Annotated in this window: 61 protein-coding genes and 1 pseudogene (2 of these 62 running past the window's edge); 36 read left to right on the plus strand and 26 right to left on the minus strand. The window is 70.1% G+C overall.

Annotation, left to right across the window (positions count from 1 at the left end):
* Positions 1 to 696, minus strand: the 5' portion of a protein-coding gene (locus FHX37_RS00265) for a helix-turn-helix transcriptional regulator (protein WP_141921472.1). The gene continues 159 nt to the left of window position 1, outside the view; the window shows 696 of its 855 coding nt (coding positions 1-696); it begins with the start codon at positions 694 to 696; its stop codon lies off the left edge, out of view.
* Positions 697 to 824: 128 nt separating this feature from the next.
* On the opposite strand from FHX37_RS00265, the gene FHX37_RS00270 reads away from it, so the two are divergent.
* Together FHX37_RS00270 and FHX37_RS00275 are read left to right on the plus strand one after the other, a co-directional pair.
* Entirely contained in the window at positions 825 to 1268 is a 444-nt protein-coding gene (locus FHX37_RS00270; RefSeq protein ID WP_141921473.1) for a nuclear transport factor 2 family protein, read from the plus strand.
* Entirely contained in the window at positions 1265 to 2089 is an 825-nt protein-coding gene (locus FHX37_RS00275) for an NmrA family NAD(P)-binding protein (protein ID WP_141921474.1), read from the plus strand. The genes FHX37_RS00270 and FHX37_RS00275 overlap by 4 nt, the downstream gene beginning before the upstream one ends.
* A 144-nt stretch (positions 2090 to 2233) precedes the next feature.
* On the opposite strand, the gene FHX37_RS00280 is transcribed toward FHX37_RS00275, so the two are convergent.
* From FHX37_RS00280 to FHX37_RS00300, 5 genes are all read right to left on the minus strand, one after another.
* Positions 2234 to 3103 carry an NAD(P)H-binding protein gene (locus FHX37_RS00280; protein ID WP_141921475.1) on the minus strand — a complete coding sequence of 290 codons (870 nt, stop codon included), beginning with the start codon at positions 3101 to 3103 and terminating at the stop codon, positions 2234 to 2236.
* A 254-nt stretch (positions 3104 to 3357) separates the two neighbouring features.
* Positions 3358 to 4659 (minus strand): ICP22 family protein, encoded by a 1302-nt coding sequence (locus FHX37_RS00285; RefSeq protein WP_141921476.1) that lies wholly within the window; start codon positions 4657 to 4659, stop codon positions 3358 to 3360.
* Positions 4656 to 6764, minus strand: a complete 2109-nt coding sequence (locus tag FHX37_RS00290) for a hypothetical protein (protein ID WP_141921477.1) — start codon at positions 6762 to 6764, stop codon at positions 4656 to 4658. Before FHX37_RS00290 ends, FHX37_RS00285 begins: the two co-directional genes overlap by 4 nt.
* Complete coding sequence (locus FHX37_RS00295; RefSeq protein ID WP_211351710.1) at positions 6761 to 7795, minus strand: hypothetical protein; 1035 nt, start codon at positions 7793 to 7795, stop codon at positions 6761 to 6763. Before FHX37_RS00295 ends, FHX37_RS00290 begins: the two co-directional genes overlap by 4 nt.
* Before the next feature lie 161 nt (positions 7796 to 7956).
* Positions 7957 to 8661, minus strand: a complete 705-nt coding sequence (locus FHX37_RS00300; protein WP_141921478.1) for a Crp/Fnr family transcriptional regulator — start codon at positions 8659 to 8661, stop codon at positions 7957 to 7959.
* A gap of 206 nt (positions 8662 to 8867) precedes the next feature.
* Here FHX37_RS00300 and FHX37_RS00305 point away from each other — a divergent pair, with 206 nt between their 5' ends.
* The 8 genes from FHX37_RS00305 to FHX37_RS00340 all read left to right on the plus strand — a co-directional run bounded on the left by FHX37_RS00305 (position 8868) and on the right by FHX37_RS00340 (position 16721).
* Positions 8868 to 9269, plus strand: a complete 402-nt coding sequence (locus FHX37_RS00305; RefSeq protein WP_141921479.1) for a hypothetical protein — start codon at positions 8868 to 8870, stop codon at positions 9267 to 9269.
* Between the two features lie 415 nt (positions 9270 to 9684).
* Positions 9685 to 10362 (plus strand): urease subunit gamma, encoded by a 678-nt coding sequence (gene ureA, locus FHX37_RS00310; protein ID WP_246061957.1) that lies wholly within the window; start codon positions 9685 to 9687, stop codon positions 10360 to 10362.
* Positions 10355 to 12073: an urease subunit alpha gene (locus FHX37_RS00315; RefSeq protein WP_141921480.1), complete on the plus strand. Its 1719-nt coding sequence runs from the start codon at positions 10355 to 10357 to the stop codon at positions 12071 to 12073. The genes ureA and FHX37_RS00315 overlap by 8 nt, the downstream gene beginning before the upstream one ends.
* Positions 12074 to 12114: 41 nt before the next feature.
* Positions 12115 to 12807: an urease accessory protein UreF gene (locus tag FHX37_RS00320; protein WP_141921481.1), complete on the plus strand. Its 693-nt coding sequence runs from the start codon at positions 12115 to 12117 to the stop codon at positions 12805 to 12807.
* Positions 12800 to 13519, plus strand: a complete 720-nt coding sequence (gene ureG / locus FHX37_RS00325; protein ID WP_141921482.1) for an urease accessory protein UreG — start codon at positions 12800 to 12802, stop codon at positions 13517 to 13519. The genes FHX37_RS00320 and ureG overlap by 8 nt, the downstream gene beginning before the upstream one ends.
* Positions 13519 to 14283 (plus strand): urease accessory protein UreD, encoded by a 765-nt coding sequence (locus tag FHX37_RS00330; protein ID WP_141921483.1) that lies wholly within the window; start codon positions 13519 to 13521, stop codon positions 14281 to 14283. Before ureG ends, FHX37_RS00330 begins: the two co-directional genes overlap by 1 nt.
* A gap of 130 nt (positions 14284 to 14413) precedes the next feature.
* Entirely contained in the window at positions 14414 to 15694 is a 1281-nt protein-coding gene (locus FHX37_RS00335) for a serine hydrolase domain-containing protein (RefSeq protein WP_141921484.1), read from the plus strand.
* Positions 15695 to 15875: 181 nt separating this feature from the next.
* Positions 15876 to 16721 carry an SAM-dependent methyltransferase gene (locus FHX37_RS00340; protein WP_141921485.1) on the plus strand — a complete coding sequence of 282 codons (846 nt, stop codon included), beginning with the start codon at positions 15876 to 15878 and terminating at the stop codon, positions 16719 to 16721.
* 70 nt (positions 16722 to 16791) lie between these two features.
* On the opposite strand, the gene FHX37_RS00345 is transcribed toward FHX37_RS00340, so the two are convergent.
* The gene (locus FHX37_RS00345; RefSeq protein WP_141921486.1) at positions 16792 to 17379 is read right to left on the minus strand and encodes a DUF421 domain-containing protein; all 588 of its coding nucleotides are present in this window, start codon (positions 17377 to 17379) and stop codon (positions 16792 to 16794) included.
* Positions 17380 to 17510: 131 nt separating this feature from the next.
* Entirely contained in the window at positions 17511 to 18095 is a 585-nt protein-coding gene (locus FHX37_RS00350) for a TetR/AcrR family transcriptional regulator (RefSeq protein ID WP_211351711.1), read from the minus strand.
* A 152-nt stretch (positions 18096 to 18247) separates the two neighbouring features.
* On the opposite strand from FHX37_RS00350, the gene FHX37_RS00355 reads away from it, so the two are divergent.
* The gene (locus FHX37_RS00355; protein WP_141921487.1) at positions 18248 to 19054 is read left to right on the plus strand and encodes a crotonase/enoyl-CoA hydratase family protein; all 807 of its coding nucleotides are present in this window, start codon (positions 18248 to 18250) and stop codon (positions 19052 to 19054) included.
* Between the two features lie 416 nt (positions 19055 to 19470).
* Here FHX37_RS00355 and FHX37_RS00360 read toward each other — a convergent pair whose 3' ends face one another.
* The 3 genes from FHX37_RS00360 to FHX37_RS22645 all read right to left on the minus strand — a co-directional run bounded on the left by FHX37_RS00360 (position 19471) and on the right by FHX37_RS22645 (position 21802).
* Positions 19471 to 20214 carry a hypothetical protein gene (locus FHX37_RS00360; RefSeq protein ID WP_141921488.1) on the minus strand — a complete coding sequence of 248 codons (744 nt, stop codon included), beginning with the start codon at positions 20212 to 20214 and terminating at the stop codon, positions 19471 to 19473.
* A gap of 219 nt (positions 20215 to 20433) precedes the next feature.
* Complete coding sequence (locus FHX37_RS00365) at positions 20434 to 21474, minus strand: hypothetical protein (RefSeq protein ID WP_141921489.1); 1041 nt, start codon at positions 21472 to 21474, stop codon at positions 20434 to 20436.
* Positions 21475 to 21640: 166 nt separating this feature from the next.
* Positions 21641 to 21802, minus strand: coding sequence for a hypothetical protein (locus FHX37_RS22645; protein WP_170181458.1), 162 nt, complete (start codon positions 21800 to 21802; stop codon positions 21641 to 21643).
* Between the two features lie 166 nt (positions 21803 to 21968).
* On the opposite strand from FHX37_RS22645, the gene FHX37_RS22650 reads away from it, so the two are divergent.
* Complete coding sequence (locus FHX37_RS22650; protein WP_170181459.1) at positions 21969 to 22112, plus strand: hypothetical protein; 144 nt, start codon at positions 21969 to 21971, stop codon at positions 22110 to 22112.
* A 178-nt stretch (positions 22113 to 22290) separates the two neighbouring features.
* Here the strand turns inward: FHX37_RS22650 and FHX37_RS00370 are convergent, their stop codons facing one another.
* The 3 genes from FHX37_RS00370 to FHX37_RS22655 form a co-directional block, all read right to left on the minus strand.
* A complete protein-coding gene (locus FHX37_RS00370) occupies positions 22291 to 22851 on the minus strand; it encodes a VanZ family protein (RefSeq protein WP_141921490.1) in 561 nt (186 codons plus the stop codon).
* Between the two features lie 132 nt (positions 22852 to 22983).
* Positions 22984 to 23436 (minus strand): hypothetical protein, encoded by a 453-nt coding sequence (locus FHX37_RS00375; protein WP_141921491.1) that lies wholly within the window; start codon positions 23434 to 23436, stop codon positions 22984 to 22986.
* 369 nt (positions 23437 to 23805) lie between these two features.
* Complete coding sequence (locus FHX37_RS22655; protein ID WP_170181460.1) at positions 23806 to 23949, minus strand: hypothetical protein; 144 nt, start codon at positions 23947 to 23949, stop codon at positions 23806 to 23808.
* A gap of 797 nt (positions 23950 to 24746) precedes the next feature.
* On the opposite strand from FHX37_RS22655, the gene FHX37_RS00380 reads away from it, so the two are divergent.
* Entirely contained in the window at positions 24747 to 25253 is a 507-nt protein-coding gene (locus FHX37_RS00380; RefSeq protein ID WP_141921492.1) for a hypothetical protein, read from the plus strand.
* Here the strand turns inward: FHX37_RS00380 and FHX37_RS00385 are convergent.
* From FHX37_RS00385 to FHX37_RS00395, 3 genes and pseudogenes are all read right to left on the minus strand, one after another.
* Positions 25244 to 25822, minus strand: coding sequence for a VanZ family protein (locus FHX37_RS00385; protein WP_170181461.1), 579 nt, complete (start codon positions 25820 to 25822; stop codon positions 25244 to 25246). The genes FHX37_RS00380 and FHX37_RS00385 overlap by 10 nt on opposite strands.
* A gap of 236 nt (positions 25823 to 26058) precedes the next feature.
* A pseudogene (locus tag FHX37_RS24020) lies at positions 26059 to 26139 on the minus strand (helix-turn-helix domain-containing protein); the annotation flags it as partial.
* 18 nt (positions 26140 to 26157) lie between these two features.
* On the minus strand, positions 26158 to 26304 hold the full coding sequence (locus FHX37_RS00395; RefSeq protein ID WP_141921494.1) for a DUF4158 domain-containing protein: 147 nt from the start codon (positions 26302 to 26304) through the stop codon (positions 26158 to 26160).
* A gap of 434 nt (positions 26305 to 26738) precedes the next feature.
* Between FHX37_RS00395 and FHX37_RS00400 the strand changes: the two genes are divergently transcribed.
* From FHX37_RS00400 to FHX37_RS00420, 5 genes are all read left to right on the plus strand, one after another.
* Positions 26739 to 27434, plus strand: coding sequence for a type 1 glutamine amidotransferase domain-containing protein (locus FHX37_RS00400; protein ID WP_141921495.1), 696 nt, complete (start codon positions 26739 to 26741; stop codon positions 27432 to 27434).
* A gap of 4 nt (positions 27435 to 27438) precedes the next feature.
* Complete coding sequence (locus tag FHX37_RS00405; RefSeq protein WP_141921496.1) at positions 27439 to 27981, plus strand: TetR/AcrR family transcriptional regulator; 543 nt, start codon at positions 27439 to 27441, stop codon at positions 27979 to 27981.
* 83 nt (positions 27982 to 28064) lie between these two features.
* Positions 28065 to 28892, plus strand: coding sequence for an aldo/keto reductase (locus tag FHX37_RS00410; RefSeq protein ID WP_141921497.1), 828 nt, complete (start codon positions 28065 to 28067; stop codon positions 28890 to 28892).
* 306 nt (positions 28893 to 29198) lie between these two features.
* Positions 29199 to 29402 carry a cold-shock protein gene (locus FHX37_RS00415; protein WP_141921498.1) on the plus strand — a complete coding sequence of 68 codons (204 nt, stop codon included), beginning with the start codon at positions 29199 to 29201 and terminating at the stop codon, positions 29400 to 29402.
* Between the two features lie 376 nt (positions 29403 to 29778).
* Positions 29779 to 30963, plus strand: coding sequence for a hypothetical protein (locus tag FHX37_RS00420; RefSeq protein ID WP_170181462.1), 1185 nt, complete (start codon positions 29779 to 29781; stop codon positions 30961 to 30963).
* 163 nt (positions 30964 to 31126) lie between these two features.
* On the opposite strand, the gene FHX37_RS00425 is transcribed toward FHX37_RS00420, so the two are convergent.
* From FHX37_RS00425 to FHX37_RS00440, 4 genes are all read right to left on the minus strand, one after another.
* Entirely contained in the window at positions 31127 to 32638 is a 1512-nt protein-coding gene (locus tag FHX37_RS00425) for an MFS transporter (RefSeq protein WP_141921500.1), read from the minus strand.
* A gap of 183 nt (positions 32639 to 32821) precedes the next feature.
* Entirely contained in the window at positions 32822 to 33457 is a 636-nt protein-coding gene (locus FHX37_RS00430) for a class II aldolase/adducin family protein (protein ID WP_141921501.1), read from the minus strand.
* Positions 33458 to 33741: 284 nt separating this feature from the next.
* Complete coding sequence (locus tag FHX37_RS00435; protein WP_141921502.1) at positions 33742 to 33918, minus strand: DUF397 domain-containing protein; 177 nt, start codon at positions 33916 to 33918, stop codon at positions 33742 to 33744.
* Positions 33911 to 34720: a helix-turn-helix domain-containing protein gene (locus FHX37_RS00440; protein WP_141921503.1), complete on the minus strand. Its 810-nt coding sequence runs from the start codon at positions 34718 to 34720 to the stop codon at positions 33911 to 33913. The genes FHX37_RS00435 and FHX37_RS00440 overlap by 8 nt, the downstream gene beginning before the upstream one ends.
* Positions 34721 to 35191: 471 nt before the next feature.
* On the opposite strand from FHX37_RS00440, the gene FHX37_RS22660 reads away from it, so the two are divergent.
* The 5 genes from FHX37_RS22660 to FHX37_RS00460 all read left to right on the plus strand — a co-directional run bounded on the left by FHX37_RS22660 (position 35192) and on the right by FHX37_RS00460 (position 38339).
* Positions 35192 to 35332 (plus strand): hypothetical protein, encoded by a 141-nt coding sequence (locus FHX37_RS22660; RefSeq protein ID WP_170181463.1) that lies wholly within the window; start codon positions 35192 to 35194, stop codon positions 35330 to 35332.
* Positions 35333 to 35393: 61 nt separating this feature from the next.
* Positions 35394 to 35600, plus strand: coding sequence for a hypothetical protein (locus FHX37_RS00445; protein WP_141921504.1), 207 nt, complete (start codon positions 35394 to 35396; stop codon positions 35598 to 35600).
* 315 nt (positions 35601 to 35915) lie between these two features.
* Positions 35916 to 37211, plus strand: coding sequence for an MFS transporter (locus tag FHX37_RS00450; protein WP_141921505.1), 1296 nt, complete (start codon positions 35916 to 35918; stop codon positions 37209 to 37211).
* Between the two features lie 103 nt (positions 37212 to 37314).
* Positions 37315 to 37731 (plus strand): PPOX class F420-dependent oxidoreductase, encoded by a 417-nt coding sequence (locus FHX37_RS00455; RefSeq protein WP_141921506.1) that lies wholly within the window; start codon positions 37315 to 37317, stop codon positions 37729 to 37731.
* Positions 37732 to 37829: 98 nt separating this feature from the next.
* A complete protein-coding gene (locus FHX37_RS00460) occupies positions 37830 to 38339 on the plus strand; it encodes a TrmH family RNA methyltransferase (RefSeq protein ID WP_211351712.1) in 510 nt (169 codons plus the stop codon).
* Positions 38340 to 38401: 62 nt separating this feature from the next.
* On the opposite strand, the gene FHX37_RS00465 is transcribed toward FHX37_RS00460, so the two are convergent.
* Positions 38402 to 38677, minus strand: a complete 276-nt coding sequence (locus tag FHX37_RS00465; protein WP_141921508.1) for a MarR family winged helix-turn-helix transcriptional regulator — start codon at positions 38675 to 38677, stop codon at positions 38402 to 38404.
* Between the two features lie 38 nt (positions 38678 to 38715).
* Between FHX37_RS00465 and FHX37_RS00470 the strand changes: the two genes are divergently transcribed.
* The 3 genes from FHX37_RS00470 (at position 38716) to FHX37_RS00480 (ending at position 41259) form a co-directional block, all read left to right on the plus strand.
* Positions 38716 to 39624 carry an MFS transporter gene (locus FHX37_RS00470; RefSeq protein WP_141921509.1) on the plus strand — a complete coding sequence of 303 codons (909 nt, stop codon included), beginning with the start codon at positions 38716 to 38718 and terminating at the stop codon, positions 39622 to 39624.
* A gap of 80 nt (positions 39625 to 39704) precedes the next feature.
* Entirely contained in the window at positions 39705 to 40817 is a 1113-nt protein-coding gene (locus tag FHX37_RS00475; RefSeq protein ID WP_141921510.1) for a winged helix DNA-binding domain-containing protein, read from the plus strand.
* An 82-nt stretch (positions 40818 to 40899) separates the two neighbouring features.
* Entirely contained in the window at positions 40900 to 41259 is a 360-nt protein-coding gene (locus FHX37_RS00480) for a DUF4190 domain-containing protein (protein ID WP_141921511.1), read from the plus strand.
* Between the two features lie 46 nt (positions 41260 to 41305).
* Here FHX37_RS00480 and FHX37_RS00485 read toward each other — a convergent pair whose 3' ends face one another.
* Positions 41306 to 41704, minus strand: a complete 399-nt coding sequence (locus FHX37_RS00485) for a hypothetical protein (RefSeq protein ID WP_141921512.1) — start codon at positions 41702 to 41704, stop codon at positions 41306 to 41308.
* A gap of 476 nt (positions 41705 to 42180) precedes the next feature.
* On the opposite strand from FHX37_RS00485, the gene FHX37_RS00490 reads away from it, so the two are divergent.
* From FHX37_RS00490 to FHX37_RS00510, 5 genes are all read left to right on the plus strand, one after another.
* Entirely contained in the window at positions 42181 to 42741 is a 561-nt protein-coding gene (locus tag FHX37_RS00490) for a histidine kinase (protein ID WP_246061958.1), read from the plus strand.
* A gap of 242 nt (positions 42742 to 42983) precedes the next feature.
* Entirely contained in the window at positions 42984 to 43778 is a 795-nt protein-coding gene (locus FHX37_RS00495) for a DUF4097 family beta strand repeat-containing protein (RefSeq protein ID WP_141921513.1), read from the plus strand.
* A gap of 93 nt (positions 43779 to 43871) precedes the next feature.
* The gene (locus FHX37_RS00500; RefSeq protein ID WP_141921514.1) at positions 43872 to 44840 is read left to right on the plus strand and encodes an ATP-binding cassette domain-containing protein; all 969 of its coding nucleotides are present in this window, start codon (positions 43872 to 43874) and stop codon (positions 44838 to 44840) included.
* Positions 44837 to 45628: an ABC transporter permease gene (locus tag FHX37_RS00505; protein WP_141921515.1), complete on the plus strand. Its 792-nt coding sequence runs from the start codon at positions 44837 to 44839 to the stop codon at positions 45626 to 45628. Before FHX37_RS00500 ends, FHX37_RS00505 begins: the two co-directional genes overlap by 4 nt.
* A gap of 182 nt (positions 45629 to 45810) precedes the next feature.
* Positions 45811 to 46491 carry a class I SAM-dependent methyltransferase gene (locus FHX37_RS00510; protein ID WP_141921516.1) on the plus strand — a complete coding sequence of 227 codons (681 nt, stop codon included), beginning with the start codon at positions 45811 to 45813 and terminating at the stop codon, positions 46489 to 46491.
* 183 nt (positions 46492 to 46674) lie between these two features.
* Here the strand turns inward: FHX37_RS00510 and FHX37_RS00515 are convergent, their stop codons facing one another.
* Complete coding sequence (locus FHX37_RS00515; RefSeq protein ID WP_141921517.1) at positions 46675 to 47709, minus strand: zinc-dependent alcohol dehydrogenase family protein; 1035 nt, start codon at positions 47707 to 47709, stop codon at positions 46675 to 46677.
* A gap of 280 nt (positions 47710 to 47989) precedes the next feature.
* Entirely contained in the window at positions 47990 to 48379 is a 390-nt protein-coding gene (locus tag FHX37_RS00520; protein ID WP_141921518.1) for a hypothetical protein, read from the minus strand.
* Positions 48380 to 48573: 194 nt separating this feature from the next.
* On the opposite strand from FHX37_RS00520, the gene FHX37_RS00525 reads away from it, so the two are divergent.
* Positions 48574 to 49254 carry a TetR/AcrR family transcriptional regulator gene (locus tag FHX37_RS00525; protein ID WP_141921519.1) on the plus strand — a complete coding sequence of 227 codons (681 nt, stop codon included), beginning with the start codon at positions 48574 to 48576 and terminating at the stop codon, positions 49252 to 49254.
* Between the two features lie 56 nt (positions 49255 to 49310).
* The gene (locus FHX37_RS00530; protein WP_141921520.1) at positions 49311 to 51791 is read left to right on the plus strand and encodes an MMPL family transporter; all 2481 of its coding nucleotides are present in this window, start codon (positions 49311 to 49313) and stop codon (positions 51789 to 51791) included.
* A 467-nt stretch (positions 51792 to 52258) separates the two neighbouring features.
* Here FHX37_RS00530 and FHX37_RS00535 read toward each other — a convergent pair whose 3' ends face one another.
* Complete coding sequence (locus FHX37_RS00535; protein ID WP_246061960.1) at positions 52259 to 52837, minus strand: CGNR zinc finger domain-containing protein; 579 nt, start codon at positions 52835 to 52837, stop codon at positions 52259 to 52261.
* A gap of 112 nt (positions 52838 to 52949) precedes the next feature.
* On the opposite strand from FHX37_RS00535, the gene FHX37_RS00540 reads away from it, so the two are divergent.
* The 3 genes from FHX37_RS00540 to FHX37_RS00545 all read left to right on the plus strand — a co-directional run.
* Positions 52950 to 53702, plus strand: coding sequence for a class I SAM-dependent methyltransferase (locus FHX37_RS00540; RefSeq protein WP_246061962.1), 753 nt, complete (start codon positions 52950 to 52952; stop codon positions 53700 to 53702).
* Between the two features lie 629 nt (positions 53703 to 54331).
* Positions 54332 to 54502, plus strand: coding sequence for a hypothetical protein (locus FHX37_RS22665; protein WP_170181464.1), 171 nt, complete (start codon positions 54332 to 54334; stop codon positions 54500 to 54502).
* Between the two features lie 2 nt (positions 54503 to 54504).
* Positions 54505 to 54769, plus strand: the start of a protein-coding gene (locus tag FHX37_RS00545) for a TetR/AcrR family transcriptional regulator (protein WP_141921522.1). 428 nt of this gene lie beyond the right edge of the window; the window shows 265 of its 693 coding nt (coding positions 1-265); it begins with the start codon at positions 54505 to 54507; the stop codon falls past the right edge of the window.

The following is a 54769-nucleotide window of genomic DNA, read 5'->3' on the forward strand; positions in this document are numbered from 1 at the left end:
ATGCGTGAGGTGTTTACGCAGCGCGGGGGTCGTTCCCACCTCGTGGTGCGCCCAACTGTCCGCGAACTCCGGGTGGTGGTGGCCGAACTCCTCGACCAGGCGGGCGAGCCGGGCGTCGCGGGGGTGGTGTGCCGCCGCCCCGCGCAGTTCCGCGGCGGCCTGCCTGGCGAAGGCCCCCTCCTGTCCCGGGGCGCCCCGGCACACCGTGTTTCCCCCGCGCGCGGCGATCCGTAGCACGTTGCGTTCCTCCGGGGGCAGCGCGGCGAAGTCCGCGATCAGGGCGGAGGCCATGGTGTTCCAGGCGAGTACGTCGTACCGCGCGTCGCACACGTAGGCCGCCATGTCGGTGAGGCGGTCGAGCAGGGCGATGACCCCTCCCGGGAGGGGATCCGGTGCCGTGTGGCGTGGCGGCGGTGCGTATCCGGCGAGCCGGAACAGATGCCCCCGCTGCGGCCCGGGGAGCCGCAACGCGTCCGCGAGCGCGTCGACCACCTGCGATGACGGGTGCGAGGCGCGGGCCTGCTCCAACCGTTCGTAGTAGTCCACCGACACACCGGCGAGATCGGCCACCTCCTCGCGCCGCAGTCCCGGAGTGCGCCGCGGCCGCCCACCGCGGCGCAGCTCCATCCCGACATCGGCGGGCTGCCGTGCCTCGCGGCAGCTCCGCAGGAAACCGGCGAGTTCCTGTCCGTCCACACTCACCACCATGCCAGCCCTCGGTGGCGTTAGCCCCGGACCGCTGGTCCGGGGCTAACGCGGCCGTTCCCGTCCGCGTTCCGCTGCCGGAGGATGGGGCCACTACGACGATGAGCGGAGGTAACGCCATGCCACGTTCCGCGGACGAGGTGTTCCAGCGGATGCTGGATCTCCTGTTGGCGAAGGACATGGACGGGGTCGCCGACCTGTGGGCGCCGGACGGGGTGGCCGAGTTCCCGTTCGCCACGGCGGGGGCTCCCGCGCGGCTCGTGGGCCGGGAGGCGGTGCGCGAGTACCTGTCCGGCTACCCGGACCTGTACGACGTCACCGGTTTCCCGTCGGTCCTGTCGCACCGGACGCGTGACCCGGCCACGGCCGTGGCCGAGTTCACCGCCGTGGGGCGGACCGTCGCCACGGGCAGCCCCTACGAGATGAGTTACGTCGTGGTACTCACGGTGCGGGAAGGGCGCATCGTGGTGTACCGCGACTACTGGAGCCCGGTGCAGGCGGCGAGAGCACGCGGGGACCTCAACGGGTTGGCGGACGCGCTGCGCGAGGAGGTTTCCGCATGACGGTCCTGATCACCGGTGGTACCGGGAAGACGGGACACCCGCTCGCCGCGGAGCTGCGCGAACACGGATCCGACATCCGGGTCGCGAGCCGCACCCCGGGGCGGGAGGGCGCGTTCTTCGACTGGGCGGACCCGGGATCCCACCGCCCTGTTGTGCGTGGCGTGGAGCGCCTCTACCTGGTGCCGCCCCTCCTCTCCGTCGACCCCATGCCGATGGTGCGGCCCTTCCTCGACGCGGCGCACGCGGAGGGTGTGCGCCGCGTGGTGGTGCTGAGCTCCTCCGCGGTGCTGGCCGACGCTCCCGGGCTGGCGGAACTCCGGTTCGTCGCCCGCGAGTTCCCGGAGTGGGCGGTGCTGCGCCCTTCCGGATTCATGCAGAACTTCGTGGGAGCACACCCCGTGGCAGCCGGGATCCGCGAGCACGGTGAGATCCGCACGGCCGCCGGAGACGGCAGACTCGGGTGGGTCGATGCCGCCGACATCGCGGCCGTGGCGGCGCGACTGCTGCTCGCTCCGGAGATCGCCAGCGGCGAGCGGTTCGTCACCGGGCCGGAAACACTCAGTTACCCCCAGGCAGCGTCGATCATCGGCGACGCCACGGGGAAGCCGGTACACCATCGCGACGTGTCGGCGGAGGACCTGGCCCGGAGCTATCGCGAGACCGGTATGCCCGATCCCTTCGCCAGCGCGCTCGCGGGGTTCGACCGGGACATCAGCCAAGGGGCGGAGGACCACGTCTCACCGGAGGTGGAACGGCTCACGGGCCGCCCGGCCCGCTCGTTCCGCGATTTCGTACGCGCCAACCGTGACGGGTTCGGTTAGGGAACCCGGAAACCCGGCAACGGCGCGGTGCGGGCGCGTCCCGCCCCCGGTTCCGTGGTCAGGGCCGGCGGCGCGTTCCGGGACGGCACCGTACCGTCCCGGAACGGCCGACCGCCCGCGTCGACCCGGGAGAACCCGAACGGGTCAGACCGTCGCCGCGGCGGGGAGGAAGTCCTCGGCGTGGTCGACGGCCCACTCCCGGAACGTGCGGGCCGGGCGGCCGGTGACCTCGGCCACGTCCGCGGTGACCGGTTCCGGGTTGTCGACCATCGCCGCCCAGGTGTCGAGCGCCTGCTCGGCGAAGCCCGGGTCGCCGACGTGGGCGAGGAACCGTTGCCGGGTCTCCTCCCGGGAGAGCTCCTCCCAGCGCACCGGGCTTCCGATTGCCTCACCGATGGTGCGGGCCTGCTCGGCCTGGGTGAGCACCTCGGGCCCGGTGAGGTTGTACGTGCTGCCGGTGTGCCCCTCCTCGGTGAGGGCCAGCACCGCGACGTCGGCGACATCGCGCTCGTGGACGAGCGAACGCCCCGCCCCGCCGTAGGACCACCGGACGGCCCCGTACCGGCGGATGTCGTCGGCCCACCCGAGCGTGTTGACCGCCAGACCGCCGACGCGCAGGAAAGTCCATTCCAGTCCGGCGTCCCGGATCGCCCGCTCGATACGCCCCCACACTCCAGGGGTCTCGGGCTCGGGCTCCCCGGGGGCGCCCATGGCGGAGAAGTAGACGACGCGGCGCGCGTGCCGGGCGATCGTGTCGATGAGGGCCTCGACGCCGTCGGCCGAAGGGAATGGCCACAGCAGGAACACGGTGTCCACCCCCTCCAGCGCGGGTTCCAGTGCCTGGGGCGACGCCAGGTCGCCGCCGACGGCCTCGACCCCGTCGGGAAGCGCGGCGCTGGCGGGATCGCGGGTGAGGACGCGGAAGTCGGTGCCCCGGGCGCGCAGCTGGGAGACGATGTGGTGCCCCACGTTGCCGGTCGCCCCGGTGACCAGGATTTTCCCTCGTGCTGCCATGGCGTGCTCCGTTCTGGACAGGTGCCGCCCCGGGCTCGGTTCTCCGGGGGCTCGGATCGGATCCACGATCACCCTGACCCCTCAACTTGACTTGAGGTCAACCCGTGGTGGAAGGACAGCATTCCTCCGGGGGCGAGGTGTCGGGGAGGATGATCCGGTCCTGTCCCAGGGCGTGGTCCGGGCCGGTAACAGCGGGTGCCGCCCCGGAACGCAGGGGCGGCACCCGGTTCGGTGTGAGTGCGGCGGAGCACCGGTCAGTGCCCGGTGCCTGATGGAAGCTCGGAGACGTCGCCCTCGCGCGGCGGCTTGTCATCCGATCCGTCCGGCTCCGCCCCGCCTGCTTCCGCGTCGCGCTGGGCGGTGTCCGAACCGTCGCCGTGCTCCCGGGCGTCCGAGTCCTCCGGTGCGGTGGGGGAGCCGGTGCGGGGAGGAACGTCGAACAGGGGAGGCTCTTCCTCCTCCCACGCGTTGTCCACGGCGTAGGACTCCCGGAACCGCCGCGCCAGTTCCGACAGGCCGCTGCCCTCCAGCAGCACGGCGAGCTGGTCGACGACCTGCTCCTCCTCGTACCCGCCGGCACCGGAGGTCATGGTCGCCACCAGTGCCCGGAGGAGATCCAACGGGTCGTCCTCCCGTTCGGCCGAGGCACCGTCCCCGCCGTCGCGGGGACCGGAGCCCGGGCCGCCTGTGGAGAACGCGCCGGCGCCGCTGCCGGGCCCGGTTCCCATGCCGTCCGGTCCGTCCCCGAGGTCCCCGGAACCCGCCAGCTCCGCCACCAGCTCCCGGTAGAGGCGCGGGATGTCGTTGCCGCTCGCCGCGGCTGACAACCGGGACAGCGTGCCGATCCGGTCGACCGTCTCATCGATCCGCTGCGAGTCCCGCGACAACCACCACACCACCGCCTGTCCGGGGTCGGCGAGGACGTCGTTGCCCAGGTAGTTCCGCTGGCTGCGTTCGACCTCGCGTTCCTGCTCCCGCAGCTCCTCGTCCTTGCGGAGGTCGCGGATGCGGTTCAGCCGCTGGGCGTCCTCCTCGCGCAGTTCCACCCGCACGTCCTCGGCCCACACCTCCAGCATCCCCTGTTCGAGCGGGATCACCTCCCCCAGCGCCGCTGACACGCGGTGGCGCACCACCCCGTACTCCTCGGGCGCCTCGCCCCTGGTCAGCGTGCCGGCCCGGTCCAGTACCAGGCTGGTGGCCATCCCCTGGGTCCCCGCGTTCAGGGGAGCGTGCGCCCGCCAGTGCACGACGGCGGAGAAGAGGAAGTCGTAGTCCTGGTGGGCGCTCGGCAGGGGGACCTGTGACAGGTGCTTGCGCTGCGGCGCGGGAGAGGCGTCGGCGGCCACGTGGTGTTCCTGGGCGGGACCCGCGTTGACCGGAACGGGAACGGGGTCCTCGTGCCGGGAGAGGTGGAACAGCAGGGCGGGAATCCCCACGAGCGCCAGTAGCGCTGGTGCCCAGAGCAGGGCCCACCACCCGGCGAACACGGCGGAGAGCACCACCACAGCCGCGGCCGCGGCGCCCGCCGCCACCCACGTGCGGTTCTCCTTGCTCATGTCACACTCTCTTCCCTTGCCTCTCGTCGGTGTCCTTCGTCGCGCGTGCGGGCGGCAGGACCGCGCCCGTTGAGCCACCCGACGAGCTGAAGCGCGCTCCGGCGGCGTGTGCTCCGCTCCGCGCGGTCGCCGCCCGCCAGTACCCACCGGCGCGCCGTGGTGTACACGGTCGCTGCGCACCCCGCCCCGCGGGCGGCCGCCGCCAACGCGGACAGCTGCGCGTCCAGGCGCTGGTCCCGGGCGCAGGCGTCCAGCCAGCGTTCCGTGTGGTGGCGTGCCCCCTCCGTGTCGGCCGCCATGGCCGAAGTCGTGGCGGCCACGACGAGGTCGTGCTCCTTCGGGCGGGGGAGCCGTCCGTCGGCGGCGACGACCTCGGGGGAACCGACGCGCCACACCAGGGCGACGTCCGAGTTGCGGACCCCCTCCGGTTTCCCCGCACGTTCGGCCGTGAGGCGTTCCGCCAGGCGGGCGAACAACATCCGGCGCCGCTCGGGGCTGCCGCGCGCGAGTTCCACCAGCGCCCGCGCCGCTTCCCCGGAGACCCGTTCCGTGCCGTTGCGGGCCAGGTGGTGCATGCGCACGATGGCCTGCTCCGGATGGGTGCGCACCAGGACCCGCTCGCACACCACCAGCAGCACCTCGGCGAGCGCGGGGGAGAGGTCCCGGTCCGCGGCCCACTCCCGCAGCCTGCGCCGGGTTTCCCACGCTGAGCGTTCGTCCTCCAGCATGAGCCGTAACAGCTCCAACGCCTGCCGGGCGCCGCCGCGCGCGCCGCGACCCGCCGTGTCCTGCCGGGCCCAGCGCTCCACGACGGTGAACAGGGAGTCCACCTGGCGGGAACGCAGGTACAGTTCGGCGAGCCGCGTGACCAGACAGCTCCGCTCGTCGTCGGGGAGCCGGTGCTTGCGCAGGAACTCCGACACCCAGTTCCCGAAGCTGTCCCGCAGGTCGGGGAAGTCGTCCCAGAACCGGTTGCGCACGGCGGCGTCGTAGTCCAGGTCCGCGAACGAGACGCGGCGTTCGCCGTCCACCCGGGCGCCCAGCTCGTGCAGCTGGGCGGAGAACCCGCGGCGTTCCAGCACGGGGCACTCGTCGTCGGGCGCGGACACACGGTGCAGCAGCCCCTCCGCCGCGGTGAACACGCGTTCGACGGGCAGCCCGTGGAGCATCGCCGCGGAGAACAGCACCGCCCGCTGCCGACTCGTGGTGAAGCGCTCGACCTGCTCGGCCACCTCCCGGTCCCAGTCGGCCAGCGCGTGCTGGGCCTCATCCAACCACGCCCGGAAGGACCCCTCCCCGGCCCCTTCCCGTTCGGCGCGCCGGACGAGGTCGGCCAGTTCGGCCGTCTCTCCCGTTCCCGCCGAGTGCAGCCAGGACCGCACCTGCTCCCCGTCCAGTTCCCCGTCCGGGAAGGGAACGTCGAGATGGGACAGGTGCCGGCGGAGGACCTCGCGTTTGTCCGGCGGGTGTATCCGGCGGAGCGAGAAGCGGAGGTCGTCGCGGAGTAGTCTCTCCTGCTCCGGGGCGAGGACGACCACCAGGTGCCCGAAGCGGGCGTTGACCTCGTCCCGGTAGGCGGCCAGCTCGTTCTGGACCTCTCCCAGCAGCGCGTCGCCGCCGTGCGCGGACACGTCCAGGAGCAACGACTCCTCCGCGGCGACCCGTTGGGCGTGGAGGTAGGGCTGCTCGTCCCCGTCCGGAAGCTCCCGAACGGACGGGGAGGGCGGGCCCACCTCCTGCAGCGCCCGGAGGGCCGAGCCCCGCCGGCCGCTGCCGGGCCTGCCGGAGAGGAACAGGAGCCGGGAGGCGGACAGTACGCTGAGCGCCTCCGCGTACCCGGGCGGCGGTACGAAACAGCAGCGGACGCGGCGGAGGTGCTCGGCTGTTACACGGCCGGGTACGTGGTCTCGGCCCGTGTTCCGGGACAGGACGTCGCCCAGGTAGTCACGCAGCTCCTCCGTCGGTAGCACAGCGTTGATCTGCGGACCCTCGCCCGTGTGCGTCGGAGCCCGGGGGTCGGTGAGGACGGTGTCCGCGCCGCCGGACACGGAGCCCACGCCGCCGCGGGGCGGTTCGGTTTCCGGTTCGGGTGCCATCGCGGTCACTGCCGACCGTCCGCCTCGTCGTCGTGCTCGGAGTCGACTGTGGTGTCCCCGCGGACGGTGCCGGAGTTGTCGCCACCCACGTAGTTGACGCTGCCGGTGTTGCCGAACTGCGGACCGTTGTGCTGCTCTCCGCTTCCCGTGTGTACGGGGGCCTGCGGGTCGGTGACCACCGAACCGACACCGCCCGAGATGCTGCCGACGCCGCCTCGCTGGGTGCGCGAGTTGTCGGTGTTGGTCATGCGCACCGCACCGTGGATCGTCTGGCCCTGCACGATCTGGTGGGAACCGTCCCGCGCGTTCGCCGCGGCGCTGTCCGGGGCGGAAGGGGCGGGGGCGGGGTGGTCGGTGTTCGCCGCCGCGTCTCCGGATGGCTCCTGTGGCGCGGGCGCTCGTTCGGGAGCGGGACCGCCCCCGGAGTCCCGTTCGGAGGGTCGGGGAACGTAGAGGTACCCCTCGGCCTCGTATTCCTTCTCCGGGGTGTGCACGTGCACGGGCTGGAACAGGAGCTCGTTCACGCCGACGTAGCCGCCGAGGACCGCGTCCTCGTACACGCGCCGCGACAGCATGGCCGTGAGGAGGGTGATGTCCGGGTGGGACTGGTCCAGTGCCTGGCGTAGACGCGCCGAGTCGAGCAGCCGGTGGGTGTCGTTCATCGCCTGGCCGATGCCGTCGACCGGCCCTGTCCCACCACTGTCCGGAAGCGGGCCGAGCTCGAGGCTCGCCCGCAGCCGCAACCGCAGTTCACGGTCGTGGGAGGCCAGCTCGGACTGGGTCTCCTCCAGCTCGAACTGCAGGTTGTCCAACAGGGGGTGGATCAGGGAGGGGAGGTGTTCCGGCGGGACTCCGACCAGGTAGCCGTCGCCGGTGCTCTGCGGGAAACGCGCCTCGCGCCAGATGTGGTCCAGGCCGCTGCGCTCGAACGCCCGGGCCAGTACGCGGCGGAGGGTGCTGCTGAGGATCTGCTGGTGGTGTGAGGAGGTGCGGGTGTACTTCTCGGTGTCCACCGCCAGAACCGCGTGGTAGGAGGGCATGGGCGAACTTGCGCGTGATGTCGGGAATCCGCCTGTCACAGTGGCTCCTTGGAGTCGGGGGTGCGCGGCCCGGTCGTGACCGCGCACCCCCGAGACTCACAGGAGCCGGCGCTTGCCTGTGTTCAGAACTGAACACAGCGGGGGAATGTCCGGAAGGTGGATCACTCCTCCCCCTGGGCCAGCCGCCGGAGCCGCCCCACGTCGAGGACAGCGATGTGCTGGCGCCCCGTGCGGATCACTCCCAGCGAGCGCAGTCTGGTGAACTCCGTCGACACCGAGGTCCGGGAGAGGGCGATCGAGTCGCCGAGCTCCTTCTGGGAGAGGCCGAGCCTGAGCATCACCCCGTGGCCGTTGCCCGCTGGTCCTGCGGCGTGCGCTCCCTCGATGTCGGCACCGGAGAGGCTGGCCAACCGCAGCAGCGCGGCGGCGAGCCGCTGTCGCGCGGGAAGCGCCGTGAGCTCCGCGCGCAGGGACTCGCTCTCGCTCTGCCGGGTCACTGCGTGTTTCCACAGCGCGCTCTCCAATCCCATGTTCTGCGCCAGTAGGCGGAACTGCGCGCTGCTCAGCACACGGGTGAGGCAGTCGCCTCCCGCGGCCGACACCGTCGCCGTTCGGGGCAGGCCGGACAGCGCGGACAGTTCCCCGAGGGACTCCCCGGGGCCGCGCAGCGCCAGCAGGGTGTGCGTCCCGTCGGCGCGTACCGTGGACACCTTGACCGTGCCCTCCACGAGGAGGAACACCGCACTGTCCTGGTCGCCCTGGTGGATGATGGTCGTCCCCGCCCGGTGGCGCCGTGTGTTTCCGGCCTTCAGGAACCTTGCCCACTGCTCGTCCGACAGCAGACCGCCGAATCCCTGTCTGCCCAACGCTTCCTCTCCTTTCTCGGGTCCGGGAGAGGCTGTTCCCCGCACCGCCGGACGTGAGTCCCCTCCCAGGTGTCGCGGGCCGTACCGGAGGGAGGAACGGGGTTGGGGTAGGTTCCCCGGCGGGGTTCTTCCCACAGGCGGTGTGTGGCCGGGAGGGCGGTTGCGGCCGCTTCCCGTGGCAGGCGAGCGGGAGGAGTGGTGGCGGGATGGTCCAGGGCGGAGTCGACATCGGGCTCCTCGTCGCCGTCGTTGGTGCGTTGGGCGGATGCCTGGGGGCGCTGTACTCGTTCCGCTCCTACCGCATGTCCCAGCTTGGCTCCCTCCCGCCGCGGGCGAAGCGGGCGATCGAGTACCGGAGACTCTCCGAGCCCGAGCAGGCGCTGGTGGACTACCACTGGCTCCTGGCCAGGCGCCGGAGGTTCGTGTGCGGCTCCCTGCTGCGGCTTCTGGTGCCCGCCACCCTCGTGGCGCTCGGTTCGTCCGGACAGAACCGGGCGTGGTGGGCCGCGGCCGTGTTCTGCGTGGTTTTCCTGGCCGCTATGGAGGTGCGGGGGATCGTGGTGCTGAACCGCTCCGTCCGAGGCGTGAGGGAGCGGTGCGACCCCTGACCGGGCGTGGGCCGTGACCTCGTCGGGGAATCCGGGGGCGGAAATCGTTTCTGCGCTTTTATGCCCGGTGGGGGAGATTCATTGTTTCTTCCATTTCCGGCTGGTTTCGACGTGGGTCTCCCGCGCGGGAGCTTTACGGGGGCGGTTGCCGTCGCTGGCCGCGGTGCCTCGCGGAGTGTGCGGAAAGTCGGATCGGACACGCGCCTCCGTCGCCCCTGCCGGGATCGGCGCGGTTGCCGCGCCCGGGGAAAGCAGTTACTTTTTGTTTTTATCCGTTCATGTTCCGTGACATGGGACCCGCCGAAAGGTTCTCTGCGAACGGGTTTACATTGAGGCAATAAGTCGGAAAACACGACTTATTCGGAACCAGCCACGATGACGGGGTGGCGTATGTCCACGCGCGCCGTGGGGAGGAATGATGTTCCTGACTCCGTCCGACACGGAGAAACTGCTGTTGAGCACGGCCGGCATGGTGGCCCGCGACCGGCGGGAGCGCGGCGTGCTGCTGAACTACCCGGAGGCCGTCGCGCTGCTGTCCTGCTGGATGATGGAGCGCGCGCGTGAGGGGGCGACCGTCGCGCAGCTGATGAAGGAGGGCGTCGACGTCCTGCGCGCCGACGAGGTCATGGACGGCGTCGCCGACATGGTGGAGTACGTCCAGGTCGAGGCGACGTTCCCGGACGGGCGCAAGCTGGTGACGCTGGACCGGCCCATCCGCTCCGGCCCCGAACGGCCCACCACCGTCCACCCCGGCGAGCTCCGTACGGAGGCGGGGGTCGTCGACCTGAACAACGGCCGCGAGACCCACACCGTGGTGGTGCGCAACGACGGCGACCGGCCGGTTCAGGTCGGATCGCACATCCACCTCGCCGACATCAACCGTGCCCTGCGGTTCTTCGCTTTCTCCGATGACGACGACGAGGAACCGGAGGAGGTCTCCGTCACCGGTTTCCACGCCGACATCGCCGCCGGAACCTCGATCCGGTTCCAGCCCGGAGACGAGAAGCGGATGGACATCGTGGCGTTCGGCGGCGCCCGGAAGGTCGCCGGTCTGCAGGTGGCCAACACGGTCGGGAGGGGTTCTGGTGAGTGAGATCAAACGCGCCCAGTACGCGGCGACATACGGGCCGACCGCCGGTGACCGGATGCGGCTGGCCGACACCGACCTGTGGGTCGAGGTCGAGGAGGACCGCTGCGTCGGCGGTGACGAGGCCGTGTTCGGCGGCGGCAAGTCCGTCCGCGAGTCGATGCTGCAGAGCACCGTGCCCGCCAGTGGCGGAGCGCTCGACCTGGTCATCACGAACGCGGTCGTACTCGACCACTGGGGGATCGTCCGCGCCGACGTGGGCGTCCGGGACGGCCGGATCACCGCCCTCGGCAAGGCCGGCAACCCCGACATCATGGACGGCTGCGACCCCGAACTCGTGATCGGGCCGGGAACCGAGGTCCTCTCCGGGGAGGGCCGCATCCTCACCGCGGGCGCCGTGGACAGCCACGTCCACCTCCTCAACACCGACTCGCTGGAGGAGGCGCTCTCCACCGGCACCACCACCGTGATCGGCGGCGGGACCGGACCCGCCGAGGGCAGCAAGGCCACCACCGTCACCCCCGGCCCCTGGAACCTCGCCCGCACCCACCAGGCCCTGGACGGCGTCCCGGTCAACCTCCTGCTGCTGGGCAAGGGCAACACCGTCGGCGCCGAGGCGCTGCGGGAGCAGGCGCTGGCCGGCGCCGGCGGCTACAAGGTCCACGAGGACTGGGGAGCCACCCCGGCCGCGATCGACGCCGCGCTGAAGGCCGCCGACGCGTTCGGGCTGCAGGTGGCGCTGCACGCCGACAGCCTGAACGAGGCCGGCTACGTCCAGGACACCATCTCGGCCATCGGCGGCCGCGGCATCCACGTGTTCCACTCCGAGGGGGCCGGCGGCGGGCACGCGCCCGACGTGATCACGGTCGCGGGCCAGGAGTCCGTCCTGCCCGGCTCCACCAACCCCACCCTGCCGTTCACCCGCAACACGGTGGCCGAGCACCGCGACATGCTCATGGTGTGCCACCACCTGAACCGCAAGGTCCCGGCCGACATCCAGTTCGCCGACTCCCGCATCCGCGACACCAGCATGGCCGCCGAGGACCTCCTGCACGACATGGGCGCCATGTCCATCACCTCCTCCGACGCCCAGGCCATGGGCCGTATCGGTGAGGTCGTCTGCCGCACCTGGCAGGTGGCGCACGTGATGAAGAACCGCCACGCGCTGCCGTCCGCCCTGCCCGCCGACAACGAGCGGGCCCGCCGCTACGTCGCCAAGTACACGATCTGCCCCGCCGTGGCGCACGGCATCGACGGCGAGCTGGGGTCGGTCGAACCGGGCAAGATGGCCGACCTGGCGCTGTGGGACCGCGCCTTCTTCGGCATCCGCCCCGCCGCTGTCGTCAAGGGCGGCAGCGTGGTCCACGCGCCCCAGGGCGACCCGAACGCCAGCATCCCCACCGCCCAACCCATGCTGCTGCGGCGCGGCCTCGCCGCCCAGCCCTCGGCGGCGGGGGCGCTGTCGGTGAGCTTCGTCTCGCCCTACGCCCTCGACGCCGGCGTGGCGGACGGGCTCGGCCTGAGCCGGGAACTGCGGGCGGTCACCCACACGCGCGACATCGGCAAGGCGGACATGCCCAACAACTCCGCCCTGCCGGACATCTCCGTGGACCCGGAGACGTTCCGGGTCACGATCGACGGCCACGAGGTCCGGCCCGACAAGGACGACGCCCCGGCGACGGAGCTCCCCCTCGCCCAGCGTTACAGCCTGTTCTGACCACCCCGGCGCCGCCGCACCTCCGACTCCGAAGGAAACGCATGATCGAGGGCACCGGGGAGCTGGGGGCGCTCCTGCTGGCGGACGGGCGCCTGCCCACCGGCGGGCACGCCCACTCCGCCACGCTGGAGGCCGCGCTCGCCGCCGGTCTGGACACCGGCGACATCCCCGACTACATCCGCGCCCGGGCGCGGGGCACCGCGCGCACCGAGGCCGCGGCCGCCGTGCTCGCCCTGCGCGCCGCCCGCACCGACCCGGTCGACTACGGGCCGGTGCAGGCGGCGCTGGCCGCCCGCACACCGAGCCGGGCACTGCGGGACGCCTCGTCGTCCCTCGGCCGCGGGCTGGAGCGGCTGGCCACCTCCCTGCGGCCGGACCACCCCGCGGTGGCGGCGCTCGGGACGGCGGCCGCGGCCACGCCGGGGCTGCGGGTGCTGCGTCCGGTCGCCCTGGCGGCGCTGGGCGCCGCGTTCGCCGTACCGGAGGCCCAGCTCGCCCGCGTCGCGGTCTACGAGGACGCCCAGACCGTCGCCTCGGCCGCGCTCAAACTCCGGCCCGACGACCCGCACACCGCCGTGCGGTGGGTGGTCGAGGCCGCCGGTGAACTGGACGAGGCCGCGCGGGCCGCCGCCGCGACCACCGCCCTCGCCGACATGCCCGCCCGCTGCAGCCCTCAGCTCGACCAGTGGGCGGGCGACCACACCCACGCCACGAGGAGGCTGTTCGTTGCCTGACACCACCACCCCGACACCGGCCGCCACGGCGCACCGCCGCACCCTCCGCCTCGGGGTCGCCGGACCGGTCGGCACCGGAAAGAGCTCCCTCATCGCCACCCTGTGCCGCGACCTCTCCGACGAGCTCGCCATGGCGGTGGTCACCAACGACATCTACACCGACGAGGACGCCCGGTTCCTGCGTTCGGCGGGCGTGCTGGAAGAGGAGCGGATACGCGCCGTGGAGACCGGGGCGTGCCCGCACACCGCCATCCGCGACGACACCACCGCCAACCTGGACGCCGTCGAGGACCTGGAGGAGCGGTTCGCGCCACTGGACCTCGTGCTGGTGGAGAGCGGCGGCGACAACCTCACCGCGACGTTCAGCCCCGCCCTGGTGGACGCCCAGATCTTCTGCCTGGACGTGGCCGGCGGCGGCGACGTCGCCCGCAAGGGCGGCCCCGGAATCGCGCGCGCCGACGTGCTGGTGGTCAACAAGGCCGACCTTGCCCCGCACGTGGGGGTGGACGTGGAGCGGATGGTGGCCGACGCGGAGAAGGCCCGCGACGGTCGGCCCGTCCTCGCCGCGTCCCGCACCGACGCCTCGACGACCGCGCGGCTGGACGACTGGGTGCGCGGGGTCCTCACCGACCACCGCGACGGTCGGCACACCCCCCGCGATCCCGGACCGATGGCGCCGCACAGCCACAACGGCGCGGGGCACAGCCACTGATGGCCGCCACGACACCGCTGACGGCGCGCCCGGAGGACGAGTCGGCGGCCGGCGCACCCACCGTGGTGGCGGTGGAACGCGGCGGGGACGGCACCCGCCCCGTCGCGTTGGAGACCGGCACCTTCCTGGCGCCCTGCGTGATGTCGCGGCCCGGCAGCGCGCTGCGGGTGGCGCTGACCGGGGTGCGGGCGGCCCTGTGCGCCGGCGACGACCTCGAACTCCGGGTGGAGGTGGGTCCCGGCGCCGAGCTGGACCTGCTCGACCCCAACGGGACACTGGCCTACAACGCGCGCGGCGGCGCGGCCGCGTGGCGCGCCCGGGTCACCCTCGCCGAGGGCGCCCGCATGACGTGGTACGAACCCTCCTTCGTGGTCGCCGACGGCGCCGACGTCACGCGCGACGTCGCCGTGGACCTCGCCTCGGGCGCGGAGCTGCTGTGGCGCGAGACCCTGGTGCTGGGCCGTACGGGCGAACGCGGCGGTGCGCTGCGCGCCACCACCCGTGTGGAGTACGCGGGGCGGGAGATGCTCGTGGAGGACCTCGACGCGCGCGACCCCGACGAACGGGAACTCCCCGGTCTGGTGGGCTCCGCGCGGGTGCTCGGCCAGGTGGGTCTGTTCGGCCGCGTACCCGACGGGCCGACCGGGCCCAGTCGGCTCGACCTGGCCGGTCCGGGCGCGTTGTGGCGTTCGCTGGCCCGCCGCACCTTCCGCGCCGACGCCGAGATGGACCCGGTGTGGCGCGCGTGGGGCGGGGAGGTGTGACCACGCGCGGGTGAGCGCGTCGGAGGCGGGCCGGAGGCGGTGCCCCTCCCGGGGACGCCGCGTCGCGGTGCCTCGTCGCGCTGTGCTGTGTTGCTTGCGTCACACCCGGTTCCGGGGTTGGATGGCGGCCATGCTTCCAGCCCTCAGCCGCCGGCGTGCTCTCCTCGCCGCGGGCGGTGCGGCGGCGGGCGCACTCGTTCCCGGCCCCGCGCGGGCCAGCGGCACCTTCCCGGTGCTGCGCCCCGGCAGTGCCGGTGAGGCGGGTCTGGGCCGCGACGCCCTCGCCGCCCTCGACGACGTGATCACGGCCCGAACGGGACCGGGACCGGACGCGGCGTTCCCCGGCGCCGTGCTGCTCGTCGCCAGGGGCGGCGTCGTCGCCAAGCACACGGCCTACGGCCACGCCCAGACCCACCGCGGCGAGGTGCCGCTGCGCCACCCCCGGCCGATGCGGCCGGAAACCCTCGTCGACGTGGCGTCCTGCACGAAGGTCCTCGCCACCACCGCGTCGGTGATGGCGCTGGTGGACGACGGCGCCGTGTCCCTGGACGCGCCCGTGGCGCGCTGGATCCCGGACGTGCCCGAGGCCGTCACCGTGCGCAGGCTCCTCACCCACACCGCGGGGTTGTGGGAGTGGCAGCCCACCTACCTGTGGGCCGTCACGCCCGAGGACGCCGTCTCCCACGTGACCGGGCTCCCGCTGCGTTACGGCGTCGGCGACGGCAGGCACTACTCGGACCTCGGTTTCATGCTCCTCGGGGAGGTCGTGCGCCGCGCGAGCGGCCGCTCCCTGTCCGCCTACGCCCGCCGCAGGGTGCACCGCCGGCTCGGGATGGTGAACACGGCGTTCCGGCCGCGGCGCGGCGGGGTCGCGGCGACGTCGCTCGGCAACCGGACCGAGCGGCGGATGATCGGGACGGAGGAGCCCTACCCCGTACTCGGGGACCGCGGCGTCGAGGACTTCGAGGGCTGGCGGGAGCACACTCTCGTGGGCGAGGTGAACGACGGGAACTCCGCCTACGCGTTCCACGGTGTGGCGGGCCACGCCGGGCTGTTCACCACCGCGCGCGACATCGCCGTGTTCGCGCAGACCCTCGCCAACGGCGGGGGTTACGGGCACCGCCGGGTCTTCGCCGGGCCGACGGTCGACGAGTTCACCAGCGACGCGTTCCACTCCGGGCAGGGCCTCGGCTTCTGGACCCACCGTTTCGACGGCATCGCCGGGCTCGGGGAGGGCGGTGTCGGGCACAGCGGCTTCACCGGGGTGGAGTTCGCCGTCGACCGCGGCGACGGGCTGGTCGTCGTCCTGCTCACCAACCGGCTGCATCCCCGACTGCCGGCGGCGTCGGTGGATCCGGCCTGGCGCGCGGTGCGGGAGGGTGTGGGGGAGGCCCTCGCGCGTACGGGATAAGCACGGGAGTCCGCCGGCGGGCATCCTCAGTCGGCCGCGCCGCTCGTGTGCGTGGCCGGTGCCTGGTTCCGCGGCCGCCGGAACCAGGCACGCGTGTTGCGCACTCGCCCTGTGCGGGCGGTTGTGCGCCCGTTAGGCTCTACGCGAGGGGGGCAAGGCGTCGAGGAAGCGAGTGGAGTTCATGTCCGCGAAACGGCAAGAGGGGTCCCGGTTGAAGGACGCGGAACAGGGGCAGGTGAACCTGCGTCTGGACGTGCCGCACTCCGCCCGGGTGTACGACTGCATCCTGGGGGGCAAGGACAACTACCAGCCCGACCGGGAGGCTGCCAAGGCCATGATGGCGGAGTGGCCGGCCCTGCCGATCCACATGCAGGCCAACCGGTACTTCATGAACCGGGTCGGCCACTACCTGGCCGCCAAGGAGGGGATCCGCCAGTTCCTGGACATCGGTACCGGGCTGCCCACCGAGCCCAACCTGCACGAGGTGGTGCAGCGGGTGGACCCCGCATCCCGGATCGTCTACGTGGACAACGACCCCATCGTCCTCACGCACGCCCGCGCGCTGCTGGCCAGCAGCGACGAGGGGATGACGAACTACGTGGACGCCGACATGCGCGACCCGGAGAGTATCATCACCGCTCCCGAGTTCACCGAGACGCTGGACCTGGACCGGCCGGTGGCGCTGACCGTGATCGCCATGGTCCACTTCCTGCTGGACGAGGACGACGCCTACGGCATCATCAACCGTCTGCTGGAGCCGCTGTGCCCGGGGAGCTTCCTGGCGATGTCGATCGGGACGGCGGACTTCGCCCCGGACGAGGTGCACCGCGTCGCGCGGGAGTACGAGGCGCGGGGTATGCCGATGCGGCTGCGCAACAGGGCCGAGGCGGAACGCTTCTTCGACGGGATGGACCTGGTGGAGCCGGGCGTGACCCAGGTGCACCACTGGCACCCCCACCCGAACGCGGTCGGGACGGTCAACGACGCCGACATCGCCATGTACGGCGGGGTCGCGCGCAAGCGCTGACACCGCGGGTGGCACGGGACGACTGGCCGGCGCGTGGGGCGGTCGCGTCACGCGCCGATAGGGCGGGTCCTCACGTGGGGGACTCGGGGCCGGACTCGTCCGAGCGGGAGCCGAGCAGGCGTTCGATCCGCGCCAGCCGCTCGTTGAGCGCGTCGGTGTCCGCCACGGTGGCGCTGCGCTTGTCCCGGCGCAGCTGCACGAGGAGCTTCCCGCCGGGTACCAGGACGACCCGCTGCACGTCGCGGATGTCCTGGCCGCCCCCGCCCTGGACCGTCCAGGCCACGTCGGACTTGCGGATGCCCAACCGCCGCATGGCGTCGGGTTCGTAGCTGCCGTCGCGGGCCAGCACCACCGGTGAGCCCTCGAGGAGCCGCCACGCCCACGTCCACCGGTTCTGGGCGCGCACCAGCAGGGAGTCGCAGCCCAGCAGCACGACGGCGCCGATCACCGCCCCGCTCAGCGAGTACTCCGGTCCGATGATCGCGTTCTGCACCACGTTGGCCAGCAGAAGCATCACCACGAGGTCCATGGTGTTCAGCTGGGCGGTGTCGCGTTTGCCGAGCAGGCGCAGCAGCAGCGCGACAACCAGGTACACCAGGACGGTCCGCAGCACCTTCTCCGCGGGCGGGATGCCGGTGACGAACAGGTCGTGCCACACGCGCCGACCTCCCCCTCGGGAACAACAGGGTCCTCCGCGAGGGTAGGCCGCCGGGGGTGGTCGCGCCCGGAAACGCGCCGGTCCGGCGCGACGTCGTTCGCGGTGCGGCCCCGTCCGCGCGGGACGCGGGGTCAGGAGGCCGGAGAGCGCGGTGCGAGCAGCGGTGCGAGCTCCGCGCGGACCTCGTCGAGGGGGGCGGTGTCGCGGCGGGTGCGGCACAGGAGCAGGGCGCCCTCGACGGCGGCGACGGTGAGGGTGGCCAGCCGGGCGGCCCGGGGCGCCGGTGTGCCGTGCGCCGTGAGCAGGTCCTCAAGCTGGGCGTGCCACCGGTCGAACACCGTGCGGGCCAGGGTGGTCGCCTCGGGCGGGGCCGGTTGGGCGTCCACGGCGACCGCGGCGACGGGGCAGCCGGCGAGGTAGTCGGTGTCCAGCAGGGAGCGTTTCCAGCTTTCGACGAAGTGTTCCAGCGCGCTGGCGGGGTCACCGTGCTGGACTGCGGCGCGGAGCTCGGAGGAGACGTGCTCGCCCGCCCGCTCGATCGCGCCGCGGACCAGTTCGTCCCGGCCGCCGGGGAAGTGGTGGTAGACGGAGCCGCGCGGCGCGCCGCTGCGGGCGAGGACCGCGTCGACGGTGACGGCGGCGGCGCCGCGTTCCCGCAGCAGCGCGACCGCGCCGTCGAGCATGCGCTGTTTGGTCCGGCCTCCGGTGCGTTCCATGTGGGTCGCTTCCGTGGTTGCTCTCCCGTCCGACCTTGACACTATGGAGTATGCCATATTCCATAGTTACTATTCAGTAGGTCCGGTCGCGCGGCCGGGTAACGGACAAAGGCGGCCGGACCGTACACAACGACGAAGGGACGGGAGCACCCATGGGAGAGAGCGCGCGCGACGGCGAACCAGTGGTGACGGTGGAACTGCGCGACCACGTGCTGCTGATCGGGCTGAACCGCCCGGCCAAGCGCAACGCCGTCAACCAGGAGGTACTCAACGCGCTGGCTCAGGCCTACGGGCGCCTGGAGGACGACCCCGACGCCTGGGTCGGGGTGCTGTACGCCCACGGTGAGCACTTCACCGCCGGACTCGACCTGGCGGACGTGGCCGGACGGATCACCTCGGGGGAGAACCGCTACGACGCCGACGAGGCGATCGACCCGTGGGGCCTGGTCGGCCGGGACCGGTCCAAACCCGTGGTGGCCGCGGTGCAGGGATGGTGCCTGACGCTCGGCATCGAGCTGCTGCTGGCCTCCGACATCCGCGTCGCCGCCTCTGACAGCCGCTTCTCCCAGCTCGAGGTGCAGCGCGGCATCTACCCCTTCGGCGGGGCCACGATCCGCTTCCCCCAGGACGCCGGGTGGGGCAACGCGATGCGCTGGCTGCTGACCGGTGACGAGTTCGACTCCGCGGAGGCGCTGCGGATCGGACTGGTGCAGGAGGTCGCCGAGCCCGGCACCCAGGTGGAGCGGGCGGTGGAGTTCGCCGACCGCATCGTCGGCCGGACCGCTCCGCTGGGCGTGCGTGCCACCCTGGCCTCCGCGCGCCGTTCCCGGGTCGAGGGGCACCAGGCGGCCGCGCAGCGGCTCGTCCCGGACCTGACCGCGCTGTTCGACACGAACGACGCCTCCGAGGGGATGGCGTCGTTCGTGGAGCGCCGCCCCGCCGTCTTCACCGGCCGCTGAGGCCGCTCCCGAGCCATGCCCCGCCCCTGTCCGGCCGTGCGGAGACCGGGACGGCGGGCGGGGCGGCACCACGAGTGGCCGCGGCCGAAGGACTCTCTCCCGCGTCTCCCCTTTCTCTCCTGGGGTCAACGGGACCGCACCGCGCCCCGGCGAACGTGTTCTCCCCGCGCTCGCCGCTGCCCTCCAGCGCACCGCTCGCCCCGTGCCTTCGTCGCTGACCCGTAGCCCTTCCGGCGAGCGCTACCGATGCGCCGCGTCCGGGGCCGTGGTGCGGCCCCGCGCGGCCCTTCCCTCTCCTCGCGCCCCGCGGCCCAGCGCGCCGGCCCCCGGCGGTGTGACACCCGTGGTCTGAGACTGGCAGGAGTCGGTGATCGAGTGATCTGTATTCTCCGGCGTGCCTCCCGAATCCGTCACTTTCAGTGACTAGGGCGTTGCGTTGACCGCACTGTCTTGGCAGTGGCGGTGATGAACTCTGCTACCAAGGTCAAGGCCTCGTCGCACTGGCGTCCCACCGCTGTCACGACGCGGTGTCGGCGGCCGCGTGTGCCTTTGCCCGACGGTTCGATCAGGTCCAGCTCGTGGGCGACCTCGTTGCGGGCCTGGAAGAAGTCATTGTGATTGCGCAGCTTAGTGTCGGAAAGCGAGGCAGAATCGAGCCCGAGCGCGTCGCGGCAACGACCGAGATCACTCGGGCTTTGGATGCTTGCCGCGGTCGTGTCCTGCACGTAAAGACCGATCAGTTCGGCCTGCGGGTCTAACGCGGCGATGGCCTTCTTGGTCGTGTTGGTCAGGTTCCCGCCAAATCGCTTATTTCCGTCGAGCACATACCCTTTGAACGCGCCACGCGCCTTGCTGTCCCTGCTCAGGAGCGTTCCTAGAGCATCTTCCATCAGCGTCCGGAGGCATGTGTCCATCCCCGCCGCTGTGAAGACAATGGCAGCTCGCACCAGATCCCGGTGTCTCTCGGCGATGGATCCCTGAGGGTTCTTCTGAGCGGATCGCAGTTCGTTGAACGTGTCGAAGAGTCCCGATACCGACTGATGCGTGGCCACGTAACGTGCCCAACTGCGTTGCACCTCGTCCGGGCAATTCCTTGGCTTGCGCCGGAGTGGAGACAGGCTCAGTTGAGTCACCCCGGTCGCTTTTGCATCCTCTGGCACACCCTCACTGTAGGGGTGTTGGTAAGGAGCGTGTCAGGAGGTGCCAACTACGGGTGCCATTAACGAACGCGTCACCAGCCGCAAACGAGCTATGAGCCTCCCCTCCTGTCGAGTCGGCCTCCTCTGAACTGTCCGAGAACCGTTCGATTCTCGGATACGGCTGCGCGGTCCCGGGGGCGCTGGCGCCGATCAGCAGGGGCGGCGCCGGTGGAGTACTGCCTATGGTTTCAGGATCCTTAGCACGGCGCCCACTGTCGTCCTGAGGGCATCGAGTAACTCCGGCCCACTGGCATCGCCGGACACTTCCAGAGGCACCCACGCGTGTCCATCGTCGCGTCGGACCTTGCGCGACAGTTCCGACGCCATGAGTCGCTGCAGGGCCGCCTGGAATCCGCCGGATCCCCTGTCGTCCTTGTGGAGCATCAGCCAGAACGGGGTCAGCCCCTCGTCGGCGAACCTGCCCCAGACTCCGACCTGCACCCAGGTATCCGGGCTGATCATCGGCAGATACCGATATACCCATGGCTCCGTCGGCACCAGCTTTCCTTGCCTCGGCAAGCTGCGGGGGCTCCAAGACCCCAGCAACTGCCTCGTGACGACGTCCACGATCTCGACGAGGTCGCTCGCTCGCTCTTGCCAGTCTCGGCCGGTGGCGGTTCCGGCGAGAGGCGGTGTCACGCATCCGCCCAGCGTGTGGCACATGGCCCTCAACTGGCGCAGGTCACCGGCGAGCCCGGCATCACTGGACTCCTCGGCGACGGCAGCCCACACGTTGAGCCACTCATCCCAGGTGACGATAGCGTGTGCCGCCGTCTCAGACTGAGCGTTGATCGTCCGCTCGAGGATCCGCTTCGCCTCGTCCACGCGGCTGGGCGGGACGAGTATGAACAAAGCGCCGCGGTGGGGACCGGACCGCCGGTTGAGGCCCGCGAGATAGGCGGCTACCTGATCGTCGGTCAGATGTGCGCCGAACTTGGCCTCGACAAGGGCGATGGTGTGACCGTCCACATCGAGCATCGCGATGTCGGGCCGGGACCTGTCATCGTGCACTGGTTCGGGAACGAACCGTTCCACACTGGTGAGGTCCATGCCGACCTGCGTCCCCAGGTGCGCAAGCATCGCAGCGCGAAGCCCTGGATCGGACGCCAGCCAGGTCAGGGATGTGGTTGCCGCGATCTCGCCCATGCTCATGAACCAGCCCTCGCCGGCAAGTTGGCCCAGCAGTGGGACTCGGCCATCCGGGGAGGCAGTGTCTGCCATGGCCACACCGTAGACCGCCGCGGGACACATGCGTTACGGGCCGGGGTTCCCGACGCTACGGCGAGGGGCAAAGTAGGGCTCCGGTAGTGCCCGGGACCTGCAGGCGCCCAGTGCGAGTGGTCTCTACGATGAGGCCGAGGGCCTTGCGCGCGAGGAGCCCGGAGCGTCAGGTCTCCTCGGCCGCCGCCAGCGCCAGTGTCGCCTGCGCCTGGGCTGTCGCCGCTATGGCGGCGGCCTCCGAGGGCTCGTAGGGGTTGTCCGCGGCCGCCGTGGACAGGCGGTCGGCCTTCATGCGTGCCTCGCGGTACTGCGCGTGGTAGTCGCTCATGGAGGAACCCTACGGTCGCCCGCCCGCGGGAGCCGGTCGGCAGGGGCCGAGGGACGCCACCGAAATCGGCGTCGTCGCAACGGTGACGATCCCCCACCGACCGAAAAGCCCACTGTAAGCCCTGATCGCCGAGCTGCGCGAGTGGACGCACACGCACGACCCGCACGTGCGCGCCGCCGTCGAGCTGCTCATCGACTACGACGATGCCATGTGGCTGCGTCGTCCCGAGTTTACCGACCGGTTCGTCGCCGACACGCACCCGAGACCACCCGGGCGCTCTGCCACGGCCGCTCTCGGACATCCCGTGTAAACCCACAGCGGCGGTGGGCGCCGGGCCCTGAGCGAGCGGGCCCGCGGAGCATACGCGCCAGATGATCAACCGACCCGCGCGCGGCTTCCAGTCGGCTCCGGGACGCCGCCGCGCGCGGCGGCGTCCCGGAGCCCAAAACCGGGTGCCGGTGCTCCGTGACGGTTCACAGGCCCAGCTCTCAACCACGCGCGGCATTCGCTTCTGATCCCGTGTGGACCGATGACCTGGTGAGGTACCGAACAGCGAAAAGAGCAGCCAGCGAAAACGCCACTCCGGTGATGTAGCCGGCACTGTTGGCAACGAGGTCGACTGTGTCGCTCTGCCTGCCCGTGCCCAGGGCCGATTGCGACGCCTCGATGGCGAAGGAAAACAGCGGCCCCGCGAGCCACATGACAATGGAAGTATTGGCCGCGAGGAACACGATGATCCCAAGGGGGACAAAGAGGAGCATATTCAACCCGGCCATCTGCCAGGTGAGACCGGCATCTGCATAGCGAAAAGCGTCGACGGGGTTGAGAGTGATACTGGGATCCGACTGTCCTGTCTCGCTCCACCCTCCCACTGGACGCACCAGAATATAAAAATACACCAAGAAAATCAGGGGAGCGATTGCTTTCGATGCCGCGAAAGACTTCCTTTTCTTGTGCTTTGCCAGTGCCGCAAAAAAAGAGATGGGAAGAAATGCAAGCAGGGCAAGGGAAAACGTTGCGTAGTTCAAGTAAAGAAGAATTTGCCACATGATGGGGATATTATACAGAAGTAGGCGGGTTCTGGTCCGCCTACTTCACTGGTGTGGGGGTGTTGTGCCGAAACGGTCGGGGCACTCCCCCCACCCCAAACGCCTCGTTGGGCCGTTCAGCCTGCTACCGTTCTAGGCGCAGCTGACCGGCGGGAGGTTGAACTGCTGCTGGCCCCTCGCGGTCATGTACCCGGTCACCGAGCCGCTCGTGTTGATCTGGTTCCAGACCTCACTCACAGTCTGCCCGGCGCCCACGTTGTTGATCCATCCGCGCTCGGGGTTGTTCCCGCTGTTGTAGAATCCGAACTTAACGTCAACGGGACTGCCGGAGTACTTGTTGTAGGAGATGCGAACGTAGGTGCAGTTCGTAGCCTGGATCTCCAGCAAACCGTTGGACAGTTCCGTTTCGCTATCGCCTAGAGGCTGCGGTTCATCAGCCGGAACGATGGTTCCATCCTCGTAGATGGTTACCTCGACGCTCCGGGTGTTCGTGTTCTCCGCGGCGGCATTGGCAGGAGCCACCGATAGGAGAGGCATGACTATCCCGGTAACAGCGATGAGTGCGATGGATGAGATTCGCTTCAACGGGGTTCCTTTCTGGTGTGATGCAGGCAGGATGGACCCTCAAGTACGAAAATAACTTTCAATATTCTCGCAAAAGCAGATAGTAGTTTTCCCGATGCATGCAGTCAAGGAGCAGGTTGGAGGGTGCTGACGGGAGCGATGGTGCGCAATGCGTTGTGGCCGAATTCGGCCAGAGGGTTGAAACTGCAGGGTATTGATTTAGAGTACTGATTAGTGTTTCTGTTCCGCGATAACGTATTGACGTTTCCCGGGTTTTTGGTTAGAGAAGAGTGAGGCCGATATGGTGCTGGGCACGGCTTCACGCATATGTGTCGGGTATGCAAGGAAGTGATTCAGAACACATTTGGCCGGTGCTCCTGAATCGGGAACCTAGGTGGCCACGGCCCCCAGCACCTGCGCACCGCCGACGACGGCGCCCAGCGGGCCGACCGCGTGGTCGCGGTGGCGCTGCTCGGCGAACTCCAGCTCCCGGGAGATCAGCTCGGCGCAGCGCTCGGGGTGAAAGACGCGCACCGGTCGGCCGCTGGCGGCCTCGGCCTAATGGACGTGGTCGACCTGGCCGCCGTTGGCCGCCAGCGAGTCGCGCAGCCAGGCGAGCGTGTCTTCGCCCGCGGTGAAGGTCCAGGTGTCCCCGCCGGTCACGACGGTGACCATGCCCGGGCCCGTGTGGACCGGAGTTGAGGAAGCTGAGTACAGAAATTAGCGGTAGCACTCTCTGTGACTGTTATTGCTCAGAGTCACCTTTCTGGCTTGCTGGGATACCGGTATATGCTTGAGCGGGTGACGTCGAATCCAGCGGCGATATGGGGGCTGGACTGGCAAGCTCGCGTATCCAAGTAGCGCCAATTCGAGGCTGGGCTCCCGCTGAGTGATCACGGAGAGTCGTGTTCGGGGGCGTAACGGATCCAGGCGCTGCCTGCGTCGGCAGCGATGCGGGGCGGAGATCCTGGTCCTCAAGGTGCCGGTGAAGGTCGGCCTCCTCGCGGGCGTCACCGGATCACCGGGGCGCCGGATGAGGGGTGGGCTTTGACCTGACCAGCAATCCGCCGTAGGCCGCGGGGCCCGGCACCCAGGTCCGTCCCAGGTGTCGGGGTCCTGTGTGCGAGGGACTGGATCCCGAAGCAGCAGCAGCGGTGAGTGGAGCCAGCAACTCCATGGCATTGATCTGTTCCGTTTTTAGGAACACTCCAATGAACGTGCAGCGCACGTATTCATCGAATCCGAATTAATCGCGTGTGTTTTCCCTCTCTATGCCATGGAAAGAAATAATCCGCTCCCAAATACGCCTAAAAAGAGAGGTGTTCTCTTTCATGCGGGCGATCTCCCGTGTCATTGCCGTTGCCGGTGCCACAGCCTTGGCATGCAGCCTGGCTCCCGCAGCAGCAGCTGACGACACAGCGCCAGATCCCCAGGTGGTGAAGAAGGAGACCGAGGCCGACACGACGACACTGACCTACGACAACGGCTCGACCTTCACCTCCATCGCCCCGCTGGACGGCTCCTTCAACTGGACCGCGGAGTTCGACGTAGGGATTTACTCCCGCACCTACTCCACCCCCAACAACGGCACCCACGAGGTGCAAGTCGACTCGATCACCAACTGCGACCCCGCCCACGGCACCGCCTATATCCGCCTGGAGCGCGACCAACTGATCGGCTGGTCCTCCGAGGGAACCCAGACCATCGACTGCGACGGCGGCACCGCTACCTTCACCGGTATCGACTCGGGCACCTTCCGCTGGTACATGCGCGTCCACGGCGACTCCAGCGGCAGCGAGTTCGGTCGCGACGCCAGCGGCACCACCACCTACCCCTGATCGGCGGTATACCCGGCGACCACAGCGGGCCCCGCACTTCCGGTACGGGGCCCGACCCGCCACCACCACCAGGTCAGCCCAGCACCCAGCAGCCCTCCGGCGGCATTGAGCACAACATCGTCCACAGAGGAGACGTGCCCGGTTGCCAGGAGGTACTGAGTAAGCTCTACGACCGCCGACAGCGCGGCGGATACGGCCAGTACCCGATACCACCGGGCCAGCCACCGGCCATAGGCCAACGGCAGCAGCGCCCCCAGCGGCACGAACAGGGCAATGTTGCCCCCACTCTGATACAGCGTGGTCATGCTCATGCCGGTGCTCAGCATCCCGGTGAAAGGAACCAGGACCACACCGCCTCCGCTGCCCGGATTGACCAGGGTCAGCACGGATACCAGCAGCAGCGCACACGGCACGAGAACGTCAGCCGTGCTGTCGAGCAGGACCCTGACCCGCACCGCCGGTTTGTCCCGGCGGATCCGCCACCACACCAGCGCGGTGATGGCCAGCGCCACGGCGGGCGAGAAAACAACCGCTGCCTCCAGGGCAACGGTGACTGAAGAAAATCCCATGGGGGATCGCATCATATCGTGGGCACTCGGAACTGCGGGATAAGCGTTCCGGAGTCCGGTCCAGGTTTTCCTCATGGCCAGGATTTATATTTCTGACATGCAGAGATAACGGCCCGAGGTTCTCGCTTCCTGGAAAAGTCCAGTTCCCGATATCGCTACCGCTGGCACCGATATCGGAGGCAGAGGGGACTGAGGAAGCTGAGTACAGAAATTAACGGTAGTACTCTCTGTGGCTGTTATTGCTCAGAGTCACCTTCTGACTTGCTGGGATACCGGTAGATGCTTGAGCGGGTGACGCCGAACTCGGCAGCGATCTGGGCTGATGTTGCTTCGGTTCAGTGGACAGGTGTCCGCTTGGCCGTACCCATGGCCCGCGCCTGACCGTCGAGGCGGAAGAACTGTTCCAGCTCGCCCACAGACATCTTGGCGGGAAAGCGAGCGTAGCGGGCGATCTGTGCGTCGGAGAGGAAATCATGTGGCATGGGCCGGAACGTAGGGCCACCGCACTCGCCCATCAGGGCAGTGTCACCAAACCGCAGCCAAGATCACGGCCTTAGGTCCTGTTTTTCGGACGCTTGTCCTGCTGCGCGCCGCCCCGGGACACCGCCCGGCGGCGTTCCCGCCGGTCGGCGGAGGATCCGCTCCGCCTCCTTCCTCGGAGGTCGTACCGGGGCGGCACCGGAGACGCCGCCCGCGACGAACAGCGCCCGAAAAACAGGACTTAGCGCCAATTTCTGTACTCAGCTTCCTCAGACCCCCACCCCGCGCACCGCGGCAGGCGGCGCAGCAGCTGGCGTCGGTCCGGGTAGTGGCCTAGTATTGGCCCTGTAACACAGTGACGAATTGCGAACATAATGTCAGTTCGTCAGCAGTCGGCCCGTTGCCCGACGGGCCCGCGAGGGGGGACAGTACGACTATGGCGACAATCCTGTTCGTCGTTACCGGCGCCGACCACTGGACGCTGGCCGACGGCACGCAGCACCCGACCGGCTTCTGGGCCGAGGAGCTGGTGGCGCCCTACCGGGCCTTCACCGGCGCCGGCCACGAGGTCACCTTCGCCACCCCCGGCGGCGTGGTACCGACCGTCGACCAGGGCAGCCTGGCGCCGGAGGTCAACGGGGGAGAGGACGGCGCCCGCGAGATGCGCCAGGCCCTGGACGGCATCAGCGAGCTGAACCGGCCGCTGAAGCTGGAGGAGGTCGCCGCGGCCGACTACGACGCGGTGTTCTACCCCGGTGGACACGGCCCGATGGAGGACCTGGCGGTCAACGCCGACTCGGCGCGCCTGCTCACCGCGGCCCTGAGGTCGGGCCGGCCGCTCGGGGTGGTGTGCCACGCGCCGGCCGCCCTGCTGGCCACCGAGGACGCCCCGGGCGGCTCGCCGTTCGCGGGCTACCGGCTGACCGGCTTCACCAACACCGAGGAGGCCCAGGCGGGGCTGGCGGACAGCGCCCCGTGGCTGTTGCAGGACCGCCTCGTCGCGCTGGGCGCGGAGTTCGTCGAGGGCGACCCGTGGGCGCCCAACGTGGTGGCCGACCGCAACCTCCACACCGGCCAGAACCCGTCCTCCTCGGGCCCGCTCGCGGCGAGGATGCTCGAGGAACTGGACTAACGACATGGAAGGCGACCGTCTCACCCAGATCCTGGAGGGCACCTACGAGTGTCTGGCCAGGTACGGAGTCCGGCGCACCACGATGGACGACATCGCCGGTGCCGTCGGGATCTCGCGGTCGGCCCTCTATCAGTACGTCAGCAACAAGGACGACGCCGTCCGCAGACTCGTCCGGTGCCTGCACGACCGGGCGCTGGAGCGGGCGCGGGCGGCGGCCGAGTCCGCGGATCCTCCCGTGCAGCGGGTGCGGGGCGTCCTGGACGCCAAGCTGGCCCTGTTCCTGGAGCTGAGCGGGGAGTCCCCGCACACGGGCGAACTGCTGGACGCCAAGACGCGCCTGTTCGGCGACATCTGCCGCGACTTCACCGCGGAACTGCGCGAGCTCCTCGCCGGGGTGTTCGCCGAGGCCGGGACGGCGGAGGTCGAACCCGGCGAGGCCGCCGACATCTGCCTCGCGCTGGTGATCGGACTGGAGTCGGTGTCCGAACCCGAGCGGCTGCTCGGCCCCGCCGCGGACGCGGTGGCCGCCGGCCTGCTGCGCGGGTGAGGCGCGGAACAGCGGCCCGGGCGGAGAGCCGCGGCGGGCACAGCCGGAAACGCAACAACACGAGAGAACGAGGAAGAGGCGGAATGCGCACTGTCACGCTCAACAACGGAGTCGAGATGCCGCAGCTGGGCTTCGGCGTCTGGCAGGTGCCGGACGAGGAGGCCCACTCGGCGGTGACCACCGCCCTGAAGTCGGGCTACCGCAGCATCGACACCGCCAGTATCTACAAGAACGAGACGGGAACCGGCCAGGCGCTGCGGGACTCCGGTATCGCCCGCGACGAGCTGTTCGTCACCACCAAGCTGTGGAACAGCGACCAGGGCTACGACGAGGCGCTGCGCGCGTTCGACGCGAGCCTGGAGCGGCTGGGGCTGGAGTACGTGGACCTGTACCTCATCCACTGGCCGATGCCGGGGTACGGCTGGTACGTGGACACGTGGAAGGCCCTGGAGCGCATCCACGCCGACGGGCGGGCCCGCGCCATCGGTGTGTCCAACTTCACCGAGGCGACCCTGGGGCGCCTGCTGGCCGAGGCCGAGGTGGTACCGGCGGTGAACCAGATCGAGCTGCATCCGCAGCTGGCGCAGTCGGGGATGCGCGCGGTCGGCGCCGAGCACGGCATCGCCACCGAGGCATGGAGTCCGCTGGGCCAGGGCAAGGGGCTCCTCCAGGAGCCGGTGCTGTCCGAGGTGGCCGGCAAGCACGGCAAGACGGCGGCGCAGGTGGTGCTGCGCTGGCACCTGCAGCTGGGCAACATCGCCATCCCCAAGTCGGTGACGCCGTCGCGGATCGAGGAGAACATCGACGTGTTCGACTTCTCCCTGGACTCCGAGGACATGGAACGCATCGCGACCCTGGACAGCGGTGAGCGTATCGGGGCCGACCCCGACACGATGAACTGGCTCGGCTGACCCTCCCCGAGGTCGGAGTGAGCGCCGGTGTGTGGAACGTGCCGTCCCGCATACCGGCGCTTTTCCCAGTGGTCTCGCTCCGTGCGGGAAATCGGGGGCTTCCCATGGTGGGCAACACGCGGCACAGAGGGTATTATGGGGAGCGATCGTGGTTTCTGTGTAGTTGTTTGACCGTAGTGTTTTGCCCTCGCGGAAGTCGACGCGGGCGGTTGCCTGGCCAGTGATGGTGAGGCGCGCCGCAGTTCGAGCGCGATCATGGGGGTCCGCGACCGCGGGCCCGACACCCATCACTCGTCAGGAGAAGACATGGTTCAGGGAACCGTGAAGTGGTTCAACAGCGACAAGGGTTTCGGCTTCATCAGCCGCGATGAGGGCGGCCCGGATGTGTTCGTGCACTACAGCAACATCGCGGGCAGTGGTTTCCGTAACCTCGAAGAGGACCAGCGCGTCGAGTTCTACGTGACTCAGAGCCCGAAGGGCCCGCAGGCCGAGGACGTGCAGGCGCTGTAACGGTCAACGACCGTTGACGGCGTGATGCCGTTGGTTTTCCGGGTGTGCCCCCGTTCCGGTGTTCCGGAGCGGGGGCACACCTGTGTCGGGAGGCGTTTGCGGAAACTCCGGCCCAATAGGCGCACCCGAGGGGTCCGCCCACCGTTCCGGGGCGTGTGCCCCGGCCTCGGGTCCCGGGTCTGAGCACTCGCCACGGGGCCGCGCCCGCGCCACCGAACGCCGCCGCCCGCGCAGCGGCCGTCCGTATGCGTGTCCCTCGGGATTGCTCGGATCGGCCCCACTGCCCGGTTCCCAGTGGGAGAATGCCTCCGAGCGCCGAACCTTGGGGCTTTTCGCTTCTACGAGACGGACGGATTCGCGGGAGATCGCAATGCGGATGGCCGGTACGGGACGAAGGGCACGGTTCGGCGCGTCGGTGCTGCTGGCCGTTCTGGCCGCCAGTACGGGATGCTCCTCCGGAAACAGTGAGGGAACGGATGGGGAGGAACCGCCGCGGTTGGATCCGGAGGCGGTGTACCTGTCCTGGCAGGTGCCCAAGGGCGGACTCCCGGACGGGGAACCGCTCGACATCGCCGACGACGCACGGTTGGTGGGGGCCACCGACGATGTGCGCCTCCACGGCGTGCGGAAAGTGCGGGAGATGTCGCAACCCGTGGAGGGCGAACCGCCTCCGGGGGAGGAGACGGTGTCGCCGGATACGACGATGCCCTCCGCTGGTGGGCGGGCCGCGCCCGAGCACGAACTGCTTCTGGCCAGGATCGAGACCGACGACAAGGGCGTGTACCCGAAACTCTTCGAGCCGACAAGGGAGCTGAACAAGAGGGAGTTGTTTCTTCGGGTCGGGGACGCCAAGCGCCCCTTGCCGGATGAGGCGTTCTCCTCCGGGCAGAAGACGGGCCCTGTTGTTCTCACGGCCAGTGTGCCGACCGGGAAACCCGTCGCGTTGGTCATGGAGAGTGAGGGCCGTGAGCAGAGCCTGGATCTCCGGACCGGAGAACGCGGAGAGGACGCGGTGCGGGAGTTCTACCGCGCGCCCCTGGTCGGGCCGCGGAAAGCGGTCACATGGCCGGTAGACGTGCGAGTGAAGCTGAGAGACTCCCCCGGTTACCCGCCACTCAGCGATCCCGTAACCGTCACTATGCCCTCGCTCCCGGAGGAAAAGAAGGGGGAGAAGGGCTACCGGGGCGCCGCCCGGGGATTCTGGCTGTCAGTGTACGCGCCGGAACACGACTGGGCTCCGGAGGGTAAGCGTTGGCTCCTTTTCGAGTCGCCCTCGGTCTCGGATTCCGGAAACGGCAGCGATTACAACTACTACGCGGATGAGGCCGCCACCTACACGGTCGAAGCCGACGGGAAAACCTACGAACCGCGCGAGAGCAAACACTCGATCGAGGCGGTGCTGGTTCCGGAGTCGTTCCGGTCCGGAACCCTGCGGATAACACCGCAGGGCAAGGCGCGTTTGGCCCCGGATGCTCTGAAACCACAGGAGGCGGAGGTCACCGAAACGATCGACGGTCCGGTGGACCGGTCAACAGTCCCCATCCGCATCAGTCGGCTGTAGGGGCGGGCTCGTATCCGCCCACCCCGCCGCGGTGGCGCACCGGCACCTCGCGGGCGGTGGTGTTCCCGGCGGAGGGCGCCAGCGGTATCCGCCCGTCCGACACCGCCTTTCGGCCGGACCGTCGCTGGATGTCCGCGCGCTGACCAGGAGCGTCCGCCTCCTGTCACCGGTCCGGGGCCTCAGCGTGGTCGCTCTCGATGGGCGGGCCGTCCACGGCGCAGTGGTGGTGGCGGTCCACCCCGCTCGCGGGGCAGGCGGCGGCGGTGTCCCCGTCGAGCCGGTTGCGCACCAGCAGCGCCGCCAGCACACCCCCGGCCGCGGTGGCGGCGGCGCAGACCGCCATCGCCGTGTGGAACCCGGCGGTGAACAGGGCCGGATCCCGGTAGGCCGCCCCGGAGATGCCCGAGACCAGCGGGAGCACCGCCACCGCGACCAGTCCCGCGCCGCGCGACAGCGCGTTGTTCACCGCCGAGGCGAGACCGCTGTGCCGCTCCGGCACCCCGGCCAGCACGGTCGCCGTCAACGGCGCCACGGTGGTCGCTAGCCCCGCGCCGAACACCAGCACCGCCGGCAGCACCGTGGTCAGGTAGGCGCCGCTGGGCCCGGTCCGCAGCAGGAGCAGCATCCCCGCCGACATGACCAGCGGCCCCACCGTCATCGGCCACCGGGGGCCGATGCGTTCCGCCAGGTGGCCGGCGCGCGCCGAGAACGCCAGCATCAGCGCGGTGATCGGCAGCAGCGCCGCCCCGGCGGCCAGTGCGGAGTAGCCGGCGACCCGCTGCAGGTACAGGACCAGCAGGAACATCATCCCCGCCAGTGCCGCGTACACCGCCAGTGTGACCACGTTCGCCGCCGTGAACTGGCGGTTGGAGAACAGCCACAGCGGCAGCATGGGGGAGCTGCTTCGGGCCTCCACGGCGACGAACACCGCCAGGGCGGCCACCCCCGCACCCGCGAGGCCGAGTTCGGCGGCGCCGAACCCCTGACCTCCCGCGCTGATCATCGACCAGGAGAGGCTGCCCAGTCCGGCCACCACCAGCAGGACACCGGCGGCGTCGAACTCGCGGGGCGCCCGCGGGTCCCGGGTCTCGGGAACGTGCCTGGCCGTGACCAGCAGTACCACGGCCACCAGGGGAAGGTTCGTGAAGAAGATCCACCGCCAGGACAGCACGTCGATCAGCCACCCGCCCAGCAGCGGCCCGAGCGCGGAGGCGATCCCGGACAGCCCCGACCACGCTCCGATCGCCCGTGCCCGGTCCCGACGGACGAAGCTCGCCTGCAGGATCGCCAGGCTCCCCGGGGTGAGCAGCGCCCCGCCGACGCCCTGCAACCCGCGCGCGAACGCGAGCACCTCCCCGGTCGGCGCCAGCCCGCACAGCAGCGAGGCCACCGCGAACCACACCACCCCGATCTGGAACACGCGGCGGCGCCCGAACCGGTCGGCGAGCGACCCTCCCAACGGGATGAGCGCCGCCAGCGCCAGGGTGTAGGCGTTCAGCACCCACTGCAGCCCGGCGACACCGGTGCCGAGGTCCGCGCTGATGGAGGGCAGGGCGACGTTGACGGTGGAGGCGTCCAGGAACGCCAGACCCGATCCCACCACCGTTGCCAGCAGCACCCACCGGGCCCGGGGCGTTCCCCACACGATCTCGTCGGCTGCTGGTTCGGGACGCATCGGTCGGCCTTTCGCCAGGGGCGGCCACCCGCCGGCGGCGGGACTGTCTCCGGGGACGCGAGTGTGCGGCGCCGCATCCCCGCCCGATTCTGCCGCCGGAACGGCGCGCTATCCCGCAGCGCCATGCGGGGAAACCGGTGAGGGGCCGTGCTCTCCGTTGCCCGCCGTTTCCCTGCGGCTGCGTCACGGGTGGTGCAGCCGCGCCGAGGCGTCGGCCGGGAACTGCGTCGTGGTGTCGCCGAGGGTGAGGGCGCGGAACGTCGCGGCCGCGGCCTCCTCCAGGTTCGTCGCCCGGCGGAACGCCATTCCCACGTCGGGGCCCAGCGCCGAACACCCGTGGTGGGCCAGCACCACGCAGTTGTGACGGCGCGCCTCGGCGGCGGCGGTGTCGGCGAGTTCGTCCGAACCGTTGGGGTAGTAGCCGGTGCGGCCGATCGAGGTCACGTAGGCGGCGTGGTCCAGAGTGAACAGCCGGATGGGGTAGCCGAGCGCGTCCACGAGGACCGCGTGCTGCGGGTGCAGGTGGACGACAGCGTTGACGTCGTCGCGCTCCCGGTAGGTGCGCTGGTGCAGTTTCCACTCGCTGGACGGTCTGGGGGAGTCGCCGAGGACCTCGCCGGTCAGGTCCATGGTGGCGAAGTCGGAGGGGGACAGCTGGTCGAACCACACCCCGGAGGCGGTGACGAGGAACGTGTCCGATCCGGGGAGCCGCGCCGAGAGGTTACCGCCGCTGGCGAGCACGTAGCCCTGCTGGGCGGCTGTCCGTCCGACGTGGACGAGTTGTTCCACCAGCTCCTGCTTGGTCTCCGCCGCCCGCATGGCGCATCCGTCCCTTCCCGTTCGCGGTGCCCGGTCCTGGTGCCGATCCTGCCGCACGTCGGCCGGGCGGCGTCGCCCAGGTCCGTGTTCTGTGGACGTCGGCCGCACGGTCCATCCCGGCCGCCAGCCCTGAGGGACACCGGCGGCGCGGAGGATGGGACGCACCGGGCTGGCGGGGCCGTAGCCGTTCCGGAGCCGCCCGGCACGAGAACAGCCCTCCGGCCGCGCTCGGAGGGCTGAGTGTCTAGCTGTCCCGTGGTCGGGGGCGCCACGGAGAGGGAGGGTTACAGGCGGTCGGCGCGCACGTCGGCGAGGAACGCCTTCCACTCGGACGCGGAGAACGACAGGTGCCCGTCCCGCCGATTCCGGGTGTCGCGGACATCAGCTCCAGCCACGTGTTCCCGCACCTCGACACAGTCGTTGGTGCCACCGCTGTATGCCGACTTGTGCCACTCACTCATTCTCTAAGTTCCCCATCTCCTCATGTACTGCCTTGATGGATTCGTCTGGGTCCAAGGCGATTCCCTGCAAGGCTGCGAACAACATGCGGCGTCGAGTAACGGCGGCCGAACTCGTCAGGACCCGCCCCTGTTCCGCGTCCTCGACGTAGGCGACATCGGGAGTATCACGCATCATGAGCACGCGGAACGCCCCGGCGTTGCCCGGGTGTCTGGGGTGGTCCGCTGGAACGACCTGGACCGTGATGCGTTCCTGCTTGGCTAGTTCCGCGATGTAAGCCAGTTGCTCCTGTGTCGTCTCAGATCCGCCATACCTCCGGCCCAGCAGTGTTGCGTCCAACGCCAGCCACAGCATAGGTCGGGGGGTGTCTGCCATGTTTTGGGCCCGTGCGACGCGCTCCTTCGTGTGGGTATCCAGTTCCTCGCGGGAGAGCCACGGGGCGGCTGCCCGGATAACGGCGCGTGCGTAGCCCTCTGTTTGTAGATAACTCGGGAACGCCAGTGCCTGATATTCGTATACGGCATCGGCTTCCTGGATCGCTGTGGCGATCTCGTCAAGCCAGGCAGGACGTCCATCACCGGTCAGATCTTCCCAGAGGCGTTCTAGCCGTCCGAATCCGATGTATTCGTCCAAGCTCTTACGGAGAGATGCTGAAGGTGCTCCTTTGCCTCGTTCCACATCGGATATCTGGGACTTGCTGCTCTGAGTTCGGTTGGCCAGAGCCGTTTGCGTGAGACCAGCCTCGTGGCGGAGCCGTTGGACCTCGCGTCCGTAGCGAATGAGCGTGCGCTTGTTTGAAGTCATGGAATTATCACATCAACTTTGCATGTGCCATACATGCTATTCCGAAAAATTCCGGGCCTTCCGGAGTGAGTCCGGGATGGGAATGAGGCACTTCACAGGCGCGATTCCGGAAGGGATGCTTAGAACTTAGGAACAAGCCCGGATTCGTTCTTCCTTCGCCGGGCGAAAGCTCCGGGTGCGGGAATGGCTAGCTACCGACCGCGCCCGGAGAGTCAGAAAAGCCCCCGCGAGTGCATCACCACTCCGGAGGCGTGGCCACCGACTGGAACGGAGTCGATGACAGTGTCCGATTCTATGCGTGCCCTGGTGTCCCTGGGGACGCTGCTCGTCCTGACGGTCGTTGCCCTCGTGGCACCGAGCCGGAACCGCACATCACCGCCGGTACGGGTACCCGAACCCTCGGCAGTTCCTCACCGAACGTGGAACCACGGTCAGAGTGGGCCGCCGAACCTGGCACCAGCTCCACGCTCGGTGTCTGGGAACCCGATTCCCGAGCCCGAACCCCCCACCTACGGCGACGGGTTGGACGACCTCCGCGCGGAGCTGTCCCCGCTGGTGCGCAGGTGGCTGGCCCAGCGCGAGCAGACGAGCACGGCGGGGGTGGAACGATGACCGCACGCGAACCACTGCAGGGCCCCGAGCTGCTGGCCGTGGGTTGGCGGGGGTGGTGGGAGTGAGCCTCACCCCGCGCGAGCACCGCGAGCTGTGTGAGCTAGCCGACCTGCTCATCCAGTCCACCGAGGGAGACGCGTTGTGGCCCAGCCGGATACGTGAGACCAGCCTAGAACTGCGCTCACTCCTGGACACCTACCGCACCACCGAAAACCACGACACTGGGGAGAATCCCGAGACGCTGATCCCGCCCCACCACGACCACTAACCCCACCCACACCACCCAGGTCCCGCACCCGGCCACCCTTCCCCGGGTGCGGGACCCGCCGCTCTCCTCGGGACCGGAGAGAAGCACGTGCGCGCTACGCACGACACGTGGCTAGCGCTGATCCCGGCGGGATGGAGGGCCTCGCGGCGCGGTGGAGCGGCTGTAAGTGTTCCGAAAGAAGGGCTGGCTAGGGTCCCCGCGAACGTTCCCCGGCCGTGTCCCTGTTCTGCCCGGCGCTCCTTGTGGATTGCCCCTGTGGCGTCGGGACAACCAACCGCCTCCTCCTCTCACCCCCGAACGCGAGAGGGGTCTCCCATGGCCAGTGAACCTCCGGATCGGAACGGCTCCGGAACCACCGGAGCTACCAGGTTGGGTGGGACCTTCACCCGGTTCTGGACCGGCAGTCTGTCCAGCAATCTCGCCGACGGCATCATGCTGACAGCGCTGCCCATGGTGGCGGCGATGCTCACCAACGATCCCCTGCTGGTGTCGGGGTTGACGGTGGCCCGGTTCCTCCCGTGGCTCCTGGTGGGACTGTTCGTCGGAGTGGTCGTGGATCGCCTTGACCGGGCGCGGGTCATGGTCGTGGGAAACGCGTTGCGGTGCATGGCTCTCGTGGCCCTGGCCGTGGCGGTGGCGAGCGGGAGCGCGAGCGTCTGGGTGCTGTACGCCGTGATGTTCACGGTGATGCTCTGCGAGGTGTTCTACGACGTCTCTGTTCGGGCGATGCTGCCGGACGTGGTCCCCACCGGCGCGCTAGATCGGGCCAACGCCCGCATGGTGGGCGGAAGAACCGTCACCGAGGACTTCGCCGGAGCGCCGCTGGCCGGTTTCCTGTTCGCCGTCACCGCCGCGGTCCCGCTGGCGGTGAACGCGGGCGCCTACCTGCTGAGCGCGCTCGTCCTGTTGGGTCTGCCCCTGGCCGTTCGCCGCCCGCGGCGGGACGAGCACGCGGCCATGGGGGAGGGCGGCGTGGTGGGTTCGGCCGCCGCTGAGATGGGCGAGGGGCTGCGGTTCGTGTGGGGTGACCGTCCGCTGCTCTCCCTGGTTCTGTTCCTCGCCTTCGCGAACATGGCCCTCATGGCCCAGACGAGTGTCATCGTGCTCCTGGTCCGGGACCACTTCGGGGTTCCCGAGTCCCTCTACGGCGTGTTCATGTCCTCCTCCGCGGTGGGAGGAGTGCTCGGTGCGGTGGTGGTGGGAAGGATCGTGAGGGTTCTGGGCCGGTTCCGCACGGAGGTTTTGTCCTTCGGGGTGATGGCCGGGATGTGCGTGGTATTCGGACTCTCCCCGAACGCCGTGACGGCGTCCCTGGCCTGGGGGGCGATCGCGTTCGCCATTACCGTTGCCAACGTTGTCGGCATCGGTGTGTCCCAGCTGGTGGTGCCCGGTTCCCTCCTGGGGCGTGTGGCGTCGTGCATGAAGATGATCAGTACCGGTACCTCGCCGCTGGGTGCCGTCCTCGGAGGTTTCCTGGGACGGGTGGACCTGCGGCTGCCGTCCCTGGCGGCGGGAGGGATGGTGGTACTCGGCCTGCTTCTGGCCGCCCCGTGGCTGCGCAGCCTCGTGGAGCGCGCGGACGAGGCGGAGCGGGCGGGAGCAGTGGAGTAGGCGCGTTCGTCGGTCGCAGCCGGCAGGGAGCCGGCCATTTACCTCAAGCGGACTTGAGGTTGTAGGTTCGGCGCATCACCAGCGACCAGGAAAGGAATCGGCCGTGTTCACCAGTGCCGAACGCCGGTACCTGCGCAGCCAGTTCCTGGGTCGGCTCGCCACGGTCGGTCCGGACGGGACTCCCCAGGTGCGTCCGCTCGGGTTCCGGTGCAACGACGACGGGACCATCGACCTCGGTGGGCCGTGGGTCGCCCGTACCCAGCGGTACCGCAACGTGCGGGAGAACCCCGGCGTTGGGTTCGTCGTGGACGATCTGACTCCGGACGAGGCCGGGGCGATCAGACCCGGGATGGGGCGCGGTGTCGAGATCCGGGGCACCGCCGAGACCCTCAGTGTGGACGACCCGCCCGGCCAGCCGGGGTGGAGAAGCAGCGACATCATCCGCATCCACCCGAAGCGGATACTCAGCTGGCACATCGATCCGGACAACCCGGACGGGTACTCCCGGAACGTGGCCTGAGCACCCGGTCCGCCACGCCAGCGCTCGGCGCCGGTGTGGCGGACCGGACATCCCCCGCGTTAGCCCCGGTCGTCTCGCTTGCCTAGGATGTGGCCGTTGTGAGCACTCTTCAGCAACACAGCATCGTGGCGATCGCGCACAACCTGCGGTCGGTACACAACGTCGGTGCGCTGCTACGCACCAGTGAGGTCTTCGCCCTGGAGAAGGTGTACGTCACCGGGTTCAGCCCGTATCCCACCTATCCCGGCGACGACCGCAGCGCCAAGCTGCAGGCCCAGCAGACGCGCCGGATGGCCAAGGCCGCCGCCGGGGCGGAGCAGACGATGCCCTTCGAGCGGCACGAGGACGTGTGCGCGCTGTTGGACGCGCTGCGTGAGGAGGGCTACGCGATAGCCGGTCTGGAGATCGACCCGGAGGCGACCGAGCTCGCCGAGTACGCACCGCGGGAGAAGGTGGCGCTGCTGCTGGGTGACGAGGTCGCCGGCATCGACTCCGCCCTGCGGGAGCGGTGCGACCTGCTGCTGCAGATCCCCACCTTCGGCAAGAAGGAGACGCTGAACGTCAGCGTGGCCGCCGGCATCGCCCTCTACACCCTGCGGACGGCGTGATCCCACCCCGGTCCGCCCTGTGTGCCGCAGCGCAGCCGGTCACAGGACCGGCGGTGTTACCGCTACCTCCGGTGTGACTCCTCGGTGTGCAGGGCCTGGTCGAGCGCGTGGAGCGCTCCGGACGCGGCCCTGAGGGCGGCGACCTGATCGTCGCTGAGCCGGGCCATCGCGGACTGGATGGTGCCGGACCACACGGTGTTGATGGACTCCTTCGCGGCCAGTGACTTCTCGGTCGGAAGCAGCCGGGTCACCCGCCGGTCGGTCGGGCTGCTCCCGCGGGTGAGGAGACCGCGTTCGGCCAGACTGCGCACGGCCGCGCTGAGGTTGCTCTGCTCCATCCCCAGCTGCCTGGCCAGTTCGCTGACCGTGACGCCCGGTGACGGGCGGCGCGATCATCGCGAACGTCGGGTGGCGCCCGGTGTTCGGTGCCCTGGCGGCACTGGCCCTGGTCATGTTCCTCGGCGTTCTGGCCTGTGTCCGGGAGACACTCCCGGAGCCCGAGCGCACCCGGGGCGGCGTCAGCGCGACCGTTGCCGGGGCCCGGCAGGCGCTGGCCAACCGCGACTACCTCGGCTACCTGCTCACCTTCTGCTTCGCGTTCGCCGCGGTGTTCGCCTACATCTCCGCCTCGCCGTACGTGGTGCAGAACGTGATGGGGATGTCAGCCGGCACCCACACGATGATCTTCGGTCTCAACGCCCTGGTCATCCTGGTTACCAGCAGCGTGGCCGCGGCGCTGGCGGGACGCGTCGCCTACCGCGCCATGATCGCCGCGGGACCCACGGTGGCCGTGCTGGCCAGCGTGGTACTGCTGGCGCTCATCGTCAGCGGGGTCCCCACCGTTCCGGTGCTCGTCCTGTTCGCCGTGTTCCAGGGGTCGCTGGGGTTCGTCTTCGCCAACGCCACCACGCTGGCGCTGGAGGAGACCGGCGCGAACGCCGGAACCGGGTCGGGGTTCCTGGGGTTCCTGCAGTTCGCCCTCGCCGCCGTGATCTCGCCACTGGTCGGTATCGGCGGCGAGGACACGGCCGTGCCGATGGGATTGGCCATGGTCATCTCGATCGTCCTCGCCGTGCTCGCCGTCGGCACCCTCCCCCGGAGGAACACACCCCACGGCGGCACCACCGCCCCCGCCGGCAACCCGCCGCTGTCGAGTGAGCCGGCAGCTGACCCAGCCCCGGTCCACGGCTCCACTGCGTGTAAGGGGAGGAGCGGGTACCCGGCGGTCTCCCGTCCCCCCGCCGCCCCACGGGAGCGTTTCGCCGTCGCCTGCCGTCCGCCGTGAGCGGGGGTGTTGCGTCGGTGCTTGCGGTGTGGTCCGCTCAACCTGACCACGAGTCGGCTCGCCCCGGTTGAGGAGTGAACGTGCGGGTTGGTTGGGACCAGGTGTTCGCGTGGAGGCTGCGGCGACAGTTCGCACAGCCTCCGGGTGACGCGGGGGTGGAGGAGGTCGTCAGCCGGCTGGGCGGTGTGCAGGCACAGGTCGCCTCCTCCGCCGAACTGGCGGTGGGACTGCGGCAGCGCGCCCCGGAGCCCGGGGCGGTGGCACGCGGGCTCGCCGACGGGACCCTGGTCAGGACGTGGGCGATGCGGGGCACACTGCACCTGCTGCACGCGGCCGAGGCGGCGTCCTTCCTCTCCCTGCTGGCCGCGGGCCGGACGTGGGAGAAACCGGCATGGCAGCGCAGCTTCGGAGCCTCCCCGGCGGAGGTGGCGGCACTGGCCGAGGCCGTTTCCGGGCTGCTGGACGTCCGGGTCCTCACCAGGGAGGAGCTGGTGGCCGAACTCGCCGCGGACCCGCGGTTCGCCGCCATGGAGCAGCAGCTGCGTTCCGGGTGGGCGGCCCTGCTGAAACCACTCGCCTGGCAGGGGGTGCTGTGCCACGGCCCCAGCCAGGGCACAAGGGTGACGTTCACCCGGCCGGAGACGATGGTTCCCGGCTGGCGGGGCCTTCCCGAACCGGAGGAGGCCGCCGCCGTGGCGATCCCGGCCTACCTGGGCGCGCACGGGCCGGCGACACCGGAGGTGTTCGACGCCTGGCTGTCCCGCAACAGCCTGCGCAAGTCCACACCGCGGGCGTGGTTCGCGGAACTGGGAGACAGGCTGGTCACCGTGGACGTGGAAGGGTGGCAGGCCCGGATGCTGGCCGAACACGCCGAGGAACTCGCGCGCACCGAGCCGACCACGTCGGTGCGGCTGTTGGGTGGCTTCGACCAGTACGTACTCGGTCCCGGAACCGGGGACACCCGGCTGCTGCCGGCCGAACACCGTTCCCGGGTGAGCAGGGCGGGAGGATGGATATCACCGGTGGTCGTCATCGCCGGCCGGGTCGCCGGCGTGTGGGAGCTGGAGAACGACCGGATCGAGGTGTCACTTTTCCCCGGTGTCGAACAACCCCCGCGCGAGGCGCTGGAGGCCGAGGCCGACCACGTCGCCCGGGCACGCGGCCAGGGAGAGCTGACCGTGCGGGTGTCGTGACCCGCCCGCCCCTTCCCGTCCGTGGCGTGGCCGACGCTTCGGGACACACCGTGAACACCCTCCGGCCGAACCAGGAGTTCCCGTGGCGCGTACCGGCCCTCCGGCACCTTCTCCCGCACCGGCCGCGCCCCGACGGATGAGCGGACTGGCCCTCGCCTCCCTCGCTTTGGGGCTCGGCAACCTCGCCTGTCTGTTCCTCCTGTGGGTTCCCTCGGTGGTGGGGCTCGTGCTCGGCGTTCTCGGAATACGCCACACCACTGGGGACAGCGGCCGCGACGGGCGCGGCATGGCTGTGACCGGAACCGTGCTGAACGGGGTGTTCGCCGTGCTCGCGCCGTTCCTTCTCGCCCCTGTGCTTTCACCGACGGACACACGGTTCGGGATCGAGCTCCCCACCGACTGCCACAGTGCCGAAGCGGAAGTACTGCGTTGCGACACCTGAGAGCGCGGTCGCCCTGGACCCTCCATGTCCGTGTTCCGGAGGCGGGTCACGAGCCGAGGTCGTGGCGCCGCTTCATCCGGTCCACCGAACTCATGGGGTCCACGAAGGTCGCCGAATCGTCCCCGCGCGTCACCGTGACGGAGAGATCCTCCGGGTGGGTCGGCTCCGAGAAGCCGCAACCGATCTCCATGGTCTGTCCAAGGGTTCCCGTGCCGCCTTCGAGCCCGCTCGGAAAATCCCCTTCCCCGGTCTCGTCCCCCGCGAGAACCACACGGCTCTCCTTCCCGTTGGAACAACGGACTTCCGGGTACGTGCCCTCCACCATCCTGTTCGCGTTGTTGACTATTCCGAGAGTGAAGCTGTACTCCCGAGACGCCCCGTTCTTCTCGTTGTCCATCCGCACCGAGGTGACCGTGTAGGAAACCGCCTCCTCAGGTTCGGACATCCACTCTCTTCGGACGTCAAGGAACTCACCGAACCGCAGCTCTTCGCCCCGCTCCGCGCGCGCCTCCGGACCCGGACCGTCACGTTCCCCCGCCGCCGGCCAGAAGGCCAAGGCCGCTGAACCCCCCACCAGGAGAAGGCAGGCGGAGCCGCACGCGAAACCAGCAGCGAAATCCCTGATGGCGAACCCGCCCCCTCGACGCGGACCGAACCCCGAGAACCGTTCCGTGTCATATTACGAAGGGGCCGGCCGGGTCATGAGCGTCACCCTTCGGAACCGTGTGTGCTTACCGCGGGCGTGTCCGGGGGATTTCGACCCCAGTTGAAACCACTGGGGTGTCCTGCCCGTTCCCGCCGGCCGATCATGGGTGGTCCCGGCGCCGCCTCGCGGCCGGACACACCGGGTGGAGCGAGAGTGGTGTCGGAACGAGCCGAATGCGGCTTGACGTGACATCACTAAGGCGTCATAGTGAAGTCATGGATTTGATGCCGTATGTCGACAGTCTCCGACGCCAGCTCGTGACCGCCGCCGAGGCCGGAAGCGAGGAAACCCGGGAGACCGCCGAACGGCTGGCGACAGCACTGGAGCCGGCCACGCGGATGGTCCTGCTGGACGCGCTCTCCGCCGCCGCGGACGAGATCACCCGCGACGTCGCCCCGGGGTCGGTCGAGGTGCGACTGCGTGGCGGACAGACTGACTTCATCGTGACATCGCCACCAACCGATGAACCGTCCGAGGGCACCGACGAGAACGGGTTCGAGACATCACAGCGCCGTCCTGATGACGTCGCGGCTGATGTCCATCCTCCGGCGGGGGCGGTCCCACCGGAGGCCGAGGAGGGAGGAACGTCCCGGATCACCCTGCGCCTGCCCGACCATCTCAAGCCGCGCGTTGAGGAGGCGGCCCGCGGCGAGGGGCTCTCGGTCAACGCCTGGCTGGTGCGCGCCCTGGCCTCCGCGCTCGACTCCGACACCCGCCAGTCCGGCCGCCGCGCGAGCCGCCGGGTCGGACGCGGCTACACCGGCTGGGTCCGCTAGGTCCTGTTTTTGGGCGCTGTTCGTCGCGAGCGGCGTCTCCGGTGCCGCCCGGCAAGGCCGAGGAGGGAGGCGGAGCGGACCCTCCGTCGACCGACGAGAACGCCGCCGGGCGGTGTGCCGGGGCGGCGCGCAGCAGGACAAGCGTCCGAAAGACAGGACCTAACCGGACCTGACCGCGACACCACTCCAACACGTCTCCCACCAGCGGAGACGCCCACAAGTGCCCTGACAGGGAGACAGCTATGCCAACTTTCGACACTCCCGAACCGGTCACCGCCGAGATCGACCTGGTCGCCGGCGCCGTCCGGATCAACGCCGACGACCGCGCCGACACGACCGTCGAGGTCCACCCCCGCGACCCCGCAAAGGAGGCCGACGTGCGGGCCGCGGAACAGACCCGGGTCGAGTACGCCGGCGGCCGGCTTCTGGTGAAGGAACCCGACAGCGCGGGACTGGGATGGCTGCTGCGCAAGGGCAGAGCCGACGTGACCGTCGACCTCCCGGCGGGATCGCGGGTCCACGCCAGCGCCGACCACGCCAACATCCGGTGCGAGGGCCGTCTGGGCGCCTCCACACTCGCCTCCTCCAGCGGGAACATCACCCTGGACAGAGCCGCCGGGAACACCGAACTCACCTCGGCGCACGGCTGGGTCCGCGCCGAGGAGATCGACGGGAGCGCCACGGTGAAGACCACCACGGGCGCCATCACCCTCGGCACGGTGACCGGCGCTCTGCGGACGAACTCCGCGCACGGTGCCACCACGGTCGAGCACGCCCTGGCCTCCGTCACGGCCAGGACCGCCCACGGCAGCGTCCGGATCGGCGAGGTGGTCCGCGGCAGCGTGGACCTCGACACCTCCTACGGGGAACTGGAGATCGGCATCCGCGAGGGGACCGCCGCCTGGCTGGACGTGAACTCCAGACACGGCAGCGTACACAGCTCCCTGAACGCGGCCGAGGACCCCGGCCCCGCGGAGGAGACCGTCGAGGTGCGTGCCCGCAACGTCCACGGCGACGTCGTGGTCCGCCGCGCCTGACCCGGCCCTCCGCGCTGACGACCCCGCCATGCCCGACCGGGTCCCACCTCTCGGAGGGCCACCGACCACGGCGAACGAGAAACGAGGCAGGACATGACACCACAACCTTCCCGGACGGCCGTCACGGCCACCGGGCTGCGCAAGTCCTTCGGCGACCACGTCGTGTTGGACGGCATCGACCTGGACATCCCCGCCGGGAGTGTCTTCTCGCTCCTGGGCCCCAACGGTGCCGGCAAGACCACCATGGTGCGGATACTGTCCACACTGGTCAGCGCCGACAGCGGCCGGGCGCGCATCCTCGGCCACGACCTGGACGAGAACCCCGACGCGGTACGCGCCGCGATCGGCGCCACCGGCCAGTACTCGGCGGTGGACAACCTCCTCACCGGGGAGGAGAACCTGCGGTTGATGGCCAACCTGCACCACCTGGACCGCGGCAGCGCCCGACGGCGCACCGCCGAGCTGCTGGAACGGTTCGACCTGACCGACGCGGCCGGGAAGGCGGTCGCGACCTACTCCGGAGGCATGCGCCGCCGGCTCGACCTCGCGATGACCCTGGTCGGCGACCCCCGCCTCATCTTCCTGGACGAACCGACCACCGGACTGGACCCGCGCAGCCGCCGCGACATGTGGGAGACCGTCCGCGGTCTCGCCGCCAGCGGGGTCACCATCCTCCTCACCACGCAGTACCTGGAGGAGGCCGACCAGCTCGCCGACCGGATCGCGGTCCTCGACCACGGCAGGATCGTCGCCGAGGGAACGGCCGCGGAGCTGAAACGCCGCATACCCGGCGGTCACATCCGCCTGTCGTTCGCCGAGGCCGGCGAGCTGGACTCGGCGGCCCGCGTCCTCGGAGGGTCGCGTGACGACGACGCGCTGGCGCTCCAGGTTCCCAGCGACGGCGGGGTCGACGCGCTGCGGACACTCCTCGACCGCCTCGACACCGAGGCGATCAGAGCCGAGGAGCTGTCGGTGCACACCCCCGACCTCGACGACGTCTTCCTCGCCCTCACCGGAAACCCCAGCACGGACGACAACGAGCGGAAAGCGACCCAACGATGAGCACTCTCGTCCACGCCGCCAGCGACTCGGCCACGATGGTGGGTCGCCAGATGCGGCACATGCTGCGCTACCCGTCCATGACACTGCTGCTCGCCGGCATGCCGATCGTCTTCCTGCTGCTGTTCGTGTACGTCTTCGGCGGCACCATGGGAGCCGGACTGGGGGGCGCGTCCGGCGGCCGCGCCGAGTACCTCGACTACATCGCTCCCGGCGTCATGCTGATGACGGTGGCCGCCGTGGCTCAGGGGACGGCCATCTCGGTCGCCACGGACATGACCGGAGGCATCGTCGCCCGGTTCCGCACCATGGCCATCGCCCGCGTCTCGGTGCTGACCGGGCACGTCGTCGGGAGCCTCGTCCAGACACTGCTCATCCTCGCGCTCGTCACCGGGGTGGCGCTGCTCATCGGGTTCCGGCCGAACGCCGGCGCGGGCGAGTGGATCGCGGCCGTGGGCCTGCTGTCGCTGGCCGCCCTCGCCCTCACCTGGCTGTCGGTCGCGCTCGGCCTGGTGTCCACGAGCGTCGAGACCGCCAGTAACCTTCCCATGCCCCTGGTGTTCCTGCCCTTCATCGGCAGCGGTTTCGTCCCCACCGAGACGATGCCGGCCGGGCTGCGGTGGTTCGCCGAGTACCAGCCCTTCACCCCCATCATCGAAACCCTGCGCGGGTTGCTGACGGGCGCCGAGGTCCACGACAGCGCGGTGCTCGCGCTCGCGTGGTGCGCCGGCATAACCCTGGCCGCCTACCTCTGGGCGAAGAGACTGTACAACCGCGACCCTGCGGGGTAGCCGTACGCGGCTCCCGCCGGTTGCCGCCCCGCCGCGCGGGGCGGAGACAACCAGGACTGTGCCCGGGGTCCCGTCCGCGGATCCCCGGGCACAGCGCGCGTCCCGGGACCACGCCAGCCCTCCGGGGCGGCGTGTGGTGACCGGCTCCGGCCGCTGCCGCACCCCTGTAGGATTCCCTGACCATGAGCGAGCCCGAGCACGTGCGCGCGACCCGCGAGTCCTACGACGCCGTCGCCGCCGAGTACGCCGACCTCTTCCGCACCGAGCTGCGGGAGATGGTCTTCGGCAGGGCGTTCCTGGGCGCCTTCGCCGAACTGGTGGAAACCGCGGGCGGCGGCCCCGTGGCCGATGTCGGGTGCGGCCCCGGTCGGGTCACCGCGCACCTGTGCGCGCTGGGGGTGGACGCCTTCGGCGTCGACCTGTCACCGGAGATGGTGGCCCTGGCCCGCCGGGAGCACCCGGACGTGCGCTACGAGACGGGGCGGTTGGAGGCCCTGGACCTGGACGACGGGGTTCTGGGTGGTCTGGTCTCCTGGTTCTCCTTCATCCACACCCCGCCGTCGGAACTCGCCGGTGTGCTGGCCGAGTTCGACCGGGTCCTGGCTCCGGGCGGGGTGCTGGTGCTGGCCTTCCAGGTGGGTGGGGAACCGAAGCACGTGGGCGAGGCGTTCGGGCGCGACCTGGACCTGGACTACCAGCGGTGGCTGCCCGACCAGCTGGCCGAGCGGGTGGAGGCGGCCGGTTTCGCGACGGAGGCGAGGCTGGTGAGCGAGCCCCGCCCCGGCCAACCGCTGCCGCTGGGACACCTGATGGCGCGCAAACCCGGCGGCGGGGAAGCGGTCGGGCAGGCCGAACGCGGCTGACCGCCCCCGCCCGGCGCCCTGGCGGACAGGACCGCCGGTCCCCGCTGTCTCCTGCCCGGAGAACGGGGGAAGCGGGGACCGGGCGATGTACCGGTTCGGGGTGACCGCGGGCGACGGGCGGTCCCGACGATGCCCCTGACCGGCGGAGGTGCAGCGACCACACCCCGCCGCGCCGGAACGCGTTCAGGGGCGGACGAGCACCTTCAGCGCCTCGCGGTCGGCCATGGCGCGGTAGCCGTCCGGAACCCCGGACAGGTCCACGGTGTGGTCGAACACCCGCCCCGGCTCGATCCTGCCCTCCAGAACGTCGGGCAGGAGCTCCTCGATGTAGGCGCGGGCCGGCGCCACCCCGCCGGTCAGGGTGATGTTGCGCAGGAACGCGGACCCGTCCATGGGCGCCTCCTCGTACTGGGGCGCGCCGACCCGGCTGACCACGCCGCCGTCGCGCGCCATACCGAGCGAGGTCTCCAGGGACTGCCTGGTACCCACGCACTCCAGCACCGTGTGCGTGCCGTTCCCGCCGGTCAGCTCCCGCACCCGTTCGACACCCTCCGCGCCGCGCTCGGCGACCACGTCGGAGGCACCGAACTCGCGTCCCAGGTCGGTGCGGTCCTTGTGCCGTCCCATGAGGATGATCCGTTCGGCGCCGAGACGCCGGGCCGCCAGCACCGCCGACAGTCCCACCGCGCCGTCGCCGACCACGGTGACCGTGGTGCGGGGGCCGACCCCGGCGGTGACCGCGCAGTGGTGGCCGGTGGGGAAGACATCGGACAGGGTGAGCAGCGACGGCAGGAGCGCGGAGTCCTGGCCGACGGGCAGTTTCACCAGCGTGCCCTGCGCGTGCGGTACCCGCACCGCCTCGCCCTGGCCGCCGTCCACACCCTCGGTGCCCCAGAACCCGCCGTGCCGGCAGGAGGTGTGCAGCCCCTCGGTGCAGAACTCGCAGGTGTTGTCGGACCACACGAACGGTGCCACGACGAGGTCGCCCGCCGTCAGTGTGGACACGTCCGAACCGGTGTCCTCCACCACACCGAGGAACTCGTGTCCGATGCGTTGCCCCTCCTCGGAGGAGGGCTGTGAACCGTAGGGCCACAGGTCGCTGCCGCAGATGCACGAACGCAGCACGCGCACCACGGCGTCGGTCGGTTCGCGCAGTACCGGGTCGGGCACGTCCTCCACCCGAATGTCCCCGGCACCGTAGATCAAGGTCGCTCGCATGCGCCCCTTCTCCGATCGTGACTACTCGTCGTTCCAGGGCGGGGAACACCCCCGCCCCCTACCCAGGAAACCGCGCGTTCGCGTCGCTGCGGGAGGATGCGCCGGTCTGGGCACTGTGGCATTCCCAACGCGATGGGAAGGCGCGGTTCTTCCCGCCGTGGACAGCGGGGGAGGGGTAGGGAGGTGCTCCCTCTCTGGCATCCCCGGGGTCACGCCGGAGCTTCCGGAGTGCTGGCGGGTACCACCGCGACCGGACCGGCGGACAGTCGCAAGCGCGGTCTCAGGGGCGACGGCACCGCCACGACGCCAGGAGCAGGGCCACGGTGATCGGCCCCGACCACCACAGCTGGTGCCAGAAAGCCGGACCCGGCTGGCTCCAGACGGTGGTGCCCACCGCTATCCCAGCCAACAGCCCCACGTAGACCCTGTGCAGCGGCGACAGGAGGCGCGGCGCCCCGCCGATTCCGCGGCGGCCCGCGAGATCACCGGCCAGCAGCAGCCCGCCCACGGTCCAGACCACCAGGAACATGCGGTGGGTCCTCGGGTCGGGAACCGCGGCGTCCCGGAACCAGGCGCCCAGGGCCAGCGCCCCCAGGGCCAGCGCGGCCGCCGCGGCGAGGACAGGGGCGTTGGCGGCGGTGCCGTGCTCGTTTTCGGCGCGGGGGTCCATAGCTTTCCTCCGTTCCCGCGCGAGGGGGCGGTAAGCAGCGACCGGCCGGTGTCCGGGGCCACGCCGCCCGGCTCTCCTCCGGTGCGACCGGGAGCATCTCGGCACCGTTCGCAGCAGCGCGTGTCATGTCACTGTGACAGGTTGCACCCAGTGCATCGTTGCACTCAGTGCATCCGTGTTTCTAGGTTGGCGGTATGGACAACGCCAACCCTTCGCCTTCCGACCGGCGTGAGGCGCTGAAGGAACGCCACCAGCGCGCCATCGTCGACGCGGCGAAAGCGCTGATGGCCGAGATCTCGGGGACGAACTTCACCGTGGACCAGCTCGCGGAGCGCGCGGACGTCTCCCGGCGGACGGTCTTCAACCACTTCGGGACGATGGACGACGTTGTCCTCGAGGCGTTCAGCGGGATGCTCGGGGCGGTCGTCGACGACATCGACGCCAACCTCTCGTCCCAGGGCGTCGAACAGCGCGGTGCCACGTCGGTGTTCGACCAGCTCACCGAGGCCATGCGCGCCACCGACCTGGTGAGTCCGATCGTCGAGCTCACCCGGATCTTCGACGAGATCAGAGACAAGGGCGCCCCCGCCACCCCGCGGCAGGCCGTCCTGTTCGAACGCGCGATGCGGGACCTCGGGAACCGGATCTCCGCGACCGTGCTGCGTCACCACCCCAGTGCCGACCCGTTCGAGGTGGAGGTGATGTGCGCCGCCCTCGTGAGCGGGGCACTGGTGGTCCACCGGCGCTGGGACGAGGCCACCGGCGGGGTCGACACACCGGAGTCCCGCCGGATGTGGGACGACCTCCTGGATCACCTGATCACGGCCACCCGCAACGGGTTCGGCACCCTCACCGGCGGCAGCGGCACGTCCTGAGCACCCGTTTCCCCGACCCACCTTCCCTTACCTCCACACCCATCTTGTAGGAACCCATGGCCGAACTGCTCTACAGACTCGGACGCGCCTGCGCGCGCCGTGCCCGGACCGTCATAACGGTGTGGCTGGCTCTGCTCGTCACCGCCGGTGTGGCGTTCACCCTGTTCTCGGGCAACCTCCAGGACAGCTTCTCGATCCCCGACACTCCGACCAAGCAGGTCAACGATGAGGTGTCGGAAAAGTTCTCGGACATGGGAGGCGGGACCGGAACGGTCGTCTACCGGACCGAGGACGGTTCCTCCTTCTCCGAGAAGCAGCGGGAGGGGATCAGCGACCGCGTCGAGGAGGCGGCCGACCTCTCCGGTGTAGCCGACGTCGTCGACCCGTTCGCCACCGAGTCGGAACGCGCCGATCAGGCGGAGAAGCTCGACGAGGGCCGTACGGAGGTCGAGAACGGCCGGGAGAAACTCGAGGAGAGCCAGGACGAGCTCGACCAGGCCCGGGAACAGGCCGAGGCCGCCGGGAGACTCGACCAGATGGAGGACGAGCTCGACACCAAACAGGCCCGGATCGACGAGCAGCGCGAGGAGCTGGAGGAACAGAGCCAGCAGCTCGACCGGGGCGCGTCCCTGCAGGAGATGGCCTCCGACATCCGCTCGGTCTCCGAGGACGGCAGCACCGCGCTCGTCAACGTCTCCTTCACCGAGGAGCGGGAGGAGGTCTCGCAGGGAACCAGGGACGCCGTGATGGCGGCGTTCGAGGACGACCCCGTAACCGGGACCACCGTCGACTTCGACAGCAACATCGCCATGAGCATCCCCAGCCTCGTCAGTACGACCGAGGTGATCGGGGTGATCGTCGCGGCCGTCGTGCTGATGGTCATGCTGGGCACCCTGGTGGGCGCCGGGCTGCCGATCCTGACGGCCCTGGTCGGCGTCGGCATCGCCACGATGACCGCGATGTCCCTGTCCGGCCTGGTCCAGATGGCGTCGGTGACACCGATCCTCGGCCTCATGCTCGGGCTGGCCGTCGGGATCGACTACGCGCTGTTCCTCGTCAACCGGCATCGCCGCCAGCTCAAACAGGGCATCGGCGTCGGTGAGTCCGTCGGTCTGGCCACCGGAACCGCGGGCAACGCCGTGGTCTTCGCGGGCATGACCGTGCTGATCGCGCTTTTGGGCCTGAACCTGACCGGGATCGGGTTCCTCGGTCTCATGGGAACCATCGGCTCCCTCGCCATCGCGACCGCCGTGCTGGTCGCGGTGACGCTCATCCCGGCCCTGCTCTCGCTGGTCGGGACACGCATCCTGACACGCCGGGAGCGCGACCGGCTGGCCGCGGCGGACGACGCCGCGCGCACCGGCGAGGAGGACGCGGACACCGGACGCGGGACGCGTCGGATGTCGACGGGCTGGGCCCTCGTCCGCGTCGCCGCAGCCGTCCTCGCCCTGGGCGTTGTCGCCCTGCCCGCTCTCGACCTGCGCCTGGGCATGCCGGACGGCTCCTCCGAGCCCGCCGACTCGACCCAGAACCGCGCCTATGAGGCCGTGGCCGACGAGTTCGGGGAGGGGCAGAACGGCACGCTCCTGGTGGCCGCGGACGTGCCCAACCCCCCGAACGACGGGCAGACGGTGGAGGACCACCAGCTGGAGGTCGCCGAGGAGATCCACGACCTGGACGACGTGACGGCGGTGGCCCCCGTCGGGATCTCCAACGACGAGACCCTGGCCGTCTTCCAGGTCATGCCCGAGGAAGGGCCCTCGAGCGAGTCGACCGAGGACCTCGTGCACACCCTCCGCGGCATGGAGCCCATCGACGATGCCGGCGAACTCGGTGTCGCGGGAGCGGCCAGCGGCAACATCGACATCTCCGAGAAGCTCAGCGACGCGCTGCCGACCTACCTCGCGGTGGTCGTGGGACTGTCCCTGGTCATCCTGCTGCTGGTCTTCCGGTCGATCCTCGTTCCGGCCGTCGCGACGGTCGGCTTCATCCTGTCCTTCTTCGCAGCGCTGGGCAGCGTGGTGGCCATCTACCAGTGGGGATGGCTCGGCGGCCTGCTCGGGGTGCAGAACCCGGGGCCGGTGCTGAGCTTCCTGCCCACGCTCCTGGTGGGGATCCTGTTCGGCCTGGCCATGGACTACATGCTGTTCATCGGTTCGGGCATGCGCGAGGCCTACGTGCACGGGCGTCCCGCACGGACCGCCGTCGTGGAGGGCTTTCGGGCCGGCCGGGCGGTGGTCACGGCCGCGGCGATCATCATGATCTCGGTGTTCGGCGGGTTCGTCTTCTCCGACACCATGATGATCAGCTCGATCGGTTTCGCCCTCGCGACCGGTGTGCTGCTCGACGCGTTCGTGGTCCGCATGACGCTCATCCCCGCGCTCATGCACCTGGCCGGCGACAAGGCATGGTGGCTGCCCCGGTGGCTCGACCGGATCCTGCCCGACATCGACGTGGAGGGCACGCGTCTGGAGCGTCATCACGCAGGGGAACGGGAGCAGGACCCGACCCGGCAGCCGGCGGAGTCCGGCTCGTGACGAGCGGCACTCGCCCCCGGGCCAGGTCCGGCCGGGGGCGAGTGCCCTGCCACCGCCGGGCTCGTGGACGGAAACCGGGACGTGCGACCCGGAACGCCTCGCCTCCGCCCGAGGCTCGTACTCCCGGAACAGTGTTGGCGGACCCCAGCGGGGTCCGGATCCGTGCCGCTCGTGACGGGCAGCGTCCATAACAGGGCCAGGAGCATGCGGAGGGACGGCACCGCACGCGGCGGAGAACGGGAGCGCGGAGCCCCGGGGCAGAAGGTCGCGGGAAGCCCGGGACTCCCGAACAGAGGCTCTGGCTGCGGCCTCCGAGGGGAGCGGAACGCGGTCGGCGGGATGCTAGCTCAACGCACCGGATACGGACGCACGCCTCTGGTAGTTGATCCGGTGACGGAGTACCGGGATGCGCGTAGCGCGGGTATACCCCGCCCCCCGGCGTCCCGGGAGATCCCGCGGGTGTTCTGCTACCCGCTCTGCCCGGCCCGGCGGGCGCGGAACGCGGCGGTCTTCGTACGGTTCTGGCAGGTGGTGGAGCAGAAGCGGCGGGTGCCGTTGCGGGAGGTGTCGACGAAGACACGGTCGCACTGGGTCGCGGAGCAGATACCCAGTCGCTGTGCTGAGGGACTGCCCAGTACGAAGGAGAGGGAGGTGGCCATGCCGGCCGCCCACGCGGTGGCCCACCCGGCGTCGGGCGCGTGGAAGTGCAGGTGCCAGGGCCTGTCGTCGTAGCGCACGAGGGTGGGGCGCGCTCCGGTGTCGGCCATGACCTGGTTGACCGTCGCGCAGGCCTCGTCCATGTCGGCGGCCTCGACGGCGGAGAACACCGTGTAGAGCCGGGCGGCGTGGGTCCGGAGTGTCTCCAGTTCCGTGGTCTGGGGTGTGTGCCGCGGGAACTGGCTCCCGCCGGCGGCCAGGCACGCGCCGACCTCCTCGGCAGTGGCCTCGCCCGGGTAGGGGCGGCCGTGTCGGTGTCCCGGCTGCAGCAGGTTGACGGCGGCGACTGTCACCGCCAGCACGCCCTCCATGTGACTGTCGAAATTCACTTGACCGGTTACACCTTCTGCGCCTAGTTTTTTGTCACTGGCCAACACCAAAACGACAGTTACGGGGGTCCCTGTGGCAGAACCGCCCACGGACGCAGTCATCAATCCGGATGTGGCCGCCGAGTGGATCGAACGCTGGGAGCGCCAGCAGGAGGGCTACATCCCCCAGCGGGAGGAACGCTTCGCCGTCATCACCGACGCCGTCGCCGCCGCACTGTCCGGTGTCGACTCCCCGGTCATCGTAGACCTTGGCTGCGGACCCGGTTCCCTCATCGTACGCCTCGCCCGCAGCCTGCCCACGGCGACGTTCATCGGCGTCGACGCCGAACCGCTGCTGCTGGGCCTCGCGAGTGCCCACCACGACGGGATCGCGACCTGGGTGCGGTCCGACCTCGGCGACCCCGGCTGGGTGGACGCCCTTCCCGGCACGATCCACGGCGCCGTGTCCAGTACGGCGCTGCACTGGATGCACCGCGACTCGCTCGCCGGGCTGTACCGCAGCCTCGCCCAGCGCACCGCCCCCGGCGGCGTATTCGTCAACGCCGACCACATGCCCCTGCCCGACGAGCGCCTGCAGAACCTGTCCGCCTCGGTCTACGCGGGTCAGCGTCATCGCGCCGGAGTGGCCGACCGGGAGGACTACCACGAGTGGTGGGACGCGGTCCTCGCCGACGAGCGGCTGTCCCCGGTAACCGGAGCCCGTCCACGCCCCCAGGCGGACTCGGCGGACGGGGCCGAACACCACCATGGCAGCAACCTGCTCAGCGCGGCCGAACACGCCCGGCTGTTGCAGGAGGCCGGTTACACCTCGGCCGGGCCCGTGTGGCAGGCCGCGGACGACTTCGTGGTGGCGGCACTGCGCTGAGGCGCGCCCCGGGCGGGCTCCCCTTCCCTCACACCGGAGCGAGACCCACGCACGCGGGGATCGGCCGCCCCGGGGCGCCTCACCGCCGCGCCTGGGTGCGGCCCTCCCACCTGCTGTGAGGACCTATGACCCACCCCCATCGCCCACCGAGCCGATCCGGATGGGCGGTGACCGCGTGCGTCCTGGGAATGGCGACCACGTCTCCCTCTTCGGCCTGTTCACGCTGGACTCGACCGGCGCGCACCGACCGGTGCTCACGGGCTGCGGATGATCCACCGGCAACAAGCGGGGCGGACGGGTCCTGGCCCTGCGGGGACCTGGCTCGGGTGCGGATCCTTCCTGGTCAGCTTCGGGGTGCTGATGCTCGCCGCAGGCGGTACGCATCCGGAGTAACTCGGAAGTCCTCCTGCTGGAGGAGTTCGTCAGCGACGCCCGAGCGGTCCTCGACGCGGACCCGTGTACGTTCCAGCGGATCCTCGGCCGCTTCCATGCGGTCCTGTACTGCTGTGGACTGCAACCCGAGCGCCCCCGGACACCTCCGCCCAGTGGCGAAAGTCCAGGCCACAGAGGCGACCCTAGTCGGACAGCATGCGAACCTCCAGCGCCAGGCTCCCGGGGAGTGGTCGGCGATGCCTGCCTCCCGCTGGAGCCACTGGATCATCACCGTCACCGCGCTGCTGGCGGTGACCGCCGCGATGGCCTCCTACCCGCACATGTACGGGCTCGCACCGCGCCGCCGAGGCAGCGAAAGTACGGCTGACCGTCCTCGCAGTTTCCAATATATTCATATAGTATATTGAACATGAATTCAGCTTCCGATCGGATCGACCGGCCGCCCGAGGATCTGACCGCCCGTGCGCGGATCCGGGACGCGGCGCTCGCCCAGTTCGCCGAACGGGGCTTCAAAGGCGCGACAGTCAAGAGCATCGCTGATGAGGCCGGCGTGTCACCCGGCCTCCTGCAGCACCACTTCGGATCCAAAGACGAGCTGCGCCATGCCTGCGACGAGTACGTGCTGGACGCCTTCAGCGGATTGGACAAGTTCGGGGTGACCAGCGGCGAGATCA

The organism is Haloactinospora alba (assembly GCF_006717075.1).
Taxonomy (GTDB): domain Bacteria; phylum Actinomycetota; class Actinomycetes; order Streptosporangiales; family Streptosporangiaceae; genus Haloactinospora; species Haloactinospora alba.

Bases quoted from the DNA above. Each gene is read 5' to 3' on its own strand.
- FHX37_RS00270 (WP_141921473.1), top strand. From the start codon at position 825: ATGCCACGTTCCGCGGACGAGGTGTTCCAGCGGATGCTGGATCTCCTG.
- FHX37_RS00275 (WP_141921474.1), top strand. From the start codon at position 1,265: ATGACGGTCCTGATCACCGGTGGTACCGGGAAGACGGGACACCCGCTC.
- FHX37_RS00280 (WP_141921475.1), bottom strand. From the start codon at position 3,103: ATGGCAGCACGAGGGAAAATCCTGGTCACCGGGGCGACCGGCAACGTG.
- FHX37_RS00285 (WP_141921476.1), bottom strand. From the start codon at position 4,659: ATGAGCAAGGAGAACCGCACGTGGGTGGCGGCGGGCGCCGCGGCCGCG.
- FHX37_RS00295 (WP_211351710.1), bottom strand. From the start codon at position 7,795: ATGCCCTCCTACCACGCGGTTCTGGCGGTGGACACCGAGAAGTACACC.
- FHX37_RS00305 (WP_141921479.1), top strand. From the start codon at position 8,868: ATGGTCCAGGGCGGAGTCGACATCGGGCTCCTCGTCGCCGTCGTTGGT.
- ureA (WP_246061957.1), top strand. From the start codon at position 9,685: ATGATGTTCCTGACTCCGTCCGACACGGAGAAACTGCTGTTGAGCACG.
- FHX37_RS00320 (WP_141921481.1), top strand. From the start codon at position 12,115: ATGATCGAGGGCACCGGGGAGCTGGGGGCGCTCCTGCTGGCGGACGGG.
- FHX37_RS00330 (WP_141921483.1), top strand. From the start codon at position 13,519: ATGGCCGCCACGACACCGCTGACGGCGCGCCCGGAGGACGAGTCGGCG.
- FHX37_RS00335 (WP_141921484.1), top strand. From the start codon at position 14,414: ATGCTTCCAGCCCTCAGCCGCCGGCGTGCTCTCCTCGCCGCGGGCGGT.
- FHX37_RS00340 (WP_141921485.1), top strand. From the start codon at position 15,876: ATGTCCGCGAAACGGCAAGAGGGGTCCCGGTTGAAGGACGCGGAACAG.
- FHX37_RS00350 (WP_211351711.1), bottom strand. From the start codon at position 18,095: ATGGAACGCACCGGAGGCCGGACCAAACAGCGCATGCTCGACGGCGCG.
- FHX37_RS00355 (WP_141921487.1), top strand. From the start codon at position 18,248: ATGGGAGAGAGCGCGCGCGACGGCGAACCAGTGGTGACGGTGGAACTG.
- FHX37_RS00365 (WP_141921489.1), bottom strand. From the start codon at position 21,474: ATGGCAGACACTGCCTCCCCGGATGGCCGAGTCCCACTGCTGGGCCAA.
- FHX37_RS22645 (WP_170181458.1), bottom strand. From the start codon at position 21,802: ATGAGCGACTACCACGCGCAGTACCGCGAGGCACGCATGAAGGCCGAC.
- FHX37_RS00370 (WP_141921490.1), bottom strand. From the start codon at position 22,851: ATGTGGCAAATTCTTCTTTACTTGAACTACGCAACGTTTTCCCTTGCC.
- FHX37_RS00380 (WP_141921492.1), top strand. From the start codon at position 24,747: ATGCGGGCGATCTCCCGTGTCATTGCCGTTGCCGGTGCCACAGCCTTG.
- FHX37_RS00385 (WP_170181461.1), bottom strand. From the start codon at position 25,822: ATGGGATTTTCTTCAGTCACCGTTGCCCTGGAGGCAGCGGTTGTTTTC.
- FHX37_RS00395 (WP_141921494.1), bottom strand. From the start codon at position 26,304: ATGCCACATGATTTCCTCTCCGACGCACAGATCGCCCGCTACGCTCGC.
- FHX37_RS00400 (WP_141921495.1), top strand. From the start codon at position 26,739: ATGGCGACAATCCTGTTCGTCGTTACCGGCGCCGACCACTGGACGCTG.
- FHX37_RS00405 (WP_141921496.1), top strand. From the start codon at position 27,439: ATGGAAGGCGACCGTCTCACCCAGATCCTGGAGGGCACCTACGAGTGT.
- FHX37_RS00410 (WP_141921497.1), top strand. From the start codon at position 28,065: ATGCGCACTGTCACGCTCAACAACGGAGTCGAGATGCCGCAGCTGGGC.
- FHX37_RS00415 (WP_141921498.1), top strand. From the start codon at position 29,199: ATGGTTCAGGGAACCGTGAAGTGGTTCAACAGCGACAAGGGTTTCGGC.
- FHX37_RS00420 (WP_170181462.1), top strand. From the start codon at position 29,779: ATGGCCGGTACGGGACGAAGGGCACGGTTCGGCGCGTCGGTGCTGCTG.
- FHX37_RS00425 (WP_141921500.1), bottom strand. From the start codon at position 32,638: ATGCGTCCCGAACCAGCAGCCGACGAGATCGTGTGGGGAACGCCCCGG.
- FHX37_RS00430 (WP_141921501.1), bottom strand. From the start codon at position 33,457: ATGCGGGCGGCGGAGACCAAGCAGGAGCTGGTGGAACAACTCGTCCAC.
- FHX37_RS00435 (WP_141921502.1), bottom strand. From the start codon at position 33,918: ATGAGTGAGTGGCACAAGTCGGCATACAGCGGTGGCACCAACGACTGT.
- FHX37_RS00440 (WP_141921503.1), bottom strand. From the start codon at position 34,720: ATGACTTCAAACAAGCGCACGCTCATTCGCTACGGACGCGAGGTCCAA.
- FHX37_RS00450 (WP_141921505.1), top strand. From the start codon at position 35,916: ATGGCCAGTGAACCTCCGGATCGGAACGGCTCCGGAACCACCGGAGCT.
- FHX37_RS00465 (WP_141921508.1), bottom strand. From the start codon at position 38,677: ATGGAGCAGAGCAACCTCAGCGCGGCCGTGCGCAGTCTGGCCGAACGC.
- FHX37_RS00485 (WP_141921512.1), bottom strand. From the start codon at position 41,704: ATGTCCGAACCTGAGGAGGCGGTTTCCTACACGGTCACCTCGGTGCGG.
- FHX37_RS00490 (WP_246061958.1), top strand. From the start codon at position 42,181: ATGGATTTGATGCCGTATGTCGACAGTCTCCGACGCCAGCTCGTGACC.
- FHX37_RS00495 (WP_141921513.1), top strand. From the start codon at position 42,984: ATGCCAACTTTCGACACTCCCGAACCGGTCACCGCCGAGATCGACCTG.
- FHX37_RS00500 (WP_141921514.1), top strand. From the start codon at position 43,872: ATGACACCACAACCTTCCCGGACGGCCGTCACGGCCACCGGGCTGCGC.
- FHX37_RS00505 (WP_141921515.1), top strand. From the start codon at position 44,837: ATGAGCACTCTCGTCCACGCCGCCAGCGACTCGGCCACGATGGTGGGT.
- FHX37_RS00510 (WP_141921516.1), top strand. From the start codon at position 45,811: ATGAGCGAGCCCGAGCACGTGCGCGCGACCCGCGAGTCCTACGACGCC.
- FHX37_RS00515 (WP_141921517.1), bottom strand. From the start codon at position 47,709: ATGCGAGCGACCTTGATCTACGGTGCCGGGGACATTCGGGTGGAGGAC.
- FHX37_RS00520 (WP_141921518.1), bottom strand. From the start codon at position 48,379: ATGGACCCCCGCGCCGAAAACGAGCACGGCACCGCCGCCAACGCCCCT.
- FHX37_RS00525 (WP_141921519.1), top strand. From the start codon at position 48,574: ATGGACAACGCCAACCCTTCGCCTTCCGACCGGCGTGAGGCGCTGAAG.
- FHX37_RS00530 (WP_141921520.1), top strand. From the start codon at position 49,311: ATGGCCGAACTGCTCTACAGACTCGGACGCGCCTGCGCGCGCCGTGCC.
- FHX37_RS22665 (WP_170181464.1), top strand. From the start codon at position 54,332: ATGCCTGCCTCCCGCTGGAGCCACTGGATCATCACCGTCACCGCGCTG.